The organism is Bradyrhizobium sp. HKCCYLR20261 (assembly GCF_051168435.1).
In the GTDB taxonomy this organism is placed as follows: Bacteria; Pseudomonadota; Alphaproteobacteria; order Rhizobiales; family Xanthobacteraceae; genus Bradyrhizobium.
Window position 1 is genome coordinate 509,711 of record NZ_JBNPUZ010000003.1, and the last position, 57,469, is coordinate 567,179.

Annotated in this window: 51 protein-coding genes (2 of these 51 cut by a window edge); 10 read left to right on the forward strand and 41 right to left on the reverse strand. The window is 66.0% G+C overall.

From position 1 onward, the window contains the following. From ACQR1L_RS09510 to ACQR1L_RS09530, 5 genes are all read right to left on the reverse strand, one after another. Window positions 1-831: the 5' portion of a c-type cytochrome gene (locus ACQR1L_RS09510; protein WP_434857689.1), read on the reverse strand. It extends 426 nt beyond the left edge of the window; 831 of the gene's 1,257 nt are visible here — the first part of the coding sequence; it begins with the start codon at window positions 829-831; its stop codon lies off the left edge, out of view. 11 nt (window positions 832-842) lie between these two features. Next, the gene (locus ACQR1L_RS09515; protein ID WP_434857811.1) at window positions 843-1,523 is read right to left on the reverse strand and encodes a c-type cytochrome; all 681 of its coding nucleotides are present in this window, start codon (window positions 1,521-1,523) and stop codon (window positions 843-845) included. A 228-nt stretch (window positions 1,524-1,751) separates the two neighbouring features. Next, window positions 1,752-2,099, reverse strand: coding sequence for a hypothetical protein (locus ACQR1L_RS09520; protein WP_434857690.1), 348 nt, complete (start codon window positions 2,097-2,099; stop codon window positions 1,752-1,754). A gap of 23 nt (window positions 2,100-2,122) precedes the next feature. Further along, complete coding sequence (locus tag ACQR1L_RS09525) at window positions 2,123-2,677, reverse strand: PepSY domain-containing protein (RefSeq protein WP_434857691.1); 555 nt, start codon at window positions 2,675-2,677, stop codon at window positions 2,123-2,125. Window positions 2,678-2,946: 269 nt separating this feature from the next. Next, window positions 2,947-3,978: a helix-turn-helix transcriptional regulator gene (locus ACQR1L_RS09530; RefSeq protein WP_434857692.1), complete on the reverse strand. Its 1,032-nt coding sequence runs from the start codon at window positions 3,976-3,978 to the stop codon at window positions 2,947-2,949. Between the two features lie 512 nt (window positions 3,979-4,490). Here ACQR1L_RS09530 and ACQR1L_RS09535 point away from each other — a divergent pair. Beyond that, window positions 4,491-5,534, forward strand: a complete 1,044-nt coding sequence (locus ACQR1L_RS09535; protein WP_434857693.1) for an AraC family transcriptional regulator — start codon at window positions 4,491-4,493, stop codon at window positions 5,532-5,534. Between the two features lie 139 nt (window positions 5,535-5,673). Here the strand turns inward: ACQR1L_RS09535 and ACQR1L_RS09540 are convergent, their stop codons facing one another. The 4 genes from ACQR1L_RS09540 to ACQR1L_RS09555 form a co-directional block, all read right to left on the reverse strand. Then, window positions 5,674-6,585, reverse strand: coding sequence for an HlyD family secretion protein (locus tag ACQR1L_RS09540; RefSeq protein WP_434857694.1), 912 nt, complete (start codon window positions 6,583-6,585; stop codon window positions 5,674-5,676). Window positions 6,586-6,638: 53 nt separating this feature from the next. Then, a complete protein-coding gene (locus tag ACQR1L_RS09545) occupies window positions 6,639-8,960 on the reverse strand; it encodes an ABC transporter permease (protein WP_434857695.1) in 2,322 nt (773 codons plus the stop codon). Beyond that, complete coding sequence (locus tag ACQR1L_RS09550; RefSeq protein WP_434857696.1) at window positions 8,960-10,021, reverse strand: HlyD family secretion protein; 1,062 nt, start codon at window positions 10,019-10,021, stop codon at window positions 8,960-8,962. Before ACQR1L_RS09550 ends, ACQR1L_RS09545 begins: the two co-directional genes overlap by 1 nt. A gap of 318 nt (window positions 10,022-10,339) precedes the next feature. Beyond that, window positions 10,340-11,245, reverse strand: a complete 906-nt coding sequence (locus ACQR1L_RS09555) for an MBL fold metallo-hydrolase (RefSeq protein ID WP_434857697.1) — start codon at window positions 11,243-11,245, stop codon at window positions 10,340-10,342. A 177-nt stretch (window positions 11,246-11,422) separates the two neighbouring features. Between ACQR1L_RS09555 and dinB the strand changes: the two genes are divergently transcribed. After that, complete coding sequence (gene dinB, locus ACQR1L_RS09560; RefSeq protein WP_434857812.1) at window positions 11,423-12,529, forward strand: DNA polymerase IV; 1,107 nt, start codon at window positions 11,423-11,425, stop codon at window positions 12,527-12,529. Window positions 12,530-12,569: 40 nt separating this feature from the next. On the opposite strand, the gene ACQR1L_RS09565 is transcribed toward dinB, so the two are convergent. From ACQR1L_RS09565 to ACQR1L_RS09635, 15 genes are all read right to left on the reverse strand, one after another. Then, window positions 12,570-13,562, reverse strand: coding sequence for a LysR substrate-binding domain-containing protein (locus tag ACQR1L_RS09565; RefSeq protein WP_434857698.1), 993 nt, complete (start codon window positions 13,560-13,562; stop codon window positions 12,570-12,572). 166 nt (window positions 13,563-13,728) lie between these two features. Beyond that, window positions 13,729-14,865, reverse strand: coding sequence for a CaiB/BaiF CoA transferase family protein (locus ACQR1L_RS09570; protein WP_434857699.1), 1,137 nt, complete (start codon window positions 14,863-14,865; stop codon window positions 13,729-13,731). A 29-nt stretch (window positions 14,866-14,894) separates the two neighbouring features. Then, the gene (locus tag ACQR1L_RS09575; RefSeq protein ID WP_434857700.1) at window positions 14,895-16,373 is read right to left on the reverse strand and encodes an aldehyde dehydrogenase; all 1,479 of its coding nucleotides are present in this window, start codon (window positions 16,371-16,373) and stop codon (window positions 14,895-14,897) included. Between the two features lie 29 nt (window positions 16,374-16,402). Beyond that, entirely contained in the window at window positions 16,403-17,530 is a 1,128-nt protein-coding gene (locus ACQR1L_RS09580; RefSeq protein WP_434857701.1) for a zinc-dependent alcohol dehydrogenase family protein, read from the reverse strand. 33 nt (window positions 17,531-17,563) lie between these two features. Continuing rightward, on the reverse strand, window positions 17,564-19,063 hold the full coding sequence (locus ACQR1L_RS09585; protein ID WP_434857702.1) for a sugar ABC transporter ATP-binding protein: 1,500 nt from the start codon (window positions 19,061-19,063) through the stop codon (window positions 17,564-17,566). Beyond that, entirely contained in the window at window positions 19,063-20,160 is a 1,098-nt protein-coding gene (locus ACQR1L_RS09590) for a strictosidine synthase (RefSeq protein WP_434857703.1), read from the reverse strand. Before ACQR1L_RS09590 ends, ACQR1L_RS09585 begins: the two co-directional genes overlap by 1 nt. Further along, window positions 20,157-22,277 carry an ABC transporter permease gene (locus ACQR1L_RS09595; protein WP_434857704.1) on the reverse strand — a complete coding sequence of 707 codons (2,121 nt, stop codon included), beginning with the start codon at window positions 22,275-22,277 and terminating at the stop codon, window positions 20,157-20,159. The genes ACQR1L_RS09590 and ACQR1L_RS09595 overlap by 4 nt, the downstream gene beginning before the upstream one ends. Before the next feature lie 86 nt (window positions 22,278-22,363). After that, entirely contained in the window at window positions 22,364-23,389 is a 1,026-nt protein-coding gene (locus tag ACQR1L_RS09600; RefSeq protein ID WP_434857705.1) for a sugar ABC transporter substrate-binding protein, read from the reverse strand. 46 nt (window positions 23,390-23,435) lie between these two features. Further along, a complete protein-coding gene (locus ACQR1L_RS09605) occupies window positions 23,436-24,416 on the reverse strand; it encodes an ABC transporter permease (protein WP_434857706.1) in 981 nt (326 codons plus the stop codon). A 247-nt stretch (window positions 24,417-24,663) separates the two neighbouring features. Next, complete coding sequence (gene tehA / locus ACQR1L_RS09610; RefSeq protein WP_434857707.1) at window positions 24,664-25,647, reverse strand: dicarboxylate transporter/tellurite-resistance protein TehA; 984 nt, start codon at window positions 25,645-25,647, stop codon at window positions 24,664-24,666. 3 nt (window positions 25,648-25,650) lie between these two features. Further along, window positions 25,651-26,001: a hypothetical protein gene (locus ACQR1L_RS09615; RefSeq protein WP_434857708.1), complete on the reverse strand. Its 351-nt coding sequence runs from the start codon at window positions 25,999-26,001 to the stop codon at window positions 25,651-25,653. A 9-nt stretch (window positions 26,002-26,010) separates the two neighbouring features. Next, complete coding sequence (locus tag ACQR1L_RS09620; RefSeq protein ID WP_434857709.1) at window positions 26,011-26,475, reverse strand: DUF302 domain-containing protein; 465 nt, start codon at window positions 26,473-26,475, stop codon at window positions 26,011-26,013. 32 nt (window positions 26,476-26,507) lie between these two features. Further along, on the reverse strand, window positions 26,508-27,047 hold the full coding sequence (locus tag ACQR1L_RS09625; protein WP_434857710.1) for a c-type cytochrome: 540 nt from the start codon (window positions 27,045-27,047) through the stop codon (window positions 26,508-26,510). Beyond that, complete coding sequence (gene soxC / locus ACQR1L_RS09630) at window positions 27,034-28,257, reverse strand: sulfite dehydrogenase (protein WP_434857711.1); 1,224 nt, start codon at window positions 28,255-28,257, stop codon at window positions 27,034-27,036. The genes ACQR1L_RS09625 and soxC overlap by 14 nt, the downstream gene beginning before the upstream one ends. Window positions 28,258-28,575: 318 nt before the next feature. Continuing rightward, entirely contained in the window at window positions 28,576-29,904 is a 1,329-nt protein-coding gene (locus tag ACQR1L_RS09635) for a PLP-dependent aminotransferase family protein (RefSeq protein WP_434857712.1), read from the reverse strand. Between ACQR1L_RS09635 and ACQR1L_RS09640 the strand changes: the two genes are divergently transcribed. Further along, the gene (locus ACQR1L_RS09640; protein ID WP_434857713.1) at window positions 29,830-31,035 is read left to right on the forward strand and encodes a helix-turn-helix domain-containing protein; all 1,206 of its coding nucleotides are present in this window, start codon (window positions 29,830-29,832) and stop codon (window positions 31,033-31,035) included. The genes ACQR1L_RS09635 and ACQR1L_RS09640 overlap by 75 nt on opposite strands. A gap of 25 nt (window positions 31,036-31,060) precedes the next feature. Here ACQR1L_RS09640 and ACQR1L_RS09645 read toward each other — a convergent pair whose 3' ends face one another. After that, the gene (locus ACQR1L_RS09645; protein ID WP_434857714.1) at window positions 31,061-32,026 is read right to left on the reverse strand and encodes an MBL fold metallo-hydrolase; all 966 of its coding nucleotides are present in this window, start codon (window positions 32,024-32,026) and stop codon (window positions 31,061-31,063) included. Window positions 32,027-32,219: 193 nt separating this feature from the next. Here ACQR1L_RS09645 and ACQR1L_RS09650 point away from each other — a divergent pair, with 193 nt between their 5' ends. Both ACQR1L_RS09650 and ACQR1L_RS09655 read left to right on the forward strand, forming a co-directional pair. Continuing rightward, on the forward strand, window positions 32,220-33,107 hold the full coding sequence (locus tag ACQR1L_RS09650; RefSeq protein WP_434857715.1) for a helix-turn-helix domain-containing protein: 888 nt from the start codon (window positions 32,220-32,222) through the stop codon (window positions 33,105-33,107). A gap of 221 nt (window positions 33,108-33,328) precedes the next feature. Continuing rightward, window positions 33,329-34,072 (forward strand): response regulator transcription factor, encoded by a 744-nt coding sequence (locus ACQR1L_RS09655; RefSeq protein WP_434857716.1) that lies wholly within the window; start codon window positions 33,329-33,331, stop codon window positions 34,070-34,072. Between the two features lie 40 nt (window positions 34,073-34,112). Here ACQR1L_RS09655 and ACQR1L_RS09660 read toward each other — a convergent pair whose 3' ends face one another. Next, the gene (locus tag ACQR1L_RS09660; protein WP_434857717.1) at window positions 34,113-35,138 is read right to left on the reverse strand and encodes a LacI family DNA-binding transcriptional regulator; all 1,026 of its coding nucleotides are present in this window, start codon (window positions 35,136-35,138) and stop codon (window positions 34,113-34,115) included. Window positions 35,139-35,348: 210 nt separating this feature from the next. Between ACQR1L_RS09660 and ACQR1L_RS09665 the strand changes: the two genes are divergently transcribed. From ACQR1L_RS09665 to ACQR1L_RS09680, 4 genes are all read left to right on the forward strand, one after another. Then, the gene (locus ACQR1L_RS09665) at window positions 35,349-36,488 is read left to right on the forward strand and encodes a sugar ABC transporter substrate-binding protein (RefSeq protein ID WP_434857718.1); all 1,140 of its coding nucleotides are present in this window, start codon (window positions 35,349-35,351) and stop codon (window positions 36,486-36,488) included. Between the two features lie 89 nt (window positions 36,489-36,577). Then, window positions 36,578-38,119 (forward strand): sugar ABC transporter ATP-binding protein, encoded by a 1,542-nt coding sequence (locus ACQR1L_RS09670; protein ID WP_434857719.1) that lies wholly within the window; start codon window positions 36,578-36,580, stop codon window positions 38,117-38,119. After that, complete coding sequence (locus ACQR1L_RS09675) at window positions 38,116-39,096, forward strand: ABC transporter permease (protein ID WP_434857720.1); 981 nt, start codon at window positions 38,116-38,118, stop codon at window positions 39,094-39,096. The genes ACQR1L_RS09670 and ACQR1L_RS09675 overlap by 4 nt, the downstream gene beginning before the upstream one ends. Then, window positions 39,093-40,073, forward strand: a complete 981-nt coding sequence (locus tag ACQR1L_RS09680; protein ID WP_434857721.1) for an ABC transporter permease — start codon at window positions 39,093-39,095, stop codon at window positions 40,071-40,073. The genes ACQR1L_RS09675 and ACQR1L_RS09680 overlap by 4 nt, the downstream gene beginning before the upstream one ends. A 27-nt stretch (window positions 40,074-40,100) precedes the next feature. Here the strand turns inward: ACQR1L_RS09680 and ACQR1L_RS09685 are convergent, their stop codons facing one another. Beyond that, window positions 40,101-40,856, reverse strand: coding sequence for an SDR family oxidoreductase (locus tag ACQR1L_RS09685; RefSeq protein WP_434857722.1), 756 nt, complete (start codon window positions 40,854-40,856; stop codon window positions 40,101-40,103). Between the two features lie 126 nt (window positions 40,857-40,982). Here ACQR1L_RS09685 and ACQR1L_RS09690 point away from each other — a divergent pair, with 126 nt between their 5' ends. After that, a complete protein-coding gene (locus ACQR1L_RS09690; RefSeq protein WP_434857723.1) occupies window positions 40,983-41,882 on the forward strand; it encodes a LysR substrate-binding domain-containing protein in 900 nt (299 codons plus the stop codon). A gap of 325 nt (window positions 41,883-42,207) precedes the next feature. Here the strand turns inward: ACQR1L_RS09690 and ACQR1L_RS09695 are convergent, their stop codons facing one another. From ACQR1L_RS09695 to ACQR1L_RS09760, 14 genes are all read right to left on the reverse strand, one after another. Continuing rightward, a complete protein-coding gene (locus ACQR1L_RS09695; protein ID WP_434857724.1) occupies window positions 42,208-43,665 on the reverse strand; it encodes an amidase in 1,458 nt (485 codons plus the stop codon). An 83-nt stretch (window positions 43,666-43,748) separates the two neighbouring features. Next, entirely contained in the window at window positions 43,749-44,546 is a 798-nt protein-coding gene (locus ACQR1L_RS09700; protein WP_434857725.1) for an FAD binding domain-containing protein, read from the reverse strand. Between the two features lie 9 nt (window positions 44,547-44,555). After that, a complete protein-coding gene (locus ACQR1L_RS09705) occupies window positions 44,556-46,943 on the reverse strand; it encodes a xanthine dehydrogenase family protein molybdopterin-binding subunit (protein ID WP_434857726.1) in 2,388 nt (795 codons plus the stop codon). Between the two features lie 2 nt (window positions 46,944-46,945). Continuing rightward, entirely contained in the window at window positions 46,946-47,434 is a 489-nt protein-coding gene (locus ACQR1L_RS09710; protein WP_434857727.1) for a (2Fe-2S)-binding protein, read from the reverse strand. Window positions 47,435-47,461: 27 nt separating this feature from the next. Then, a complete protein-coding gene (locus ACQR1L_RS09715; protein WP_434857728.1) occupies window positions 47,462-48,571 on the reverse strand; it encodes an ABC transporter ATP-binding protein in 1,110 nt (369 codons plus the stop codon). 9 nt (window positions 48,572-48,580) lie between these two features. Then, a complete protein-coding gene (locus ACQR1L_RS09720; RefSeq protein ID WP_434857729.1) occupies window positions 48,581-49,471 on the reverse strand; it encodes an ABC transporter permease in 891 nt (296 codons plus the stop codon). Further along, window positions 49,468-50,364, reverse strand: a complete 897-nt coding sequence (locus ACQR1L_RS09725; RefSeq protein ID WP_434857730.1) for an ABC transporter permease — start codon at window positions 50,362-50,364, stop codon at window positions 49,468-49,470. Before ACQR1L_RS09725 ends, ACQR1L_RS09720 begins: the two co-directional genes overlap by 4 nt. Before the next feature lie 71 nt (window positions 50,365-50,435). Beyond that, complete coding sequence (locus tag ACQR1L_RS09730) at window positions 50,436-51,782, reverse strand: ABC transporter substrate-binding protein (protein ID WP_434857731.1); 1,347 nt, start codon at window positions 51,780-51,782, stop codon at window positions 50,436-50,438. Window positions 51,783-52,140: 358 nt separating this feature from the next. Continuing rightward, window positions 52,141-52,767, reverse strand: a complete 627-nt coding sequence (locus ACQR1L_RS09735) for an FMN-dependent NADH-azoreductase (RefSeq protein WP_434857732.1) — start codon at window positions 52,765-52,767, stop codon at window positions 52,141-52,143. A 3-nt stretch (window positions 52,768-52,770) separates the two neighbouring features. After that, the gene (locus ACQR1L_RS09740; RefSeq protein WP_434857733.1) at window positions 52,771-54,354 is read right to left on the reverse strand and encodes an isochorismatase family protein; all 1,584 of its coding nucleotides are present in this window, start codon (window positions 54,352-54,354) and stop codon (window positions 52,771-52,773) included. A 9-nt stretch (window positions 54,355-54,363) separates the two neighbouring features. Further along, a complete protein-coding gene (locus ACQR1L_RS09745; RefSeq protein WP_434857734.1) occupies window positions 54,364-55,212 on the reverse strand; it encodes an MBL fold metallo-hydrolase in 849 nt (282 codons plus the stop codon). Window positions 55,213-55,251: 39 nt separating this feature from the next. After that, a complete protein-coding gene (locus tag ACQR1L_RS09750; RefSeq protein ID WP_434857735.1) occupies window positions 55,252-56,139 on the reverse strand; it encodes an amidohydrolase family protein in 888 nt (295 codons plus the stop codon). Next, window positions 56,136-57,254 (reverse strand): vWA domain-containing protein, encoded by a 1,119-nt coding sequence (locus tag ACQR1L_RS09755; protein ID WP_434857736.1) that lies wholly within the window; start codon window positions 57,252-57,254, stop codon window positions 56,136-56,138. The genes ACQR1L_RS09750 and ACQR1L_RS09755 overlap by 4 nt, the downstream gene beginning before the upstream one ends. Next, window positions 57,251-57,469: the final stretch of an AAA family ATPase gene (locus ACQR1L_RS09760; protein ID WP_434857737.1), read on the reverse strand. It continues 663 nt past the right edge of the window; only the last 219 of its 882 coding nucleotides appear in the window; its start codon lies off the right edge, out of view; its stop codon occupies window positions 57,251-57,253. The genes ACQR1L_RS09755 and ACQR1L_RS09760 overlap by 4 nt, the downstream gene beginning before the upstream one ends.

The window sequence follows — 57,469 nt, forward strand, 5'->3', positions numbered from 1 at the left end:
TGCATCGTCGTCGCTGAGATATTGCAGGCTGTTGTGCACGACCTCGGCCATGGGGCCGAACACGACGCCGCGGTTGGAGACGCCGGTCTGGAGCAGATCGGTGATATCCTTGATGCTCCAATCCCCGAGCCCCGCCTCGCGGTTGGACGTCAGCGACGGCGCGTACCAGTTCTGCATCGGGATCAGGCCGCCCTTGAACGCGTCCGATTGCGAGCTGCCGCCGAGCGCATTGATCGGCGAATGGCACATGCCGCAATGGCCGAGTCCCTCGACGAGATAGGCGCCGCGATTCCACTCGGCCGATTTGGACGGATCGTTCTTGAACTCGCCCTCGCGGAAGAACAGCGTGCGCCAGCCCAGGATCAGTTCGCGATTGTCGTAGGGAAAGCGCAGTTCGTGATTGCGGTTCTTCTGGTTCACGGCCGGGATCGACCTGAGATAGGCGAAGATCGCATCACTGTCGGCGCGGGTCACCTTGGTGTAGGAGGCGAACGGCATCGCCGGATACAGCAGGCCGCCATCGGGAAAGCGCCCGGTATGCATGGTCTTGTAGAAGTCGTCGGCGCTCCACCGGCCGATCCCCGTCGCCGGATCCGGCGTGATGTTGGAGGTGTAGAGCGCGCCGAACGGGGTTTTCATGGCACGGCCGCCAGCGAAAGGCCGTCCCTCCGGGGCGGTGTGGCAGGCGATGCAGTCCCCGGCCCGCGCCAGATATTCGCCGCGCGCGATGATGTCGCTGCCGGCCGCATCGCTGCCGGGTTGCGCATGCAGGATCGGCGTCGCAACCAGAAGACCCGCGACGATGGAGAGCAGACGGAGCGTCCCTTGCATGACCCTGCCCCTCAATTCGGCGCGCTGCCGCAGGCGAACGGCAGGGCGTAGCTGCCCTTCGGCGCGGGCGCTGCGTTCTCCGATGCCGGGAGGGTCGCGAGATAGGCCGCGACCGCCGTCACGTCGGTCTCGGTCAGCTTTGCCGCCACCCGCTGCATGCAGTCCGGCGACTTCGCCGTCCGCGTGCCGTAGCGCCAGGCGCCGAGCTGGGCGCTGACATAGTTGGGCCGCAAGCCGAGCAGCCCCGGAATGCCCGGCTCCATGCCGGTCAGATCCGGACCGTGACAGCTCGCACAGGCCGGGACTTGCGCGGCCGCATCGCCGCCGGTCACCAGCGCCTCGCCGCGGCTGAGGATCTCCGCGCTCACGGCGGTCGGGGCGGGTTGCGGCAGCGGCGGACGCTGGCTAGCAAAATAATCCGCCATGTCCTGCAGATAATCGTTCGGCAGAAACTCCAGCAAATAGTTCATCGGCGGATACTTCCGGCGGCCGCTGCGGAAGGCGAGCAACTGGTTGTGGAGATAGCCCGCCGGCTTGCCGGCGAGGCGCGGGAAATAGACGTCGTTGGTGCCCTCGCCCCGGTTGCCATGACAGGGCGTGCAGGCCTCGACGCGCGCCGCCATCGTGTCGGGCGGTTGAGCCGCCGTCTGCGCGGTGGCGGACGGCAAAAGCCCCCCCAGCAACACAGCCATGGCGGCCGTCAGCCAGCTCAGCGCAAGGAACGCCGTCGACGATTGCCTTCTGCGGCGCGCCGCCGGGCCAGCCGAGTTGTGATGCTTCTCGTCAGACATCTGATCAACGCTCTCTGTGCCGGTGCTGTCGGGAGAGACACCCGTCCGCAGCGCGGTGGCGAACTGCGCACTACACGTGCTGTGCTCGCCACGTCTTGCACGCCCTCGCCGTGATTTGACTGATCTTGCTCAGCGGCCGCCCTGGACGGCGGGGCTCGCGCCAAGTTCGTCCGGTCGCGTCGCCGGAAACACCACCCTGCGGCACGCAACGCTCAGCTCCGGCTTCTTCCTCCTGAGGCAGGCCTCGATGGCGGTCGGGTCAGGAATAAAATAACTGCACAGGCGGAAGACATCGGGGGCGCAGGCCTCCCGTTCCTCCGCCGTTCCCTGCGCACTCAGCGGCGTTGCCCATCCGATCAGCACGCCGCAGATCGCCACGAAGGCGGCCGCACAGGTCCATGTCGCGCGCCGGCCCGGGCCGGCCGACACACCTTTGCGCGGGGCAATACGCCGTTCGATTGTCAGTGCATCCGTCATGTCTCGATCACCTTCCGGGCCGATCATCGTTTCACACCGGCCGCCACCGGCGGCTCGAGCAGAACCTGCTTCAGATCACTGCCGGCAACACACACGATCACGAATTGCAGGCGGCCCTGCTCCACCATCAGGCCGGCGCTGATCGCCCGTCCATTCGTGCTTCGTTCAGCCACCACGATCGCGTCCGGCAGGTCCTGCCGCACCGCGCGCAGCCGGACGAGCAGCTCGCGATCGTGCGTCTCCAGATCGGGGATCGCGGACAGCACCTCGGTCTTGATCGTGGCGCCGGTCCGGGCATCGATGGTGGTCTCCCACAGGCGGTTTCCCCTCACCATCCGCACCTGATAGATCGGCACGCCGGTCTCGCCGTCGAAACTCGCGTCGACCGCGCGGGAGCCGCTATGACGCTCGCGCGCGATCCCGAGCGCATCGCGCAGCGAGATCGATGCCGTTTTGAACCGGCGGATTTCGGCTTCGGTCGCCTCCTGCTCGGAGGGCTCCGCGCGCGGCGCAGGCTCGCCGGCCGCGGCTGTGGGATGGTCACGCCCGACATCGGCCCTCGCCGCAGGCGGCAACAACAGGCTTATCACCGCAAGGCTTGAGATCAGCAGTCTGCGCGAGCCGGCGGTGGCTCGGCTTCTGACGCTCTGGTGGGTGGGTGCAATGTATCTTTGAGGTCCGGGTGGCATTTGAACGGCTCGTCTTCAATCTTCGTCGTGTTGGCAATCTGGGTGATGAGGAATGGTCGTGACTGGGCCATGCGCGACGAGAGGCGACCTCCGGAAGGCTCGGTCCCTCGAAGGTGCCCTGTTGCGCAGTGGTTACGCGACGAATGGAGGCGTGATGACTAGGATGGCAGTCGCTTGCGTGCGTGCTCTCGCGAATACGCACCCGGCGTATGTCCGGTGTAGTGCTTGAAGCGGCGCGTGAAATGGCTCTGATCGGCAAAACCGACCGTCTGCGCCACCTCGGCGAGCGACATCTCGGCGCGCCGGATCAGGTCCTTGGCTCGCTCGATCCGCGTCCGTTCGAGGTAAGCGATGGGCGACAGGCCGAAATGCTTCTTGAAGATGCGGCTGAGATGGAAGCGGCTGATGCCCGAGGCATCGGCGAGCTCAGCCAGGGTGATCTTGATATCGAGCGGCTGCCGCATGAACTCCAGAGCGCGGCGGATCGCCGCCACGTTGCTCGCCGCGGAGCGCCCCTCCCGGTCCATCGAAGTGCCGAAGCTTCGGAGAAGATGCGTCGACAGCACTGTCGCGACCGACTCCATCAGAAGATCCTGCGCCGGATGTGCCGGTCGCAGAAGCTCGGCAGACATGATCGCCCCGAGGCGATCTACGACACAGTCCTGCGCGCGGAAGACATTGGCCAGTTCGGGCCGCGCATAGACGCCGCTCCTGCCCAATTCTTCGGCAACCTCCCTGAGGCGTTCGAGCGACAGACCGATGCGCAAATGAGCCGGCAAGCGGCCGCGAAACGTCGTTTCATGACCCGCGGGCACAATCGACAGGTCTCCAGGCCTGCACGCGCTTTCGAAGCGTTGGCCGAGACGCTGCTGAAGGACGTAGGACGAATGCTCCCGCGCGACCAGGACGACATGATGATCACGCGGCGGCATCGGCTCAGTACCGCCGGCGTGAAACGCACCGTATTCGTCCAGCCAGATTCCGTCCCAGCACCGCCCTTCGCTCGTCGCCACGCGGGGGCGGTCACCAAGCTCGCGCCGCACCAGATTGATGCCGCTGCCCCCATCATCCTCGCGTCGATAATCCATGAGCATTTTCGCGGACTTCCAAGGTTCGTCGAATTCGTTGATCTCCGCGCGATTATCTCTGGCTGACTTTTGTTGTGAAGGCTCGTAGCGGACAGTTGGCATACCCGACCGGTCAGATCCGCCTCGACCAGAGATGAGTTTTCTCCTGACACGGCCAACTCAGTCTGCCCCGCTCGACGATCCCCACGCAAACGGCGGGCCAAGCGTTAGGATAGGACTTTTCCCATCAGGGGACCCGCGATCGTACAGCTCTCGTCAACTAATTTCCGACGATGCAACTAACGAGTCGTCCCAACATGATCGGCCGGCGCTCCCAGCGTGGCTGATGGCGATCTCGGTCGTCAGCCACTGTCGTAATTGGTGGCGAGCCGTCCTGCATCTGCCCAAAACAACAGCTTCCGTCGATCCCGATTGTCACATGTTACCATCTTGATTGTCGCCCGGCACGCCACTAAGAACAATTCGGGCCGCGGGGGCTTTGCCGGCTCCTTGGCAAATTCTGCCCAGGGGACAGCGCGTCGTCGCGCGGGCAATCGATTCAGTTGGAGAGGCCAATATCATTGCAGCAGCCGGGCACGTCTTCGCGTCGAAACGGATCAATAGGACCGGGCGCGATGGAAGCGCCGGCCGTCGGGCTCCATGAGCGGCTATACACTCCTACCAAGCTGGCCTCCGTCTACGACGCGTTGGTGAAAGAAGGTCACTCACCGTCGGACGCCTTGAAGGGTATCGGCCTCAGACCAGAAGACGTTCATTCGCCGGACACGCGGATCTCGCTGAGTCAGCTGATGACCGCCTACCGGAACGCCATCAGGTTGTCGGCCGACCCGCATATTGCCTATCGTATCGGCGAGACCATCCACATATCGGCCTATGGCATGTATGGCTATGCCATCCTCTGCAGCCCGGACTTCCGGACGGCCGTGGATGTGACGATCCGCTACCACGTGCTCGCGACGCCGCTCGCCTCGGTCGGGCTGACGGAGAAGGATGGCCTGGCCACCTGGATCTTCGAACCCAACGCCCATATGGTCGATGACTCCCCGCTTTATCGCTTCGTGATGGAGAAGCAGATGGGAGTCCACATCTCGGTGATGCGGGACATCATGGGCCCGGCTTTTGTTCCGGAAGCAATCCATCTGACATACGCCAAGGCGACTGATTTCGGGATCAACCCGGGTGACGTCGGCTGCGAGGTGCGCTTTTCGCAGACCGCCAACCGGATGATCTTCAAGAGCGAATGGCTGGACTCCAAGGCGGTACTCGGCAACCGGACGACGTTCTCGCACATGGTCGACATGTGCAACAATTTGCTCGCCGATCTCACGGTACGCGCAGGCGTGGCCGGCCAGATCCGCGAGATCCTGCTGCGCGACATCGCCAATCCTCCCTCGTTCGAGGCCGTTGCGCGTCGGCTCGGAACGAATGAGCGGTCGCTGCGCCGCGCGCTCGAGAAACAAGGACTGTCGTTCCGGGCTCTCCGGGACGAACTGAGAGGCCGCTTGGCGCTCGAATATCTGCGCGGCACCGCCCTCACCAACGACGACATCGCGGTGGCCTTGGGGTTCAGCGATGCCGCGGCATTCCGGCGCGCCTTCCAGCGCTGGACCAACAAGACGCCGAGCGAGATCAGGAACGAGCAACCAAGGGCGAAGTGATCGGCGCGCGCCGGCCGTGCCACCATCGGACGCGATCGGCTACCACAGCGGTTGCCCGCAAGCCAATTCGGCCTGAAACCTTGCTGCAACCGTGGATCGATGCGCAAGGACGATTCGCGCGAATGTCGGGAGGTCGGCGTCATCGTTCGATCCACACCGTCATTCCGGGCTCCAGGTCGGCCCTGTCGCTTGAAGGATCGACGCGCAGCCTGAGGGTGTTTCGGTCATGATCGCCGACGACCCTGCGGGCCTGCCATGTCGCGAACGCGCCAAGCCGGCGGATTTCGGTGACGGATCCGGTGACGATCTCACGGCTTCCTGCACGGCCGACCCTGACACCGCGCCCGACCGCAAGTCCTTCGAGATGATCCTCGCGCACGTTGAAGGACAGCCATGTCCTGCCGCTCGCTTCGAGCGTCAGAACGGGTTGCCCCGCTCGCACGTTCTCGCCCACTTCCGCAACGACGACGCTGACGATGCCGTCCGCCGGCGCGCGCAGCACGGTCTTGTCCAGCTTGCGCGCGAGCACCTCCACCGCCGCCGACGCGGCCTGGACCTGAGCCTCCGCAATCGCGCGCTCCTGGGGCGTCGGCCCTGCCACCGCCGCATCATACAGAGCCTGGGCTTGAGCGACATCCATCGAGGCGGTGTCGGCGTCGTGTTGCGCCTGGTCGAGCGCCTGCAGCGATTCGACGTTCTGGCGTGTCAGCGAGCTCGTTCGCGCCAATTGCAGCTGCATGAAGTCGAGGCGAGCACTGGCCTTGGATATTCCGCTTCGCAGCGAATCGACCTGCTCGCGCCGCACGCCGGCAAGGACATGGTCCCGGTTCGCAATCGCCGCCGCCAGCGCGGCACGGGCCTGGTCGAGCTGGGCCGTGAGCTCCACCGCGGACAATGTGGCCAGCACATCGCCGGCATGAACGCGCATGCCTTTGCGGACCTCCATCGCGGCCAACTGGCCGCCGACTTCCGGGGCGAGTCCAATCTCGGTGGCGCGAACGACGCCCACGATGGCCGGCACCGGCTCGTCAGCCGCCGTCTCGTAGATCACGAGGCCCGCGGCGACGACGACGACAAGAGACGCGGCGACGATGGACTTGACCTTCATGATGCCAGCCTCTTCCTGGTCAGGCCCGCGAGGCTCGCGGCAAGGCCGAAATACACGACCGCAAGGCACCACAAGCCGAGCCAACTGGATGCGACGTCCCACAGGCTCGCACCAAGCTGATTGATGCGGACCAGCCCGTCGATCGCGAAATCAGCCGGAAAGATCCGACCGAAGGCGAGTGCGATGTCGGGTATCGCCTCTCGCGGCCATGCGAAGCCGGTCATGAAGAATAGCGGCAAGCTCGTCGCCAACAGCAGCAGTGTGGCATTCTCCGGCCGCGTGAGCAGCGTGCCGATCGCCTGCCCCAGAAAGCTGGTCGCGAGCAGGAACAGCGACGCGAGGGCGAACAGCTGGGGGAGCTGCCCCAGGGTCGAGAAGCCATAGACGCGCGGGAGCACGATCAGATAGAGCGCAAGCGCGGGCAGGCAAAGGGTCAGGTGCGCACAGCCACGGCCCGCCACCCCGGCCAACACATTGCCGCCACCGCGCAACGCCTCGCGCGTCAGCATCGCGACACCGATCAGAAGGGTCTGCTGCAGAATGAGAATGAAGACGGCGGGAACGATATAGCTGGCATAGCCGCCAACCGGATTGAAGATCGGCTGCAACAGGACGTCCGCAGGGCTGGTCGCGGCGAGCTTCGCCTTGACGAGACTGCCTTCGGACCGGCCGCCCTTGGACACGAGCTCGGAGGTCAAGCTGCCGATAGCCGTCGCCACACCGCTCGCGGTCGACCGGAAGATGAAGAGATAGGTGGCATCCGCATAGACGGGAATGTGGACGTTGAGCCCTTTGAGGAGATCGCGCTCCGTGCCCGACGGCACCTCGACGGCCGCGAAGGCCAGTCCGCGGTCGATGAATTCGCGAGCCTCGGCCAGGGTTCGGGGTCGTGCGACCACCCGCAATGCGCCGCTCGCGTCCAGCATCTCGGCCAGCCGGCGGCTGATGTCGCTCATGTCGTTGTCGACGACGGCGATCGGCAGCTTGCGCAGGATCTGATTGAGATAGGGCTGCGGGTAATAGAGGCCATAGATGATCGGCGCGAGGATGATGATGGTGAAGGCGCTGCGGTTGCCGAGCACGCGGCGCCACTCCGCCAGAAAGGCACCGCCGACGCCGGCCGTGCGCATCTCGTCCATGGTTGGCTCGCCGGGAACGTCCCGATCGCCCGGAAGGCTCCGGCTCACGCGCCGCATGAGCAGAACAGCGAGCGTGGCGTAGAGCGCTGTCAGGCCAGCGAGCATGGCAAACGAGGCCGCGGACTCCGCCACCGGGAGACCGCGCGCCGCCTGGCCCAACAGCACCGACATGTACCAGCGCAATGGCAGAACCACGCTCAGGCCCTGCGCAAACATGTTCATGCCGCTGATCGGGAAACCGACGCCGGCGTAGCCGAAGGCGGGCGAGACCAGCAGTCCCGTCAGGCCCAGGCCTGTCGCCAGGTCACGCGCCAGCAATTGCAGAAGCGCACCGAGCGAGAGATAGGAGACGATCAGAAGGACTCCCGAGGCCACCATCATCGGCAGATCGCCCTTGAAGGGAATCTCCAGCACGCCCTCCAGCAAGAGCGGCACTGCGAACATCATCACCGCGAACAGGCCGAGCAGCGGCGCCAGCTTTCCCGCCAGGGCCACGAGCGGATTTCCGCCCGCGCATACGATCCATTCCCGCGCATTTCGCTGGCGGAATTCGGAGCCGACCGAATAGCCGGCGGCCACGGCGACGATGACGTGGACGACCATCGGCAGCAATGTTCGCAGCAGGAACTGAGCGTAGTTCTTCTGCGGATTGACCAGCGTGATGGTCTCGCTGACCATCGTCCCCATGGAGGCCGGCGATGGCGCAGTGCGGCCCGCGGGAGCGGCCGCGACGGCCGCCGCCGACAAGCTGTCGCTGATTCCTGCGGAAGCGATGCCCGCCGCCGTCAGGAATTGCTGGTCGTAGAAGCCGACCACCTGCGGCCGCCGCTGAGCCTTCAGGTCGCGTTCGAAATTGGGAGGGATATACACTGCGGAGATCGACTTGCCGGATCTGAGATCCTCCACCGCGTCCGACAGCGACGCAGAGCGGCCGACGATGCGCAGACTTGGCGATGCCGCAATGTATTCCGTGAGTGCATCCGAGGCATCCGACCTGTCTTCATCGACGACGGTGACGCCGAGCCCGCGGATGACGGACTGGCTGAACACGGTCGTGAGAACCAGGAACGCAAACAGCGGGACGCCGAAGATCAGGATCAGGGCGACGCGATCATGAACGAGCCATCGGCACTCGCGCCGGGCGACGCACAGGAAGCCGGAAGCGGATGACGTGCCCATCAGCGCGACCGCCAATCCAGATAGGCGCTCATGCCCGGCCGCAGCTCGGGGACCGGCTGCACCGGATAGGCGCGGACCGAGAACGTGCGCAGATCGAAGTCACCCGTGGCCCGCGTCGCGCGCCAGCTCACATACTCTCCCTTCGACGCGATCAGCTTGACGGCCACCGTGACCTTGCGGTCCCCGAGCGCGGGAATCCGCACGTCGAACCGGTCGCCGACCTTCACCTCCTTCAAGAGGTCTTCACGGAGATCGAAGTGGATCCAGAGATCGTCGAGATTGATCAGCGACATCAGCGGCACGCCGGGGGCAACATATTCGCCGGGCTCGACGTTGCGCTGATAGACCTGGGAGGCGATCGGCGCCTGGACGACGAGTTGATCGATGATCGACTGAACCGTCCTGATATCCGCTTCTGCCTTCTCCACGTTCGCCTTGGCGATGTTGCGCTCCTCCTTGGTATAGCCATTGACGGCCTGGTCGTAGGCGGACTGGGCCTGATCCACGGCTCGCTCGCTCTCATGAAGAGAGTCGGTTGCCTGGTCGAGACGGGCCTGTGGCGCATTGCCCTGCTCGGTCAGGGTCCGGACGCGATCGAACGTCTTCTGCGCGAGAACCAGGTTGGCCTGCGCCCGCGACAACTCGGCCTTCCGCGCCGCCACGGTTTCCGGCCGCGTCCCCGCCGTGACATTGGCGAGCTGGGCGTCCGCGACCGCCTTGCCCGCCTTCATCTGATCGCGCTTGGCGACCGTCTCCGGATTGTCGATGCTGACCAGAACGGCTCCGGCGGCGACGTTCTCACCGCGCGCGACCGGCACGTCCTTCACCCGGCCGTCGACGCGCGCCGCGATATCGAAACGCGTGGCGTCGACCTCGCCCTGAACGAGCAGCGGCTGCGGCTTCAACAGGTAGAACACGGAAAGGCCTGCCACGGCCGCCGCGATCAGCACCACGATGGCAAAGGGGACCGCCGTCGCGCCGCCGCGTAGCGCGCGGTTTCCGGGAGCGGAGGGCTGCCGCGCTTCCACGCTGGCCGTGTTTTCCATGTACGACTCTGTCATCGGGACGATCGCTCGGTCCGCGCCTTCGCAACTGAAAGGGTGAGCGCTTCCGGCGAGCCGGCGTGGCGTACGGAGCGATCGGGTCGGTGAGATGTTTTTCTACAAGCGCAGGATAGGCCGCCTCGCTGCTTGCGATATTGCGCGTCATTGCGCTGAGTTGAACGAAATTGCTCGGCGACAGGTTCGTACACCCGAACTCGGCGACATTCTCGAGCAGGACACCATCGGGATCGGGCTGCCGATCCCAGCGCTCCTCCACGGCCCTGCTCGCGGACTCCCGCGGCGAATCCCGTCGGCCGGGTCGCCGGCGCGCCACGGCTAAACGATGATGCGATCGAGGTCGCTGGCGATACGGCTGGCTGGAAAGATCGCCTTGGCTTCGCCGAGAATCTCTTCGTCGCCATAGCGGCCGGAAATGTGGTTCAGCACGAGCTGGCCGACATTGGCGCGCGCGGCAAGCATGGCAGCCTCGGCCGCCGTGAGGTGTCCATAGTCGCGCGCCGTGGCGGTGTCGCGCGCAAGGAAGGTCGCCTCGATCACCAGCAAATCCGCGTCGCGGACGTGCTCATCTAGTCCATCGGTCGTTTCGGTATCGCCGACGATGACGAGCTTCTTGCCGCCGGCCGGCGGACCAAGGACATCCTCAGGCCGGATGGTACGGCCGTCATCCAGTGTGACCGTCTGTCCCTCCGCCAAATTCTTTCGGATCGGCCCGTCAGGAACGGCAAGGGCGGTCAGACGGTCGGACCGCAAATGGCGGCGCGGCGGTCTCGTGAACGCAAATCCGAAACTGTCGGTGTCGCGATGCCGGACCGGGAAGCAGTCGATCGCGAACTCGCCCGTGTCGAGAACCTCTCCGTGCGCGAGCGGAACGAACTGCAGCGAAATCGGCGCACGGCCGTCGCCCCAAAATCCGGCGAGCATCCGGATCACGACGTCGAGCGTACCGGCGCTCGCATGAACATGCATGATGTCGTCACTCCTGCGCAGCCGCAGGGTGGAGAACAGCCCGGGAAGGCCGAGGATGTGGTCGAAATGACCGTGCGTGAGCAGGATGCGGTCCAGCCGCCGGAAACCTGCGCCGCTGCGCAGCAGCTGGCGTTGAGTCCCCTCGCCGCAATCGACGAGCAGGCGCTGCCCGCCGGCCTGAATCAGGAGACCCGGATGGTTGCGGTCCTCAGAAGGGACGCTGGCTGAGGTTCCAAGGAATGTCAGCTCGAACATGCGGTGTCAGGCCTGATCAGGATGCAGCACGTCAGCCAGCGTTCTCGTGTCAATCACCCGGTCCTCCTCGGTCTCGCGCGCGTTGTCGCTGCCGAACCGCGCCCGTGTCAAACAGGCATTGTTTACGATGTCCCCTGATCGGCAGACTTTGTCGCCAAGCTCTGATAAATGACGATCATGCCAAGCTCCGGTCCGGACCCGGATGCCGCGCCGACGGTCATCCGCAAAATCATCCACATCGACATGGATGCATTCTATGCGTCGGTCGAGCAGCGCGACAATCCCGAGCTGCGCGGCAAGCCCGTTGCCGTCGGCGGCTCGCGCGAACGTGGCGTGGTGGCGGCCGCGAGCTATGAGGCGCGCAAGTTCGGCGTGCGCTCGGCGATGCCCTCCGTGACCGCCAAGCGGCTGTGCCCGGACCTGATCTTCGTCAGGCCGCGCTTCGAGGTCTACAAGGCGATCAGCCAGCAGATCCGCGCCATCTTCGCCGAGCACACGCCGGTGATCGAGCCGCTGTCGCTCGACGAGGCCTATCTCGACGTCACCGACAATCTGCAGGGCATTCCGCTGGCGCGCGACATCGCGTTGCAGATCCGCGCGAGGATCAAGGCGGAAACGGACCTCAATGCCTCGGCCGGCATCTCTTACAACAAGTTCCTGGCGAAGCTCGCGTCCGACCACCGCAAGCCCAATGGGCAATACGTGATCTCCCCGGAGATGGGGGCGGCTTTCGTGGCGGACCTGCCGGTCGGCAAGTTTCACGGCATCGGCCCAGCCACCGCAGCGAAGTTCAATGGGCTCGGCATCCATACCGGCCTCGACATCCGCAACCAGACCCTGCCCTTCCTGCAACAGCATTTCGGCAAGGCCGGCGGCTATTACTACTGGATCTCGCGCGGGGTCGATCATCGCCCTGTCAGGGCCAATCGCATCCGCAAATCGGTCGGCGCCGAAAACACTTTTGCCGTTGACCTGACCGCATTCGAGCCGATGGCCGCTGAACTGCAGCCGCTGATCGACAAGGTCTGGCGCTACTGTGAAGCGACCGGCAACAGAGGCCGCACGGTCACGCTGAAGATCAAGTTTGCCGACTTCGAGATCATCACGCGCAGCAGGTCGGCCATCACGGCGGTCTCCAGTCGCGGCGAACTCGAACGTTTGTCCCTGGCGCTGCTGCAAGGCGAGATGCCCCTGCCTAAGCCGGTTCGGCTCCTCGGAATCTCCTTGTCATCGCTGCAGGAGACCAGCGACAGCGTCGAGACGCAGCTGGCGATGCCGATCTGATCCGGGTGACGAGATCCGTCCCGCGTTGCCTACGCCAGGCTCAACGCTTTCTGCCGCTCTGCCGAGACATCGCCGCATCCGGCTCCGACCCGGTCTGCAAGGCGCGCGCGCCGTTCCACTTGCCCTTCGCGACGAGGTTGAGCAGCACCGTGCGGCAGAGCGCGTGCACGCTCGACACGGCGTGGCTGAGCGGCCGGTCGACGGGATGCGCCAGATGCACCGAGCGCTTGATCTCAGGCTGCGTGATCGGCCACGCCAGCAGGCGTTCGTTCTGCACGTCGCGGGCAATCGAATTATAGGGCAGCACCGAATAGCCGATGCCCTCCTCCACGAGGCCTTTGATATTCGCGTACGAGTCGACCTCGATCACCGGATCGAGCGACAGGCCGCGCGCGGACGCCTCGCGCTCCAGCAGCATGCGCAGGCCGTGGTCGGCGCTCGGCAGGATCAGCGGCAGCTGCGTCACATCGGCATAGGCCACGGCGCCCGAGGCGGGCGGCTTGACGCCTGACGGCGGCCTCATCGGACCGAGCAGCCAGAGCTCCTCGGTGATCACCTCCGACGAGTTGAGCGCGCTGTCGCTGACCGGCTGATACAGCACGGCGAGATCGATGCGGCCCTCGCGGATCCACTCGGTGACGAAGCCGCTCATCGCCTCTGCGACGCACAGCTTGATCTTGGGAAAGCGCTTGCGCACCTCGATGATCAGCGGCACCGACAGGATCTGGCTGATCGTCCCGGGCAGCCCGAGCCGCACCTCGCCGGACGGCTCCGCCTCCTGGCCCTTGATCTCGTGCCGCGCGATCGAGAGCTGGTCGATGACGATACGCGCATGGCGGATCAGGATCTCGCCGGCTTCGGTCGCGACGACGCCCTGCGGACTGCGAAACAGCAGCGCCGAGCCGAGCTCCGCCTCCATGTTGCGGACATGCAGGCTGAGCGCCGGCTGCGCAACGTTCAGGGTCTCGGCCGCCTTGGAAAAGGAGCCCTGCTCGACGATCGCAATGAAATAGCGAAGCTGCCGCAGGTCCATTTCCGTCCCAACATTCCTGTATGTCTGCCATAACTTTTCGCTATGTCCAGCATACACACGATCAAGGAACGCTATAGATCAGCGGCATCAGGAGGCTGTCAAGCGAGCCCGTCGCGCAGCCGGATTGCAAGCCACGCGTGGGCTCGCTCGCAGAGGCGGCGTTGCTCTAGTCCTGCGGCTTGGGCGCGAATTCGCGGCGCAAACGTTCGCCATGCGCATCGAGCGCCGGGATTGGTCCGAACGCGGGCACCTGCCCGTCCGCGACGGCGCCGGGAGCCATCAGCACCACGGGCCCTGTCGGCGTATCGATCTCGATATAGCGGTTCTGCGGATGCTCGGCGAAGTCGGCCAAAGTGGAAACTCGTCCGAACGCGAGCCGGGCATCGTTGAGTAATTTGATTGCGCGATCGAGATCCATGCTCAGCAGAATCGGCCCGATCTCGGCATCGAGCGCCGCGCGGTTCTTCACGCGCTCACCATTGTTCAGGAAGCGCGGATCGGTGGCGAGGCTTGGCCGCTTGAGCACGTCGCGGCACAGGATCACCCATTCCCGCTCGTTCTGGATCGCGATCAGGATCGAGCGGCCGCCGCCGCAGGCATAGCTGCCATAGGGCGCGATCGTCGGATGATGCAGCCCGACCCGGCCGATCGGCACGCCGCCATAGGCATATTGCAGATACGGCACGTTCATCCAGTCGGCCATCGCGTGAAACAGCGACACCGTGATGTGGCGGCCGCGGCCGGTGCGCTCGCGCGCATACAGCGCCTGGAAGATCGCCTGCGTCGCGGTCATCCCGGCATTGATGTCGCAGACGGAGACGCCGACGCGCGCCGCGCCATATTCATTGCCGGTGATGTTGGCGAGCCCGCTCTCGCCCTGCACCAGCAGGTCATAGGCCTTGGCGTCGCGCAGCGGACCTTCGTCGCCATAGCCGGAGATGGCGCAAGTAATCAGCCGCTCATGCCTGGCCCGCAGCGCCTGCATCGAGAAGCCGAGCCGGTCGATCGCGCCCGGTGCGAGGTTCTGGATGAAGACGTCGGCCTGCGCCAGCATCGCTGCCAGCACCGCCTTGTCGCCGTCATCGGCGAGGTTCAGCGCAATCGATTCCTTGCCGCGATTGAGCCAGACGAAATAGGCGCTCTCGCCATGGACGAAATGATCGTACTCCCGGGAGAAATCGCCCTCGGGACGCTCGATCTTGATGACGCGGGCGCCGGCGTCGGCCAGCTTGCAGGAGGCGTAGGCTGCCGCCACCGCCTGCTCGATCGACACAACCAGCAGTCCCTCGAAGTCGGCAGCCATCGTCCCTCATCGCTTCCGGTTGCGGCGCGCTAACGCATCACGAACGGGTTCGGCACATCCTTGCCATAAGACATCCAGACACATTTCGTTTCCAGATATTCCATGATCGCCTCCTGTCCGCTCTCCCGGCCGATGCCAGAGGCCTTGAAGCCGCCGAACGGCGCCATGTAGCTGACGGCGCGATAGGTGTTGGTCCAGACCGTGCCGGCGCGCAGCCGCTTGGCCGCGGTGAAGGCTCGGCGCTGATCATTGGTCCAGACACCGGCGGCGAGGCCGTAAGCCGTGTCGTTGGCGATCGCAAAGGCCTCGTCATCCTCGCGGAACTTGATCACCGAGAGCACCGGGCCGAACACTTCCTCCTGCGCGATCCGCATCGCATTGTGGACGCCGGCGAACACCGTCGGCTCGACGAACCAGCCTTGGCCGCATTCCGGACGGCTGGCCGGCTTGCCGCCCATGACGCATTCGGCGCCCTCCTCGCGCGCCATCGCGATGCAGGACAGCACGCGCTGATATTGCGGCTGCGTGGTCACTGGTCCCACCTGGGTGTCCATGTTCATCGGATCGCCCATCCGCGCGGTCTGCGCGAGCGCGACGAACTTCTCCAGGAAGGCGTCGTGGATGCTCTCATGCACCAGGAGGCGCGAGCCGGCGATGCAGGTCTGGCCCGTGGCGGCGAAGATGCCGGACACCACGCCCTTCACGGCATTGTCGAGATCGGCGTCAGGGAAGACGAGCTGCGCCGACTTGCCGCCGAGCTCCAGGGTGGTGCGCTTGAAGGTCTGCGCCGCGTTGCGCAGCACGTGGCGGCCGGAATTCTCGCCGCCGGTGAAGGCGATCTTGTCGACGCCCTTGTGGCTGGTCAGCGGCTCGCCGACATCGGCGCCGAAACCGGTGACGACGTTGAGCACGCCCTGCGGAAAGCCCGCCTCCTCCACCAGCCGCATCAGCTCGAGCGTCGAGGCGGAGGTGAACTCCGACGGCTTGATGACGATGGTACAGCCGGCCGCGAGCGCCGGCGCGAGCTTCCAGGTCGCCAGCAGCAGCGGCGAATTCCACGGCGTGATCGCCGCGACGACGCCGACCGGCTCATGGCGCGTGTAGGTGAACATGTCGGGCTTGTCGATCGGCACGACCGCGCCTTCGATCTTGTCGGCGAGCCCGCCGAAGTATTGAAACCATTGCGGGATGTAGCCGACCTGGCCGCGCATCTCCGCATAGAGCTTGCCGTTGTCCTGCACCTCGACGGCGGCGAGCTGATCGGCGTCGCGCGCGATCAGGTCGCCGAACCTGCGCAGCAGCTGGCCGCGCTGCGACGGATGCATGGTGGCCCACTCGCCCTGCTCCAGCGCCCGGCGCGCCGCGGCGACAGCCAGATCGACATCACGCGCATCGCATTTGGGGATCAGGGCCCAAGGCTGGGCCAGGTACGGATCGAAGCTCTCGAAATAATCGCCGGACGCCGGCTGATGCCATTGGCCGTCGATGAAACATTGATAGCGCCGCATGGGCTCAATCCTGCTCATGTGAAAATCTCTCAGTTGAATTCCACGACCTGGCGGATCGCGCTGCCGTCGGCGAGGCGATCGAAGCCGGCGTTGATGTCGTCGAGCTTGATGCGATGGGTCAGCAATTTGTCGACCGGCAGGCGGCCGCGATGATAGAGGCCGAGGAAGCGCGGGATGTCGCGCGACGGCACGCCGGAGCCGAGATAGCTGCCCTTGAGCGTGCGCTCCTCGGCGACCAAGGAGACGGCCGGCAGCGACAGCACCGCCTTGGGGTTCGGCAGGCCGGCGGTCACCGTGGTGCCGCCGCGACGGGTGATCGCGTAGCTCATCTCCAGCGCCTTGACGGAACCGGCGAACTCCAGCGCGGCATCGACACCGCCCTTGGTCGCTTCCTTGACCTTCGCGACCAGATCGGGATCGGCGCCATGGAAGGTGTGGGTCGCGCCGAGCTCCCGCGCGAGCGCGAGCTTCGGCTCGAACATGTCGATCGCGATCACGCTCTCCGCGCCGATCGCGACCGCGCCCATCACGGCAGCGAGCCCGACGCCTCCGAGCCCGATGATCGCCGCCTTGCCGCCCGGTCCGACATCGCCGCCGTTGAAGACCGCGCCGGTGCCGGTCAGCACCGCGCAGCCCATCAGGGCTGCGATGTGCAGCGGCACCTCCTTCTGCACTTTCACGAGCGAGCGGCGCGACATCGTGGCGTATTCGGCGAAGCACGACACGCCGCAATGATGATGCACCCTCTCCTCGGCGCGGTGCAGCCGGAAGCCGCCGCTGAGCAGATCGCCCTTGCCGTTGTGCTCGGCGCCCGGCTCGCACAGCGCCGGCCGCCCTTGCGCACATGGCGCGCAATGGCCGCAGCTCGGCACGAACACGCAGACGACGTGATCGCCGCGCACGAGATCATCGACGCTGGCGCCGACCTCCTCGACCACGCCCGACGCCTCGTGGCCAAGCACCATCGGCAGCGGGCGCGGCCGGTCGCCATTGATCACCGAGAGATCGGAGTGGCACAGGCCGGCGGCGGCGATGCGCACCAGCACCTCGCCGGGACCTGGACCATCGAGCTCGACCTCCTGAATGCGGAGGGGACGCGAGGCGGCATAGGGTCCGGCGAGGCCCATGTCCTCGAGAACGGCGGCCCTGATCTTCATGATGTCATTCCCTTGAACTCTGCGGCCTGTCGCTCAGTGGACGGCCGCGTACATGATCTTCTCCTCGGTCGCCTCGTCGGCCGAGAACTCCTCGACGACGCGGCCCTGGCGCGACACCAGGATGCGGTCGGCGAGGTTGAGGATTTCCGGCAGGTAGGACGAGATCACGACCACCGCGAGCCCGGCATCCGCCAGCTCGTTGATGACGTGGTGCAACTCGGCGATCGCGCCGACGTCGACGCCGCGCGTCGGCTCGTCGAAAATGACGAGCTTCGGCTCCTGCACCAGCGAGCGCGCGATGACGACCTTCTGCTGATTGCCGCCGGACAGCTCGACCACGCGCGCCGCATTGCTGATCGCGCGCACATTGAGCCGCTTGGTCCAAGTCGCGGCCAGTTCCATCATCTCGGCGTAGGAGATCACGACGCTCTTGTTGAGATCGGCGGCCAGGAGATTGAGATAGATGTTCTCGGCGATCGACTTGGTCTCGAAGAATCCTTCGATCTTGCGGTCCTCGGTGACGTAGACGATGCCGTCGCGCACCGCCTGGCGCGGCACTCGGTAGCGGACCGAGCGCCCGTCCAGCTTGACCTCGCCGCCATGGAAGAAGTCGCGCTTGACCACGCCGGAGATGATCTTGGCGGTCTCGGTGCGCCCCGATCCGATCAGGCCGAAGATGCCGGTGATCTGGCCGGCATAGACCGAGAACGAGTTGTTGCGGACCATGCGGCCCATCGACAGGTTCTGCACGCTCAGCATCTTGCGGCCATACGGCCGCGTGGCGTGATCGTCCCCCGCCTTGCCGTAGAGCTCGTCGGACAGCGTGCGGCCGACCATCGCGGTGATGATCTTGTCGCGGTCGAAATTCTTCGCGTCGTCGGTCACGACATGCTGGCCGTCGCGCATGATGGTGATGCGATCGGAGATCGACAGCGCCTCCTCCAGCGCGTGCGAGATGAAGATGATCGAAACGCCATCGCGCTTCAGCCGCTTCACCAGCGCGAAGAAGTGGTGCTTCTCCTCCGGCGTCAAGGTCGCCGTGGGCTCGTCGAAGATGATGACGCGGGCCTTGTGGTGCACGGCGCGCGCGATCTCGACCATCTGCTTCTGCGCCGCGCCGAGCTGCGACACATACATCGTCGGATCGACGCCGAAATTCAGCGACTGCAGAAATTGCTGGGCGGCGATGTAGATGCCGCGCAGCCGGTTCAGGAACTTCTCATTGCCGAGATAGATGTTCTGCGCCACCGTGAGCGACGGCACCAGGCTGGTCTCCTGGAACACCATCGCGATGCCGCTGCGCAGCGCCTCCGCCGGCGTCTTGAACGAGACCTTCGCACCGTTGACGATCAGCTCGCCGCTGGTGACCTCGTAGACGCCGGCCATGATCTTGGTCAGCGTCGACTTGCCGGCGCCGTTCTCGCCGAGCAGCGCATGGACCTCGCCCGGCCGCAGGTCGAACGAGATGCTGCGCAGCGCCGGAATGCCGTGGAATTCCTTGGTGACGTTCTTCAGTTCGACGACCGGCTGCATCACTTCCCCTCCCGGCCCACGCGATCGATCGCGATGATCTCGTCGCCGCCCTTCGCGGTCAGCCAGAGACGTCCATCCAACTCCACCGCCGACGTGATGCCGTGACGTTTGCCGCCGGCACGGCTGTGCAGGCTTTGCAGCGGCACGAAATTGGCGTCGAGCTCGATGACGAGCCCGTAGGACAAGGTCGGAGCCCACGGCTTGAGGATACCCATCTGCTTCAGCGCGCCGCCCTGCATCGGCTCGTGGAACGAGACGCCGCTGCGCAGCGCCGGCGCGATCCAATAGGCCGGCGGCACCTCGGCCAGCATGGCGCGGCGGTAAGCGTCCTCGCGCAGCACGAACTCGATCAGCGGGCTGCGCGGCGCGAATACCGTGAGCCAATAGCCGCCGCGCGCCGACGGCGCGACGCGGCCGGGATAACCGGGCAGATCGTCGAGCACGACCGCGAGCTCGCGGCCATCGGCAGCGCGGCGCACCAGCCGGACATCCCAGGCCTCGCTGACGATCAGCGACCGATCGGCCGCGACCACGACGCCATTGGGATAGCCGAGCCCGGCAGCGAGCCGCTTTGCCTCGCGCTTCACCAGATCGAGCTTCCATACCTCGCCGGCGCGGCGATGCTCCATCAGGTCGCGCTGCCACGTATCGAGGCCGGTCTCGACCGAGCCGACGCAGACAATGAGGCTGGTCTCGTCGGCGAACGTCATCGACGTGATGCACGCCGTCGGCCAGCCGCTTCTCCGGCCAGCATTGGTGACGGAGCCATCGCGCGCCAGGATCGAGATGCCCTTGCCCTCGCAGGCCACCGCGATCTGTCCGCGCGGCGACACGGCCAAGGCCGAGATCACGCCATCCAGCGTCGCGACCGCTTCGGGCTCGGCACCAGCGGCTGCGCGAAACAGCCTGACGCCGCTCGACCAGAACACCGCGCCATCGCACGCGACCAGATTGTCCGGCGCGGCGCTTGCGATGCCGCGCGGCGCATCGTCCAGACGATTGTTCGGCTTCAGCGCGCCGTCCAGCGGCGGTACGGTGACCGCGGCGCGGCCGCGTCCGAGGAAGCGCTCCAGCCAGCTTCCGACCAAGGCGTTCATGCCCGCCCCCAATAGCTGCGCATCACGCTCCAGTTCGGATCGGCGTCATCGAGCTTGATGCGGCCGATGCGGTTGTTGGTGATGCCGCCGAGATAGAGATAGCCGCGGTGCTCGCGCATCGAGGTGATCATCGGGTGGTTCTTGGCGCCCTGGTCCCACAGCGACTCCAGCACCTCGCCCTTGTCGTTGAAGCGGATCACGCAGCCGATGTTGAGGTTGGGATACAGCCACTGGTCAGGCGCGATGCGGCGCGCCATCCGGCGGCGGAAGCCGGGCATGCGCAGCGCAAGGTCGAGCGCCGGCGAGCGCATGCCCATGATCGCGCACCAATAGGAACCATCCGAGGCGCGGTTGATGTTGTCGGGATAGCCAGGCAACGCGTCGAGCACACGCTCGACCTGCCCTGCCTTCGGCCCCGAGATCCAGAGACGGCTGACCCGGCAGGCCCAGCTTTCGGCGAACAGCACCGACTGGCCGTCATGGGCGAGACAGACGCCGTTCGGGAAGATCAGGTTGCGCAGCGCCGTATGCGTCTTGCCGGTGTTCGGGTCGTAGCAGATGATCCGGCCGTTGCCGCGGCTCTCCAGCGCATCGACCGGCCAGTCGTGCATCTCGTAGCGGATCGTGGCCTCGCTGAAATAGATCCTGCCATCGGGCGCGATGTCCAAATCGTCGGCCAGGCGCAGCCGGGAATCGTCGACGATGGAGAAGGTCGAGCGGTTGGTCTCGTCGGTGACCTTGCTGACGTTGCGCGCGCGGTCGATCTTGTAGAGCCCCATACCGCCGACGCAGACATGCAGGTCGCCGGCCTTGTCGAACGCCATGCCGAGCGGCGAGCCGCCGATATGGGCGTAGACCTCCCAGGTCTTGTAGTCCGGCGGCGCGAAGCGGACGATGTCACCATGGCGCGTGCCGCAGTACAGGTAGTCCTCGTCGTCGAGGATGACGTCCTCCGGCGACTCAACTTCGCCGAGGCCGATGATCTCGACGGCGCCGAGCCGGTCGTTGAGAGCAAACGCCCCGCCTGTCTCCGCCGACGTTGAACGCGGCGCCGGCAGCTCGACATAGGTCGGCGAGACGTAGACCTTGGACAGCAGCTTGTCGCGGTTCTTGAGCCAGCGCACGTCGATGAACACGGCAAGCAGCAAGGTAAGGCCGAGCACCATCGGCCCCGAACCGCTGTTCAGGCCGATGCGCAGCACGCCGTTGGTCATGACCAGCACGATGACCGCGCCGATCAGCGCCTTCGCCACCGAGCCGCGGCCGCCGCCCAGGCTGTTGCCGCCGAGCACGGCCGCCGTCAGCGCCGAGATCTCCAAGCCCATGCCGGTGTCGGTGCCCGCCCCGCTGAGCCGTGCCGCATAGAGCACGCCGGCCAAGCCGCACAGCATGCCGGAGATCGTATAGGCGGCGCAGACCATGCCGCGCACGGAGAGACCGATGTTGTGTGCCGAGCGGCGCGAGCCGCCGATCGCCATCATGCGCCAGCCCGGCCGGCTGCGCGTCAGCAGCACATGGCCGATCAGCGCGACGACGACCAGGATGATGAAGCTGGACGGCACCTCGGCGAAGCCACCGAGCCCGATCACGTCCCAGACGTCCGACTGGTAGAAGCTGACCGACATCGCCTGCGCGTATTTCAACAGCAACATGTCGACGATGGCGCGGACGATGATCAGGGTCACCAGCGTGGTGAGGAACGCGCGCAACCGCAGGAAGCCGATGAGGTAGCCATTGAGCAGCCCGACGCCGCCGCAGACCAGCACGACTGCGGGGATCGCGAGTCCGACCGGCCAGCCGCCGAGATTGAGCAGCGCCAGCGTCATGAAATTGCCGAGCGCGAAATTGGAGCCGACGCTGAGGTCGATGCCGCCCACGACGATGACGATCATCATCGCCATGCAGACGAGGCCGAACTCGCCGAGCTCGCGGGCGCTGATCGCGAGATTGGCGCCGGTGAAGAAGTTGGGGATCAGCGACCCGAAGACCGCGATCACGCACAGCAGCACCAGGAACGGGATCGCGTTGTCGATCCACTTCTTCGAGAGCAGCTCGCCGATGACGTGGTCCGGAATGAAGCGATATCTCAGCTTCGTCAAAGTACTGGTCGACGCCAAAGGAGCCTCTGAGTGCAGTCGCTTAAGGTCAAAATCAAAGAGAGTGCGTGGCCGCCGCTTTCGGCGGCCACGCATGGATCAACAGATCAGCGCAACAGCTTGGCGTACTGCTCGGGATCCCAGCAGGTGCCGGCCTTGACGTCGGCCTTGGTCATCACGCGGGTCGGCGAATACAGCTGGAACTTCATCGTGCCGGCCTTCTGCTTGCCCTGCAGCACCGCGGAGATCGCGGTGAAGGCGTCGCGGCCCATGCCCGGCGCGTCATAGTTGATCGCGGCCGAGAAGGTGCCGTCGGCGAGCCGGTCGCACATGCTCTGCGCGCCGCCGCCGGAGGTCACGAAGTAGACCTGGTCCTGCTTGCCGGCCTGCTTGATGGCAGCGCCGGTGCCGACGCCCTGGCCATCCCAGACGTCGATGACTCCGCAGAGATCGGGGTTCTGCTGCAGCACCGTCTCGGTGATGGCGCGCGCCTTAGACGCGTCCCAGTCGGCCGCCTGGCTCGACACCACCTTGATCTCCGGATTGGCGTCGAACACCTTCTTGATGCCCTGCACCTGGTAGTAGCTGACGCCGCCGGTGAGCACGCCCTGCACAATCGACACTTTGTGCGAGGTCTCGGTGCCCTTGCCGCACTTGGCGACCACCATCTTGGCGGCCTGCTCGCCCATCGAAATGAAGTCGGGGCCGACGAAGGCGTCGGTCTGCACCGCGCCCTGCATGTTCATCTGGATCACGACGATGCCGGCGGCGTTGGCCTGCTTCAGCAGACGCGCCAGCGACTGCAGGTCCGGGTTCTGCGTCACGATCACGTCGGGCTTCTCGGCGATCAGCGAGGTCAGGCCCTGCGCCATCGCGCCGGTGTTCCAGTTCGGGTCCTGCGACTTGAACTTCATGCCGTAGCGCTCGGCTTCGGTCTTGACGACGCCGCCCCAGGCCTGGGCGAGGTCGAAGCCGATCGAGATCGGCAGATAGACGATCGACTTGCCCTTGAGCGCGTCGAGCGCCGGCTGCCGATAGGGATCGTTCATGTCGTCGGCGCGGGCGCCGAATGCGGCCGCGGCGATGCTCGCGAAGGCAGTGGCCGCAAGGGCCAGGCGATGCAGGTTCTTCAAGATGGTCTCCTCCGATTTTGTTGATTGAGGCGCGTTGGTTGGGGCTTCAGATGTCGCCCTGCTGTCCCGTCTGCTCGTCGCGGGGATTGACGATGCTGTCGACGACGATGGCGAGCAGCAGGATCAGGCTCTTGACGACGTTCTGGATCGTGTACTGCACGTCCATGATCGTCATGCCGTTCATCAGCACGCCGATCAGAAGTGCGCCGACGATCACGTTGCGGACATTGCCGCGGCCGCCGGACAGGCCGACGCCGCCGAGCACGACGACCAGGATGACGTCGTAGATCATGTTGGAGTTGACGACGCGGGTGTTCATCGCCTCCGCCGAGGTCGCGGTCACGAGACCGGCGACGAAGGCGATGCCGCCGGCAATGACATATTGCGCGACCAGAATGGGACGCACCGGCACGCCGCCAATGCGCGCGCTGGCGAGATTGTCGCCGATCGCATAGATGAAGCGCCCCGGCTTGGTGTAGCGCAGGAACAGATAGGCGATCAGCGCCGCGACGGCGGCGACCACGATCGGCATCGGAATGCCGAACAGCGCGCCCTGCCCCAGGCTCGCGACCGCGCCGATGTTCGGCGGCAGATAGACGACGTCCGTGCCCGTGATGAGATGCGCGCGGCCGAAGCCGTAGACGAAGGTGGCCATCGCCAAGGTCGCGAACAGCGACGGGATTTCGGCATAGGCGATCAGGATGCCCGTCACGAGGCTCATGCCGAGTGCCAAGAGCAAGCCTATGCCCATTGCGCTCGCCATCGACATGCCGCTGGCCGCAAGCTGCAGGCTCCACGCCACCGAGATCGCCATCGTCGCCACCAGCGACAGGTCGATCCCGCGACCGAGCACGACGATGAGCATGCCGAGCCCGAGGATGCCGAGCACGGCGACGCTACGGACGAGTGACAGCAGATTGCTCGGCGCCAGGAATTTCGGCAACGTCAGGGCGAAGACGATCAGCAGCAGCACCGTGAGCGCGAAGACGATGCGCTCCTGGTTGAAATAATGAGACCACGCGCGCATCCGCTGCCTTAAGCCCTTGTCGCTTCACCCCGGCTCGATCGCGGCGGCAGATTGGATCTGCGCGCCATCTGTCCGGCACGTCGGAGCCAAAGGCCCGCATGCCGCGTTCGAGCGTATTTTGGAGCTTGAAGCTAGGTGAGGGCCTGCCGTGAGCGGAAATACGGATTTGAGCTAGCGGCTATATCATCCGGTTATCAGCAGGCTGCAACGCAGTCGCGAGATGGCGCGAGCTCACGGCTCGAACGGTTCAAGCCTGCTGCGGAGGCGCGACGGCCGGTGCGAGAATGCGGCCTGACACGAGCAGCCAGATCGTGCGTAGCACCAGCGCCCCGATGACGAGATTGACGACGACGAACACGATCGGCGCCATCGTCGCGGCTGGGCCATGATCGCCGTGGATCACCATCTTCAATAACGAGCTGGCAAGCGCGGTCAGGCCGAACGTGAATCCCCAATAGGACGCCGAGAGCCGATGTTCGAGAATCCAAGGCAGCAGCCGGACGAGTAGCAGCAGTTGCAGCATGCCATAGCCGATCAGCGCGCTGACGACCATGTCAGGCGGGCCCTCGGTCACGCTGAGATAGGCGAGCGCGCCCACCGTCGGCGGCGCCAGCTGAATTCCGAGCGTCGGACGGATCGCAGCCGGCAGTGCATCGGCCGTGTACAGCCGGTGCAGCAGGACCGACTCCACCGCCAGCCAGGAGAACAGTCCGGCGCCGAAGGCGAGCCGACCCCAGTCCGGAAAGCCGAGTGCCCCTGCCCCGATCGCGGTGACGAAGGATCCTGCCACGGTCGGCAGGTACAGCACCGGCGTCGAGGCCGCGGGATCGCGACCGCCGCGCCACAATTGACCGGTGCGCCACAGCGCGAAGCCGAGCGTGAAGACGAGACCGATGGCGTAAATGATGAGCGCCGCGATCCGATGATAGGGCTGTGCTGCGATCGCGACCAGCATGGTCGTGACGCCGGCAAGTCCAATGAAGCAGCATTGGATCGGATGCAGCGCCTCGGACAGAGCCGCATCGGCGGAGAAGATCCACTTGGCCACATAGAACAACACAATGACGGCCCAGACGACAACGCCCACCGCCATCAGGACCTCGCCGATGTCGGCCGGCAATCCCCACAGCTGATGCGCCGCGCGCCAGCTGTTGCCGAGCCCGATGATGCCGAGCACGATGCCGAAGAAGGAGGCCGGAACCAGCGGAAGCTTGACCCTACGCGCGGTCATCGATCACTCCGGAGGTCGGTGCGAAAGCTCGTCGCGCTCAGATCCAGGCTCACGATCCGTCGCGTCCGAGACGAGCTTCGGCGGCTCGTCATAGCCGGCGCGGCTGCTGTAGAACACCAGCGCCATCAGCCCGACTCCGCAGATCATGGAGAACACCACGCCGATGGCGAGCGCAGCATAGCCCGACGACGGCACGTCGGTTCCTTCCGCCGACGACCATCCGAGAATGGCGACGACGATCACCGCCACCAGCATCAACACCAGTGCGGCCACGAGCACATAGGCGCCGGCGCCCATCGTGCGCGCATCCGACACCATCTCTTGCCACAACGACTTCCAGGGAATGACCGGCATGGGGCGGTTCTACTCTGCTGACGTCGCGGTGCCGGCGATCGCCTTGAGCGCGCCGGTCATGGCCTGCATCGCGCCCTCCGCACCCGCCGCCCCGCCATGGCGCTGCGCCAGCCAGGCCGGATCGTTGTAGGACAGCCAGGTCCGTCCCTCGGCATCCTGCCAGACCAGGACCTTCAACGGCAGATCGATGCCGATGCTCTGCGCCGCCTGCATCAGCGGCGTTCCCCCTTTGGGACTGCCGAAGATCAGCAGATCCGTCGGGCGCAGCGTCATCCCGACATCGGCGGCGCCGGCCGCATGATCGATGTGGGCGAAGATCGTCATGCCCTTTGCCCTGACGGCGTCCTGCAGCTTCCGCATCGTCGTGCCTGGATCGTTCTGGCTTGGCAGCGTGATCAGCCCCTGCGGGTCCATGGCGTTTGCTCCGATCGTTGTCGATAGTGTCAGGAAGACCAGCAGGGCGAACGTCTGCATGCGCCTGCGCGCGCGTCCGACGCCGGGCCCGATCATTTCGGTGCCCGGACGTTGCTGAACTCCGGCACGGGCAGAAACCCGTTGCGGTTCGGCATCTTCACCTTGGGCAGCGAGGTCTGATCGAGACGGCCGTCCGGCGGCACGATGCCATTCAAACTCAGGATGTAGGCGGACAGCGCGTAGTAGTCGTCGACGCTGAGCGAACCCGGCGCCTGATACGGCATGGCACGATGGATGTAGTCGAACAGGGTCGTCGCATACGGCCAGAAGCTGCCGACGGTCTTCACCGGAGTGTCGGTCGCGAGCGTGCCCTGGCCGCCGACCAGCCGATCCTTGATCCCGCCCTGGCCGCCTTCGCCATGGCAGGCGGCGCAGTTCTCCGCGAACAGCTCCTTGCCGCGCGCAGCGGTGCCGCTGCCTTGCGGCAGACCCTTGCCGTCAGGACGCACATCGATGTCCCACAGCTTGATCTCCTGTGGCGTCGCCGGACGCCCGAAATCCACGGCATGAGCGGGAGCGACCAGCAGCGCTGCGGCCAGCGCCGCCGTGAGCCAACGTTCAGGCGAGAACATTGCTGACCTTCCCATCGCTGTCGATGCTCCATGTCTGCTGCGCGTTGTAATGGAACAGCGCGTTGATGCCGGTCTTCGCGATGAAGGACTTGCGATCGGGCTGTACGTTGCCCTTCTCGTCGGTCGCGCGGCTGACGATCTTGGTCGGCTTGCCGTTCCACTGCCAGTCCAGCTCAAAGCGCGTCTGCGCCTTCGGCAGCACGGGATGGTTCATGCGGGCCGGCTGCCAGCTCCGCCCCTCGTCGGTGCTGACCTCGACCTTCGCGATCCGGCCATGGCCGCTCCAGGCCAGCCCGGTGATGCGGTTGTAGCCGGGCCGGATGGTCAAGGTGCCCGACGGCGAGGTGATGACCGAATTGGTCTCCATCCTCAGTTGGAACTGCACGGCCTTGCCGTTGGCGAGCAACTGCGTGTAGCGCGCGGTCTCCCAGCGGGTCATCCAGGGCTCGTCGCCGAACTTCAGCCGGCGCAGCCATTTGATGTTCAAATTGCCTTCGAAGCCCGGCATGATCAGCCGCAGCGGAAAGCCGTGCGCTGGCCGCAGCGGCTCGCCGTTCTGGCCATAGGCCACGAACGCCTCGTCCATGATCTCCTCGGTGAGCGGAATGCTGCGGGCCACCGCAGCCGCATCACCGCCCTCGGCCAGCATCCACGCCGAGCGCGCCTCCTTGCCGACGAGATCGATCAGATAACGCAGCGGGACACCGGTCCACTCATTGCTGCTGACGAGGCCATGGGTGTTCTGCACCGTCAGGTTCGGGTCGGCCTTCTTCCAGTTCTCCCAGCCATTGCCCGTGCACTCGATGAAGACGATTCGCGAGATCGACGGCATGCGCATGATGTCATCCGGCGTCAGCACGAGCTGCTTGCGGGTCATGCCGTGGATCAGCAGCCGATGCTTGGCGGGATCGATATTGGGAACGCCCGCATGGCTGCGCTCATAGTGCAGATCGGTCGGCGTGATGCTTCCGACCAGCCTGTCGAGCGGCGTCTTCGAGTTGATGGCATCGGCGGGATCGATGTTCCGTTTGCCCGGCGTCGCTTCCGGAATGCGTCCGATGTGGACATAGGGCGAGCGTGCGCTGAACGCGGACAGCACACCCCCCGGTTCGCGCGCCGGCACATCGGCCAGATCGTCGGCGAGCGCTTCGCCGCCGATGACAGCACCGGCGGCCGCTGCCGACGCCGTGACGAAGCGCCGACGCGACATCCGCGCGTCACCGCCTGATCGATGCAAAATTGGATTTGGCTTGTCGGTGCTCATGCGCGCCCTCAGGACAATGAAGGTCGCAGAGAGCTATCCGCTATTGGCGCGCGTCTCCATCATACCGAGGAATGGGACGCGACGTGCCGTCGTATGGATTGATCGAATCCGCCGCCGTGCCCGATCTATGCCGCGCGATCTGAACGCCCGGCATCAACGAGCATGCGATCCCTTCCCGCCATTGCGCTTATATGCGCGGATCATCATCCGACACCAGCGGATCGGCGGGCGCGTGGAACGGCCGTCGCCACGAGCATGGCCGGACTACACGATCTGCCTGATGCTCGGACTGGTGAGGGCGCGCGACACCACCTGGAGGGCTTGCCCAAGCTCGGCCCGGTTGCGGGCGGCGCCGAGCGAGATGCGCAATCCGCGCGGCGCCGACGCGCTCGCCGCGAACGCAGCCTCCCCGACCACTGCCAGGCCATTGCGCATCAGATGCGACAGCAGCTCGGCGGCATCGAACCGGGCCGGTTGCGGCAGCCAGAGATGATGGCTCGTGGGCCGCGCGGCATAGGTCACGCCTTTCAAGGCGCGCGCGGCGAGCTGCTGGCGCGCGGCCGCCTCGTTACGGATGGCGCGGATGATGTCGTCGGCGATACCGGATCTCAACCAGTGCGTCGCCAGCGCGACCATCGGCCAGGCCGGCATCTGCATCGTCGCCTGCAGGCACCCCCGCATCATCTGCTCGGCGGACTCGTCCGGCGCCAAAAGATAAGCGACACGCAAGGCCGGCGCGATGCATTTCGCGATGCTTGCCGCATAGTATGTCCGATCCGGGATCAGCGTGGCGATCGGCGACAGCCGCGGCTCCAGCGGGCCATACACGTCATCCTCGATCAGGACGGCGCCGCGCTTGCGGATGACGCTGGCGATTGCCGCCCTGCGCGCGGCGCTCATGGTCGCCGTGGTCGGGTTCTGCTGGCTCGGCACGAGATAGACGAGCTTCGACTTGTGCTTGCGCAAGGCATCGTCGAGCGCCTCGGGCCGCGCCCCCTCGGCATCCATGGCGACACCGGCGAGATGCACGCCGAGCCGCGCGGCAGCAGCCTTGAGCCCTGGAAAGGTCAGCGCCTCCGTGACCACGACATCTCCCGGCCTGGTCAGCGACACCAGGGCGTTGAAGATGACGGCCTGCGATCCCGGATAGATCACGATCCGCTCGGCCGTCGCGTGGGCGACGCGCGCACGCAGCCAGGCCGCAGCGGCCTCGCGCTGCTCCACGCTGCCACCAGGCGGCGCATAGCTCAGAAACGCGCTCAGGCCGGCATCGCTGCGAATGGCCGCCAGCCCCTGTTCGATCCGGCGATCGAGCTGCGCCTCGACAGGTTGCGGCGGCAAATTCATCGACAGATCGATGGTGGCCGCCGCCGGCCCATAATGCGCGGCGCGCGCCGTCGTCTCGGAGACGAACGTTCCCTGCCCCACTCGCGCTTCGATCAGCCCGCGCCGCCGCGCCTCGCTATAGCCGCGCGTGACGGTGGTAAGATCGATGCGAAGTCCCGACGCGAGGCTGCGATGCGTCGGCAACCGCTGGCCGCGGATCAACCGTCCGCTGGCGATGTCGGCTTCGAGGGCATCGACGATGCGCATGAACAGCGGACCCTGCCATTCGGAAAGTGTAGGGAGCCAATCCATGCAATTCTCCAGATTGTCTTTGATTGCATGCTTACATTGATGGATTGTATGGATCAATCCTCTCTGTCACCAACGGAGGCGCGCATGGGCAACCTTGTCAGCCAAACCAGGCCGGCGGACCTGACAAAGCGACCGTCGAGCGAGCTCGGGGAGTCGCCCGCGGATCGCCCGGCTCCCGCATTCGGCTTGGCCCGCATCCCCGCCGAACGCCGTTGGCGCGAGCCGCCGCCGTCACCCTTGCTGGCGAACGGCAGCCCGCCGCGCCTGTCGATCTCGATGTGGAGCGGATCCGTCAGCAATGGTGCGCTCGACGTACAGACGGACCTTGTCGATGCGCCTTACGCCGTCTCCTACGCGATGCGGCCAACGACCATGTCGCTCACCGTCGGTGGCCGGCTGCTGATCGATGGCGACATCGTCCCGGGCACCACGGTCCTGACGGGGCGCGCCCTGCCGAATGCGCGCGCAACCTATCGCGCCGATTACGCGATTGTCCGCGTGTTCGTGTCGCAACGCGCTGTGGCGGACTGCTTCGAGGAGATCAACGGCCGGCCTGCCGCCGACGCGCTCGAACTGTTCGACCCGCACCAGACCGATGACCGCGTGCTGCGTCATCTCGTGTCGTCGCTCATTCGCGCCTTCACCGAAGACGCCGCTCCGAGCCAATTGTTTCTCGACAGCCTCAGCATTTCCTTCGCCGCCCACATGATCGGACGCTACCACCTGAAACAGCCGATCGTTCCGAAGCGGAAGCTGTCGCCGTTGACGCCGTGGCGGCTGAACCGCGCGAAGGCGTTCGTCGATGCTCATCTCGACCAGCACATCGCGCTTGCGGATCTGAGTGCGGCCGCCGGCCTGAGCCGCATGCATTTCGCAGCCCAGTTCAAGGCCGCGACCGGCCTGTCGCCCCACATGTACCTGCTCCAGTGCCGCGTCCATGCCTCGAAACGGCTGCTGCTGGATCCGGAGCGCTCTGTTCGCGATGTCGCGCTCGCTGTCGGCTTCAAGAGCGAGACCCATTTCATCAACGTGTTCCGGCGTCTGGTCGGCGAGGCGCCTGGACGCTGGCGCCGATCCATTCTGTGACACGGCTGACGAGATGACGGCCCGCTCAAACGCCTTGATACACCAGCCGGGTGAAGAAGGCCGGCGTGATCAGGAATTGCCCGAAACGGCTGTCGAAGGCGGCCGTCGGCTTGGCGGCAATGGCGTCATCCACCGAGCGCCCCTGCTGCTTGAGCTTCGCGACGTTGTCGCGAATCGTCACGAGCATCTCGCGATAGGCTGCGAGCTCCTTCTTGTTGCTCGCGGGCGCGCCATGTCCGGGAATGACGATGGTCTTGTCGCCGGCCGCGGCGAGATTGGCATCGGCCGCCTTGATCATGCCGTCGATGCTGCCGCCGGTCGAATAGTCGATGAAGGGATAGATCCCGTTCCAATAGGTATCGCCGCAATGCAGGATGTCGGCTTCGGTGAAGATGATCGACAGATCGGAGTCGGTATGCGCAGGCCCGTAGGGCCTGAGGACGATCGTCGCGCCACTGTGCTTCATCGTCGTCTCAGCGCTGACGATCTCGCTGGGAACCGCCGCGAGCGGCGAGGTCGGGAAATTGTAGTCCCAGTCCTCCACGCGCTGCGCCGACAGCAGATGCTTGCGTGTGTTCGCGTGGGCGATGATCGCCGCCCCCTCGCCGTTCAACCACGCATTCCCGTCGGTGTGATCGAAATGCCAGTGCGAGTTGATCAGGTGGGTGATGGGCGCGCGGCCGATGTCATTGAGGCTCTGCAGCAGCTTGCGCCGCGAGGCCGTGATGCCGGCGTCGACGAGCAGTTTTCCCTCCTTGCCGGCGAGCACGGCGATGTTGCCGCCGGACCCCTCGAGCACGCTCACGCCGCCCCGCAGCCGATGCGTCTTGACCGGCTCATGCGCGGCGGAATCGCGGATCAGGTCGACGATGTTGCGGGCTTCGGCAAACGCTTGCGATGGTGTCAGCCAGCCGCCGGCGGCCACAGTGCCGGCTGCAGCGAGACAGCAGATGCAGAATCCCCGTCGCGAAAGGTGCCGAGCCTCGATCATCCTGCGATCTCCCGTTGCCTGCTTCGACGGCAGCCACCGCCTTCGTGCCGCAACGTAACGCAGGAACTCATCGATTCTTCCAGCAAGCGTTCCCCACCTTCCAATTTGCACGACAAACCACAGCGGCACCGCCCTTGCCCCTGTTGCGGATGCACGCGAGTGACTAATCAGATGCCGATCGTGAGGACTTGTCATGTTGGTTCATGATGAAACGCAATGGCGCGCAAGGCCTGCCGCCGTCACGCTCTCGAACGGCCGCGATCTCCAGGTCTCGCTGTCGCGCTGGCGCGGCGCGTGCGACGGACCGGTCGAAGTCCGCGCCGATGACGATGACGACTCCCATGTCCTGACGCTGGTGCAGCGGCGTGTGCGGCAGGAATTGCTGATCGGTGGCCGCCGCGTATGGACGGGCGGCGACGACGCGGACGCGATGCTGATCACCGGTCCACGTCAGGGCGGCTGGCGCGGCATGATCGGCGGGCGGTTCGACAATCTGAGGATCTTTCTCTCCCAGGAGTTGCTGCGCGATTGCACGGCCGGCTCGGGCAGGCGTGAGCAGCGCGGCAGCATCTGCCTGTTCGAAACCGCTGAGGTCGAGGACGAAGGTCTCCGCCAACTGGCCCTCGCCTTCAAGGCTGCCGACATCTACGACGGCATCGCGGGCCCGTCCTTCGTGGAGGGGATCGCGCTGGCGTTCGGCTCGCGCCTGATCGCGCTTCACGAGGGCGGCATGGCCAAGGTTCACGACAAGACATCGACGGCCGGCAACGCGGTTCATCGCGCCATCGACTACATCGAGGCGCATCTCGGAGAGGCGATCTACCTGTCGCAGCTCAGCGACGTCACCCGCCTGCCACGCGTCCGTTTGGCGGCAAAGTTCAAGGCCGCGACGGGGCGACCGCCTTATGCCTACATCCTCGACCGACGCATTCGCCGTGCCCAGGACCTGCTTCGCCAGACCCGGCAACCGGTCGTCTCCGTCGCACTCGCGCTTGGCTTCAGCAGCCAGGCTCACTTCAGCGCGGCGTTTCACAAAATCACGGGAACCTCGCCTGCGCTGTGGCGGCGACATGCGTCTTGACGTCGAACAGGAGGAATCGCGGTGCGAACGACGACCGTGCAAATGTTCAGGCGTCAGATCGATCCCGGAAGACGACATGCACCGGCCTCGTTTACGGACTCGACCACGGACTCGGTGTCGCCTTCCCCGCCAGCTCCCATCTTAGTTGGCGCCGCCGCCCAGGATTGCTTTCGAGACGTCACGACGTCGCATTCGGACGCGCCACGGACTCTGGATTGACCATGACGGTGCAGCTCCTACGACAACATGCAGCGGTGCAACCGGCTCCGCAGGCTCGTCCTCTTCAAGGCGGATGGCCCGCCCCTGGGTGCGGCGAGGGGCCCGCGCTGAGACGCGACGAAGCGGAGATCACTCGCCCGAACGTCGTCGCCATCGCCGACGACGATACGGCGTCGAAGTGCCGGCTCGAAGCGGCACTGTTGTCCGTCGGTCTCGAGGCCCGTTGGTTCGCCTCTTCGGCGCGGCTGCTTGCGTCCGGCGTTGCGCGGGACGTCGGCTGCCTCGTCATCGATGCGGAGATGCGTGGAGACGGTGGCCGGGATCTTCTCTCGTCGCTGCGGGCACGCAATATCCGCGCGCCGATCATCGTGACGTCAACGACCCCCGACGTCGCGACCGCCGTGCGCGCGATGCGCTCCGGCGCGCTCAATTTCGTCGTAAAGCCCTGTAGCCCGCTGGAGATGCTGGTCGCGATCCAGGAAGCAGTCGAGATCGAGACGGTGCGGCAGGCCGAGGAGCGCGCGACGGATGGCCTGCGCGAGCTGGCCAGCCGGCTGACGCCGCGCGAGACCGAGGTCCTGATGGCGCTCGATCGCGGACTGGTCAACAAGCAGATCGCCACCGAGCTCGGCATCTCCCTGATCACGGTCAAGATGCACCGGAGCAATGCCTTCAAGAAGCTCGGCGCGAGATCGGTGATTGACATGGTGCAGAAGGTGCGTGACCTCGAACTGGGACGGTCCTGAGCCATCGCGGCTCCTGGCGGCCACGCAACAGCGCGCGAGATCACTCACGCGGAGTCCGCGGGCCGGTGCTGCCCCGTGCGACGATCTCGAAGCCGAGATCGACCTGTCGCTTGCCCGAGCGTTTGCCGGTCGCGATCACCTGCAGCACCATTTCGGACGCCACGCGCCCCATGTCGGCGCGCGGCGTCAGCACCGTGGACAGCGGCGGGTTGGACGCCGCGGCGAATTCGAGATCGTTGAATCCGATCAGCGAAATCCGCCCCGGCACATCCAGTCCCGCCTGCTGGCAGGCGAACAACGCGCCGAGCGCGATGTTGTCGTCGCAGCAGAAGATCGCGTCGGGCACCTCCGTGGCGAGCAGGTCCGAGGTCAGCTTGCGCCCGAGCGAAATCGTCGCCTGCGCCGGCCGCGAGGCGACCAGCGAGGCGCAGTCGAGCCCGGCTTCGTCGAGCGCCGCGCGATAGCCTTCCAGCCGCGCCATGGCGCGATCGTCGCGCTGGCCGGAGAGATAGGCGATGCGGCGGTGGCCGAGCTCGAGCAGAAAATGCGTGGCGGCATAGCCGCCCTTGCGCTGCGACAGGCCGACATTGAGATCGATCGGATCGTCGGTGAGCTCGAATGTCTGCACCACCGGAATGCGCGAGCGTTCGAGCACCCGCCGCGCCGCACGCGTCTGGTTGACCCCGACCAGGATCAGCGCCTCGATGTTCTGGCCGAGCAGCGCCTTGATCGCGCCCTCCTCCTCCTCGGCCGAGTAGCGGCTGCTCACGACCACCGGGCGAAAGCCGAGCGGCAGCAGGCTGTTATAGATCGCCTGCAGATAGTCCGCGAAGATGCCGTTGGAGAGCGAGGAGACGACCACGCCGACCGCATGCGTGCGCGCCGAGGCGAGCCGGCTGGCGGCGAAGTTCGGCACATAGGCCAGTCGCTCCACCGCCGCCTCGATGCGGCGTCGCAGCTCCACCGAGACCATGTCGGGCCGCCGCAGCGCCCGCGACACCGTGATAGCGCTGACATTGGCGATCCGCGCGACGTCCTCCAACGTTGTGCGACGCTTCTGAGACATGAGCTTTCATGCGCTGCTTGGCAAAGGCTTCGTCAGGACGCCATTATTTGCACGAGACCGTTCGCTTGGCAAAAGCCGAGCAGCGGTAATTGACAGCGCTGTCATTGCTCAGTAACCCTAGGCGCGTTGAGACGACGAACCTCCGGACACAAGTGAGGCGTCTCGCACATGCGTCAATGATTGACGTGACAACAACAGGGGAGGTCACGAATGTCGTCCAAGTCGATGAGGGCGCGATGCCTTGCCACCTGCGCATCGCTGGTGCTGCTCTCGGCATTTGCCAGCAAGGCGCTGGCGGAGCCCGAAATGGTGAAGGGTCCCGCGGCCGAGCCCGAATGCATGGTGCCGTGGACCGCGGACACCAAGTTTTTCAAGTTTCCCGCCAAGAAAGGCCCCTACCGTATCGCGCTTGCGAACGGCTACATCGCCAACACTTGGCGCATCCAGATGATCCAGACGGCCAAGGCCTATGCGGCGCAGCCGGAGGTCAAGGCCAAGCTGAAGGAGTTCAAGGTCGTCTCGACCGGCGAGGACGTGCCGGCGCAGATCTCTGCGATCAATAATTTCATCGATTCCGGGTATGACGCCATCGTCGTCAACGCGCAGAACCCGACCGCCTTCGGCCCGGTGATCAAGCGCGCCAAGCAGGCCGGCGTGATCCTGGTCGCCTTCGACAACATCCTCGCGACCGAGGACGCGATCAACGTCAATGTCGACCAGAAGGGCCTCGGCGAACTCTGGGCGCGATGGCTGGTGAAGAACGTGCCCGATGGCGGCAAGGTGCTCGAGGTGCGCGGCGTTGCCGGCACGTCCGTCGATACCGACCGGCACAACGGCTTCCACTCCGTCCTCAACGGCTCCGGCAAGAAGTGGCAGGTCACCGAGGTCGTCGGCAAGTGGGACGACGGCGTCGCTCAGAAAGCGACAGCGGATGCGATCGCGACCAACGGTCCGTTCGATGCGATCTCCGGCCAGGGCGGCGACACCGGCATCGTGCAGGCGATGCTCGACGCCAAGCACAAGATGGTGCCGTTCGGCGGCGAGACCGAGAACGGCTTCCGCAAATTCTGCGCCGCCAAAGCGTCGGAGGGCCTGAAGTGCTCCTCGGCCGGCACTGGTCCGGCGCAGGTCGCGGTCGCGATCAAGGTCGCGCTCGCAGCCCTCGAAGGCAAGGTCGTGCCGCAATCGGTCAAGCTTCCGCTCGCGGTCGTCGAGGATCCGAACTTCAAGAAGGACGTCGACTACTTCCCGTCGCAATCCGACAATTTCTTCGTCGGCAACTCCTTCCCGACCTGCGGCATCAACTTCACGGCGCAGGAGATCATGGGCCAGTCGAAGGAAAACCAGTAGGCGGCCCGCACGCCCCCGGTCTGCCGCGCGATCTCCGAGGGATGGCGCGGCAGATCCGATATGACTGTCGCGCAAGCGAGGAAGCAAGCATGATCGCGGCCGAGCCGCTGTTTCGGGCCGAAGGTTTGTCCAAGCGCTATGGCGGCGTGATCGCACTGGACCGGGCGGATCTCGAGGTCCACCCCGGCCGCATCCACGCCATTCTCGGCGAGAACGGCGCCGGCAAATCGACGCTCATCAAGCTGATGGTCGGCGTGGTGGCGCCCGACGAAGGCCGCATGACGCTCGAAGGGCGCGAGGTCGCCTTCGCGCGTCCGGCCGCGGCCACCGATGCCGGCGTCGTCTGCATCTTCCAGGAATTGTCGCTAATCCCGGATCTGTCGGTCGCCGACAACATCATGATCTCGCATCCGCCGACGCGGTTCGGCATGATCGACCGGCGTGCGCAACGGCGGATCGCGGAGGAGGCGCTGCACCGCGCCGGCGCCGGCGACATCCATCCGCGGGCGCTGGTCAAGGACCTGCCGCTGTCGCGCCGGCAGATGGTCGAGATCGCCAAAGCGCTGTCGCGGCGGCCGAAGATCCTGATCCTCGACGAGGCCACGTCGGCGCTGACGGCATCCGACGTCACCAAGGTGTTCGCGGTGCTGAAGCGCCTGCGCAGCGAAGGTCTTGCCCTGCTCTACATCTCCCACCGCATGCACGAGATCGCCGAACTCGCCGACGACTGCAGCGTGTTCCGCAACGGCCGTCGCATCTCGACCTTCGCCGCTGGCACCAAGACCGATGCCGAGGTGATCGAGCTGATGATCGGGCGCGAGTACAAGCATGCCTTTCCCGACAAGCCCGCACCCAAGGCGAACGATCGGCCTGCGGCCCTGCAGTGCCGGAACCTCGGTTGGGGGGATCGCCTCAAGAACATCTCCTTCTCGCTGAGCGCTGGCGAGATCATCGGCCTCGGCGGGCTCGACGGCCAGGGCCAGCGCGAATTGCTGCTGGCGCTGTTCGGCGTCCTCAGCGACACCAGCGGCGACATCCTGATCGACGGCGACAAGGTGACGATCGACAGTCCCGTGACGGCGAAATCCGAGCGGATCGGGCTTGCGCTGATTCCCGAGGACCGCAAGACCGAGGGGCTGATGCTGCCGATGTCGGTGCGCGACAACCTTTCGGCCGCCGCCTTCGACCGTTTCGCGCGGTTCGGCGTCATCGACCGCCAGCAGCAATCGGCGCTGATCGACGAGATGATCCGCCTGATCGAGATCAAGACCGCTTCCCCCGATCTCCCCGTCAGCGCGCTCTCCGGCGGCAATCAGCAGAAGGTCGTGATCGCGAAATGGCTGATGAACAAGCCGCGCATCATCCTGCTCAACGATCCCACGCGCGGCATCGACGTCGGCACAAAGCAGGAGATCTACCGTCTGCTGCGCCGGCTCGCCGACGACGGCGCAGCCATCCTGCTGTATTCCACCGACTACGACGAGCTGATCGGCTGCTGCGACCGCGTGCTGGTGATGTATGATGGCGCCATCCGGCGCGAGCTTGCGGGCGCCGACATCACCGAGCGCGCGCTGGTCAGCAGCGCCCTCAACGTCGACGACAGCGAACGGGCGGAAGCGAGTCTGACATGACCGAGTGGCGATACTGGCTCGCCGAGCAGCGCGGCACCTTGCTCGCGATCGGCATCTTCATCGCAATGTTCCTGATCTATGCCACCAACCATCCGGCCGGCTTCAGCGCCAACATGGTGCAGACCGCGTCCAACAAGGCCACCCTGCTCGCCTTCGTCGCGATGGCGCAGGCGATCGTGGTGATCACCGCCGGCATCGATCTCTCCGTCGGGATGATCCTGACGCTCACCAATTGCCTGGCGTCCTGGATCGTCGTCGGCACCGCCACCGAGACCGCGCTGGGCGTCGCGGGCGTGCTCGGCACCGGCCTTCTCTGCGGCATGATCAACGGCGCGATCGTGATCTTCGGCCGGCTGCAGCCGATCGTGACGACGATCGCCACCGGCGCGATGTATTACGGCATCGCCTTGATGCTGCGGCCCAATCCCGGCGGCTCCGTCAATGAGACCTTGGCCGATGCGATGACGGGGCGGTTGTTCGGCGTGCTGCCGACCAGTCTCGTGGCGCTGGCCGTCACCGCGCTGGTGATCTGGGTGCCCTACAGCCGCTCGGTGGTCGGCCGCGCCGCCTTTGCGACCGGCTCCTCGGAGGTCGCCGCCTACATGTCCGGCGCGCCGATCCGCGCAGCTAAATTCGCCGCCTACGCGCTGGCCGGGCTGTTGTCGGCCGTCGGCGGCCTGTTTCTGACCTTCTTCTCCTACACCGGCGAGGCGGCCTATGCGAGCGGCAACGCCTATACGCTGTTCTCGATCGCGGCCGTGGTGCTCGGCGGCGTCTCGCTGATGGGCGGCCGCGGCAGCGCGATCGGCGCCATCTTCGGCGCCTTGGCGTTCCGCACCATCGGCGATCTCCTGTTCGTGTTCGATTTCGATCCGCTGTGGCAGCCGCTGTTCCAGGGCATCGTTCTGATGCTCGCGGTCTCGATCGGCGCGTTCGGCCTGGTGCGCGTGCGCAATCGCCTGGAGTGGTTCGCATGAGTGACGCCGCTGCATCCCCATCGGCTCATCGCGGAGCTGCCCTGCTGCGCCGGATCGATCCGGCGGTGGCGGCCTCGTTCGGTTGCATTTTGCTCCTGCTCCTCGTCGGCAGTCTCTACTCGCGCAGCTTCCTGTCGCCGGACTATCTGCTGCAGCAGTTGAAGGTGGCGAGCTTCCTCGGCGTGATCGCCACCGGCATGATGCTCGTGATCCTGCTCGGCCAGATCGATCTCTCCGTGCCCTGGGTGGTGACATCGGGCGCGATGATGGCCTGCGCGGCCGCCGCGCATGGCACCACCGGGGGCGTGCTGGCAATCCCGTTCGGAATTCTCTGCGGCGCCGCCATCGGCCTTCTCAACGGTATCGGCGTCGCCTATCTGCGCATCCCCTCGATGATCATCACGCTCGCCACCAACGCGGTCGCGCAGGGCCTGATGGTCGCCTACACCGGCGGCTTCGCGCCGCAGGATTCCGCCTCCAAGGCGATGCGCTATCTCGCGACCGGCACCATCGTTCCGGGGCTTCCCAATGCGGTGCTGGTCTGGATCGTGATCGGTGCCGCCGCAGTCTGGCTGCTGTCGCGCACGACCTTCGGCCGCGCCATCTACGCCATCGGCAATCGCGAGCGTGCCGCCTATCTGTCGGGGATCGACACCCGCCGCATCACGATGCTGGCCTTCGCGCTGTCAGGCGCGCTCTCCGCCTTCGGCGGCGTGCTGCTGGCGGGCTATGCCTCGAAGGCGGCGCAATCGATGGGCGATGCCTATCTGCTGCCGTCGATCGCCGCCGTCGTGCTCGGCGGCACCCACATTCTCGGCGGCCGCGGCAGCTATCTCGGCACGGTCGCCGGCGTGGTGCTGATCACCCTGCTGCAGTCCATTCTCTCGGTGATGCAGATCAGCGAAGCCGGACGGCAGTTGATCTATGGCGCGGTGATCATCCTGATGCTGCTGATCTACGGCCGCCAGAAGGCGTGACCACCTGGCGACATCCGGGCTGCGGTTTCACAGCGAGGCCGTGATGCCGCCGTCGACATAGAGCACGTGGCCGTTGACGAAGGACGACGCGGCCGAAGCGAGGAAGATGCACGCCCCGACCAGCTCCTCGACCCTGCCCCAGCGCCCCGCCGGCGTGCGCTTCTCCAGCCACGTCGAGAACGCGGGATCGGCGACCAGCGCGGCGTTCAGCGGCGTATCGAAATAGCCCGGCGCGATGGCATTGACCTGCAGGCCGTGCTTCGCCCAGTCGGTGGCCATACCCTTGGTGAGATTTCCGACCGCGCCCTTGGTCGCCGTGTACGGCGCAATCGAGGGGCGCGCGAGCGAGGTCTGCACCGACGCGATGTTGATGATCTTGCCGGCGCGGCGTCCGATCATGTGACGCCCGCAGGCCTGACCGACATTGAACACGGAGGCGATGTTGGTCTGCAGCAGCCGTTGAAACGCCTCGTCCGGAAAATCCTCCAGCGGCGCGCGGTGCTGCATGCCGGCATTGTTGACGAGGATGTCGAGGGGCCCGATCTCGGCCTCGAACCGGTCGACCGCGGCGCGGACCGCTGCGTGGTCCGTAACGTCGAAGGCCAGCACGCGGGCCCCCTTGATCCCGCTTGCCGCGGCGGCAAGCTTCGCCTCGTCGCGGCCGTTGAGCACGATTTCGGCGCCGGCATCGGCCAGCCCGCGCGCCAATGCCAAACCGATGCCTTGCGACGACCCGGTCACCAGGGCGCGGCGTCCCGTCAGATCGAACAAGCCGACCGCCACTGTTCCTCTCCCTCAATTCATCCATCATTTGCGACCGGTTATGTGGTCGAGGGCGACCCGTGTCAACGCCATGGCGCCCTGATACTTGCACGAAACTTGCATCGAGGCCCGCAGTACGGATCACGAATGAACCTCATCAGCCTCGACATCCGCATGCTCCGGTCGTTGATCTCGGTGGTCGAGACCGGCAGCATCACCGAAACCGCCCGGCGGCTGGGACGCACCCAGCCGGCGATCACCCTGCAACTGCAACGGCTGGAAGAGCTCACCGGCAAGCAGCTCTTTCTCCATGGCGGCCGCCGGCTGGCGCTGACCGAAGATGGCGGCATCGTGCTGACCTATGCGCGCTCGATCCTTCGGCTGCACGACGAGCTGATCTCGCAGCTGGCATCGCAGGAGATCGAGGGCCAGGTCGTGCTCGGCACGCCCGATCTCTATGCGGCCTTCATGCTGCCCTCGATCCTCAGCGTGTTCCGAAAATCCTTCCCGCGCATCCAGGTCGAGCTGAACTGCGCGCTGTCGACGCCACTGGTCGGGCTGGTGAAGCGCAGCGAGGTCGACATCGCGCTGGTCACCCGCATGAACGATTTCACCGGCGGCCAGGTCGTGCGCCGCGAGCAGTTGGTGTGGATGACCGGCGAGCAGTCGGCGGCGCATCAGGAGCATCCCATTCCGCTGGCGCTCTTGCCCCAGGGCAACATCTATCGCGACCATGCGATCGCGGCGCTGGAGGCCGCGAACCTGCGCTGGCGCATCGCCTGCCAGAGCGAGAGCGTCGGCGGCCTGCAGGCGGCGGCCTTCGCCGGCATGGCGGTCACCGTGCTCGGCCGCAGCGCGCTGGTGGCGGGCATGCGCGAGCTCGGCCCCGCCGACGGCCTGCCGCCGCTGCCCCAGGTCGAGCTGCTGCTGTACAAATCCAGCGGCGCGACGTCGAAGGCGGCGACCGCGCTGCACGACTATCTCGCGCACTATTTGCGGCTTGGCGACCAGCACGGCGAGACCGGCGTGCCGATCGAGATGGCGTGAACCTACGCAACCCGCACTGCTTGTTGGATCCCCTCCTCTCGCCACACGTCATTGCGAGCGCAGCGAAGCAATCCAGAGTCCCGCCCACCATCCTGGATTGCTTCGCTGCGCTCGCAATGACGGAGCAAGCGGAAACAGCCGGGATTTCACCCAGGACTGAACGCTCCCTCGCCACGGCGCGGTGCCGTAGGGTGGGCAGGGCAGCCGCCGGAGGCGGCAGCGTGCCCACCATCGCGCGGCGAACTCATCAGCAAGATGGTGGGCACGGCGCCACCGCGATCTCACTTGTGGAGATCGCACGGCCGCGCCTTTGCCCATCCTACGGCTACTTCGCTTCCGGCCAAATCCCCGCCCAGGGCTGCGCCTCCTCGAACGCGGCGGCGATCTTGAAGATGGTGGGCTCGTCGAGCCAGGGCGCGACGATCTGCAGGCCGATCGGCAGCCCCTGGCTGTCGAAGCCGCAGGGCACGGTCGCCGCCGGCAGGCCGGCGAGATTCATCGGCCAGGAGAACGGCGACCAGCCGAGATGCGGATCGACCGGGCGGCCGTCGACCATGGCGACGCCGAGCTGGCCGGCGCCGAAGGCGGTGACCGCGACCGTCGGCGTCACCAGCGCGTCGAAGCGCTCGAACAAATTGGCGAAGGCGGCGCGGGCCTGGGTCCGGCGGTAGCTCGCCTCGATGTAGTCGACGCCGCTGTAGCGCCGGCCGGCCGCGATCACGTCGCGGTAGTCGGTCTCGGAGCTCGACAGCTCATCGCCGGTCTTGTGCGCGACGGCGGCGGCCTGCTCGACAAAGGCGATCGGCTTCAACGTGCGTTCCAGGATCTCGCGATCAAGCGCGATCTGATCGGCGGCGATCCGCGCCCCGCAGCTTTCCAGCACCGCGAGCGCCTTCGAGAAGGAGGCACGGACATCGGGGCTGACCGCGGCATAGCCGAAATCGGCACTGGCGGCGATGCGCAGGCCCGTCAGCGGCCGCGGGGTCGCATCGAAACGCCGCTGCGCCACCGCGAGGCTCGCCGCATCGCGCAGGTCGTGCATCGCGATCGTCTCCAGCGCCAGCGCGGCATCCGCCACGGTGCGCGTGATCGGGCCGGTATGCGCCAGCGAGGCCCAGGACGGCGGCGCGAAGCCCGGCGAACGCGGCACCAGGCCGAAGGTCGGCTTCAGCCCGAACACGCCGCAGAACGACGACGGCACCCGGATCGAGCCGACGCCATCGGTGCCGATCGCGATCGGGCCGCAGCCGGCGGCGACCCCGGCCGCCGCGCCGCCGCTCGATCCGCCACTGGTATGCGCCGGATTCCACGGATTGCGCGTCAATCCCGTCACCGGACTGTCGGCGGTCAGCTTATAGCCGGACTCGCACGTCGTGGTCTTGCAGGTGATGATTGCGCCGGCGCTCTTCAGCGCCGCGACCACCGCCCCGTCCGCCTCCGGCACGAAGCCCTTGTTCATCGGCGAGCCGGCATGGGCCGGCACGCCGGCAACGAACACCAGGTCCTTGATGGTCACGGGCACGCCGGCCAGCGGACCGCATGGCTCGCCCGCTTGCATCGCGGCGGTGATGCGCTTGGCGTCCGCCCTTGCCTGCTCGTACATCGCGGTCACCACGACGTTGCAGCGGGCGTTCGTGGCGTCCAGTGCCGCGATGACGTCCTCGACCACGTCGACCGGCGTGAAGCGCTTGCGCCGGTATCCGGCCAGCAATTCGACGGCGGACAGGCGAGCGAGATCGGACGGCGCGTCGGCGGCGGCCGCGTGGGCAGACAAGGCTGTCATGATTAAGTCCTGAAGGCTGGATCCGATGCGATGGCACGCCATCGCATCAGTTCGAAAAACCGCTGGTCTCCTCGCCGCTCGCGCTAGCCCGAGGCGGCCGCGACGGCGCGCTTGGCCATCACCGTGACAAGATGCGCCCTGTAGTCGGCCTCGGCATGGATATCGGAGGCCAAGCCGGCGGCGTCGATCTTGATCGAGGCGATGCTGGTCGGCTCGAAGCTCTCGCTCAGCGCCTGCTCCATCGCCGCGACGCGGAACACGCCGGGCCCCGCGCCGGTCACCGCGACGCGCACGCCGCTGGCGAATTTCGCGACGAACACGCCGACCAGCGCATAGCGCGACGCCGGCGCCTTGAACTTGGCGTAGCCCGCCGCTTGCGGCACCGGAAAGCGGATGGCGGTGATGATCTCGCCCGGCTGCAAGGCTGTCTCGAACAGGCCGAGGAAGAACTGATCCGCCGCGATCTCGCGCGCGCTGGTGATGATGGTGGCACCTAAGCCGAGTACGGCGGCCGGATAGTCCGCCGAAGGATCGTTGTTGGCGACCGAGCCGCCGAGCGTGCCGCGGTTGCGGACGGCGGGATCGCCGATCTCGGAGGCGAGATGCGCCAGCGCCGGGATGTGCGACTGCACGATCGGCGAGGACGCGACCACCGCATGCGGCGTCATCGCGCCGATCGTCACGGTCTCGCCGTCGTCGCTGATGCCCTTCAGCGCGGGCATCTTGGCGAGATCGACCACCGCCGCCGGCGCCGCCAGGCGCTGCTTGATGGTCGGGATCAGGGTCATGCCGCCGCCGAGCACCTTGCTGTCCTCGACCGAGGTCAGGAGCTTCACGGCGTCCGAGATCGCGCTCGGCTGATGATAGGCAAATGCTCTCATGTGTCCCTCCTACTCCGCCGCCACCGGCAGCGAGGCGTTCTGCAGCAGCCGCCAGATCCGGTTCGGCGTCGCCGGCATGTCGACATGGGTGACGCCGAGATGCGACAGCGCATCGACCACCGCGTTGATAACGGCCGCCGGCGAGCCGATGGTTCCGACCTCGCCGCAGCCCTTCACGCCCATCGGCGTATGCGTGCACAGCGTGGAATGCGTCGCGACCTTCATCATCGGCAGATGGTCGGCGCGCGGCACGCAGTAATCCATCAGCGAGCCCGAGACGAGCTGCCCGGAGCTTTCGTCATAGACCGCGTTCTCGTACAGCGCCTGGCCGATGCCCTGCACGATGCCGCCATGCAGCTGGCCCTCGACGATCATCGGATTGATGACGGTGCCGACATCGTCCACGCCCGTGTAGTTGACCAGGGTGACGATGCCGGTCTCCGGATCGATCTCGACCTCGGCGATGTGGCAGCCGCCGGGATAGGTGAAGTTGACCGGATCGTAATAGGCCTGCTCCTCCAGACCCGGCTCCAGGATCTCCAGCGGATAATTGTGCGGCACATAGGCCGCGCCGGCGATCTCCTCGATCGTCTTGACGCGGTCGGTGCCCGCGACCGAGAACTTGCCAGATTCGTAGTGAATGTCCTGCTCGCTCGCCTCGAGCAGATGCGCGGCGATCTTCTTGCCCTTGACGATCACCTTGTCGGCGGCTTTCGACAGCGCCGCGCCGCCGACCACCAGGGAGCGCGAGCCATAGGTGCCCATGCCGAACTGGACGCGGTCGGTGTCGCCGAACACGATGTCGACGTTCTCGAAGGGCACGCCGAGCTTGTCGGACACGATCTGCGCGAACGTCGTCTCGTGGCCCTGGCCGTGGTTGTGCGTGCCGATCAGCACCGTCACCTGCCCGGCCGGATGCACGCGCACCGTGGCGCTCTCATAGAGGCCGCCGCGCGCGCCGAGCCGGCCGGCGAAGCGCGATGGCGCAAGGCCGCAGGCCTCGACATAGGTCGAGAAGCCGAGCCCGCGGAACTTGCCGTTGCGCGCTGATTCCGCTTTGCGCACGCCGAAATTCTTGACGTCGGCGGCGACCAGCGCGGCGTCGAGGCAGCCGATCGGATCGCCCGAGTCGTACTGCACCAGCACCGGCGTCTGATACGGATAGGCCTCCTTCGGGATCATGTTGCGACGGCGCAGCTCGACGCGGTCGATGCCCATCTCGGCCGCGGCGACATCGACGATGCGCTCGACCACGAAGGTCGCCTCGGGACGGCCGGCGCCGCGATACGCATCCACCGGCACGGTGTTGGTGAACACGACCTTGACGTTGCAGTAGATCGCGGGCGTCGTGTAGACGCCGCCGAGCAGCGGCCCGTAGAGGTTGGTCGGGATGTTCGGGCCGAAGGTCGAGAGATAGCCGCCCATGTTGGCAAGCGTCTTGACCCGCAGCGCCAGGAACTTGCCGTTCTCGTCGAGCGCAAGCTCGGCCTCGGTGACGTGGTCGCGTCCGTGCCGGTCGGACAGATAGCCCTCGGAGCGGTCGGCCACCCATTTCACCGGGCGCAGCACGCGCTTGGCCGCCCAGGTGATGACGGCCTCCTCGCCATAGTGGAACTGCTTGACGCCGAAGCCGCCGCCGACGTCGGGCGCGACCACGCGCACCTTGTGCTCCGGCAGCTTGAGCACCAGCGCGCTCATGAGGAAGCGCACGACATGCGGAAACTGGCTCGTGGTCCACAGCGTGTGATGGCCCTTGCCGGGATCATATTCGGCGATCGCGGCGCGCGGCTCCATTGGATTGCCGATCAGGCGGTTGTTGACCAGGCTCAGTTTGGCGACATGCGCCGCCTTGCGGAACGCGGACTCCACCGCCGCCTTGTCGCCGAGCTCCCAGTCGCAGCAGACATTGTTCGGCACGTCATCGAACAATTGCGGCGCATCCGGCCTGACCGCGTCGAGCACGCCGACGACGGACGGCAGCACCTCGTAGTCGACGCTGAGAAGCTCGGCGGCCGACTTCGCCTGCTCCAAGGTCTCGGCGATGACGAATGCCACCATGTCGCCGACGAAGCGCACCTTGCCCTGCGCCAGCATCGGGAATGGCGGCTCCTTCATTGGCACGCCCTTGGCGTCCGAGATGCCCCAGCCGCAGGGCAGCGAGCCCAAGCCATCAGCGGCGACATCCTCGCCAGTCAGCACCGCGACCACGCCGGGCGCGGCCAGCGCCGCAGCCTTGTCGATACCGCGCAGCACGGCATGCGCATGCGGCGAGCGCACGAACACACCGAAGGTCATGCCCGGCCGCTTGATGTCGGACACGTAGTTGCCGCGTCCGGTGAGGAAGCGCTGATCTTCCTTGCGCTTCGGCGCCGCGCCGATTCCGATCACCTGCCCCATGGTCACTCTCCCGCTGACGTGGCGTGCATGGCGGCTGCACCAGCCATGACCGCAATGACGATGTTCTGATAGCCGGTGCACCGGCAGATGTTGCCTTCGAGCCCGTGGCGTACCTCGGCCTCGGTCGGCGTCGGATTGGCGGCGGCGAGCGCGGTCGCGGTCATCACCATGCCCGGCGTGCAGAAGCCGCATTGCAGGCCGTGATGCTCGCGGAACGCCTCCTGCATCGGATGCAGCGCGTTCGAGCCTGCGGTCGCGCCGAGCCCCTCGATGGTCAGCAGGGTCGCGCCGTCGAGCGCCGGCGCGAGCAAGGTGCAGCTCTTCACCGGAACGCCGTCGAGATGCACGACGCAGGCGCCGCATTGGCTGGTGTCGCAGCCGACATGCGTGCCGGTCAGGTTCAACTGCTCGCGCAGGAGATCGCTGACCAGCGTTGCCGGGTCCACGTCGACCGTGGTCGCACGGCCATTGAGGGTGAAGGAGATCTGCACGGTCTACTCTCCGTTGTCGAAATGAAATCAGGCGAGCGGGCGGGCGCGGTCCGCCACCCAGGTGGCCAGGACGACGTCGCCGACGTTGAAGGGATCTGCGAAATAGGTCTTCTCGGGCACGTAGGCGACGAACTCGTCGTCGGGCACGGTGTCGAGCATCACCTTGACGAAATAGCCCTGGTACTCGATCGCGGTGACGCGGCTCGGCAGCGCCGTGCCGCAGCCGGGCGGCAGGGTCGCACCGGGGCGGACCAGCGCCACGTCGTCACGTCGCACGGCGATGTCGATGGTGTCGCCGACGCCGATGCTTCCGCGCTGCGGCGGCAGCGGCAGCTCGATCGCCTGCTGCGTGCTCTGCTTCAGCACCAGGCTCTCGCCATTGACCTTCTCGACCCGGCCGGACAGCACGTTCTGGCCGCCCATGAACTCGGCGACATAACGGTCGCGCGGGTTGGCATAGACCTCGCGCGCCGGTCCCGCCTGTTTGATCTTGCCCTGCTCCATCACCACGACGAGATCGGCGAGCGCGATCGCCTCGAGCTGGGTGTGGGTGACGTGGATGAAGGTGATGCCGAGCTCGCGCTGCATCCGCCGCAGCTCCTGGCGCATCTGCACGCGCAGCTGCTCGTCGAGCGCCGACAAGGGCTCGTCGAGCAGCAGCACCCGCGGCTCGGTGATCGCGGCGCGCGCCAGCGCCACGCGCTGCTGCTGGCCGCCGGAGAGCTGCGCCGGCAGCCGGTCGGCGAACTGCGTCAGCCGCACCTTCTCGATCATCGCATCCGCCGCGCGCAGCCGCTCGGCCTTGGACTGGCCGCGCACCTGCAGCGCGAAGGCGATGTTCTCGCGCACGGTCAGATGCGGAAACAGCGCGTAGGACTGGAACATCATCGCGGTGCGCCGCTGCACCGGCGGCAGGCCGACCACATTGTGGCCGCCGATCACGATCTCGCCCGCGGTCGGGTCCTCGTGCCCCGCGATCATGCGCAGGATGGTGGTCTTGCCGCAGCCGGACGGGCCGATGAAGCAGCAATAGGCGCCGTCGGCGATCCGCAGATTGACGCCGTCGACGGCATTGACGACGCCGTCATAGCTCTTGCAGACACCCGCAAGCTCGATATCGCCTCGTTCGATCCGCATCGCTGAGCCTTATCCCTTGATCTTCTGCGCGCCGCGCCGCTTCTGGATCAGCACGATGCTGCCCAGGCTGACGCCGATCACGATGAAAGAGACGATCGTGGTCACCGTGCCGAGCGCATAGAGCGAGGGCGAAGTGACGTTCAGTGTCATGCTCCAGATCTCCAGCGGCAGCGTGTTGAGCGACCCTGCCGTCTGAAGGGTGCGGGCGAATTCGTCATAGGACAGCGTGAAGCCGAACAGCGCGACAGCCACGAGACCGGGCGCCAGCACCGGGATCATCACCAGCCGGATCGCCTGCCAGCGGCTGGCGCCGAGATCGCGCGCCGCCTCGTCCCAGGCATTGTTGAAGCGCGACATCACCGCGAACATCACAAGCACGCCGAACGGCAGGGTCCAGGACAGCTGCGCCCCGAGCGCGGAGGAGTACCAGGCGGGGCTCAGTCCCAGCGCCTGGAACAAGAGACCCGTGCCCAGCCCGAGCACGAGGCCGGGCGCCACGAGGCTGCCGATCATCATGTAGAACACGATGCTGTCGCCCTTGAAGCGGCGGCGGAATCCGAGGCCGGCCAGGAACGAGATCACCACCGTGATGATCGTGACCATGATCGCGAGCTTGATCGAGCGGTCGAAGGAGCCCTTGACGTCGCCGGTGCGCACCTGGGTGAACAGGTCGACGAACCAGTGCAGCGAGCGCCCCTTCATCGGAAACACCAGGCCGCCGCGAATGTCCTGGAACGACAGGACATAGATGCAGAACATCGGCCCGTACAGCGCGATCACATAGGCGGTGAACAGCGAGGCCAGGACATAGAACGTCCAGGGCCGCCGGCCGCGGCTCGGCGCGATCGCCTTGCGCGAGACCGTGTCCTTCTCAGGCGTGTCGGCGACCATGGCGCTCATCGGGCGATCTCCCGGCGGATGTCGACCGTGCGCAGGATCAAAGTGACCATGGCGAGCAGCACCAGGGTGAGCAGCACGGCGCTGGCCGCAGCCGTCGGATATTGCAGCACGCCGACATCCTCATAGAAGGCACTGACCACCGAGGCCGATCCGCCGCCGGACATCACCTTCACCACGAAGAAGTCGCCCATCACGATCGAGACCACGAAGATCGAGCCGAGCGCGATGCCGCTCTTGGCCATCGGCACAACGATGAGGCGCAGGATATCAAAGCGGCTGGCGCCGGCGTCCACCGCCGCCTCGATCAACCGCTTGTCGATGCGCGCCATCGCGTTGAAGATCGGCACGATCATGAAGATCGTCAGCTGGTGCACATAGGCGATGACGACGGCGAGGTCGGAGAACAGCAGCACCTCGAGCGGCTGGCGGATCACGCCGGTCGACAGCAGCGCCGCATTGATCAGCCCTTCCTTCCCGAGCAGCGGGATCCACGAGATCATGCGGATGATGTTGGAGGTCCAGAACGGCACGGTGCACAGCAGGAACAGTCCGATCGCGAGCAGCTGGTTGCGCACGTGGAAAACTAGGAAATAGGCGACGAAGAAGCCGATCAGCAGCGTGAAGATCCAGGTCAGCACCGTGAACTTGATCGTCGCAAGATAGAGCTTCAGGGTCAGCGCCGAGTGCAGCACCTCGACATAATTCGCGAGCGTGAAGTCGGGCGTGAGCCCGCCGAAGCCGTCCGAGCCGAAGAAGCTCGCCGCCAGCACCACCAGGATCGGCGCCAGGAAGAACGGCACGAGCACGGCGACCAGCGGCGAGACGTAGAGCCAGCCGGCCAAGCTTGCACGTGAGGTTCTTGCACGTGAGGTTGAAGAAGGACTCGGCATCATCTTGTGAGCTACTTCGCTGTCGCCTGCGCCGGCACGAACATCGTGCCGGCGTCCGTTGAGAGAGGCAGGATTCAGGCCACCTTGAAGTCGTTCCAGCGCTTGTTCATGTAGGCGGCCTCGTCCATCAGCGTATTCCAGCAGGAGATGTTGGTGACGCGGTCGAGGAAGGAGCCTCCGTCGCGCTTGGTGCCGGCCTTCTCCATCGGCACGCCGTAGGGGTCGTTGACGACCTCCGGCGCGGGCTTGCCCTCGTACCAGAAGTCCCATTCCGCGGGAGTGAGGAATTTCTTCGCCGTCGACGGCACCGGGCTGTAATAGCCGTAGCGCGCGACGAAGCCGCCCTGCCAGCCGGACAGGTACCAGTTCAGATACTCATAGGCGGCGTCGAGCTTCTTGCCGGTGAGGTGCTTCATGAGGCCCATGCCGTTGCACCAGCCGCGATAGCCTTCCTTGCCGTTCTTGATATTGACCGGCGCGTAGACGCACGGGATCTCCTTCACGCGCACCGCAGCCACGGCCGGCGACCACATCGACTGAATCACCACCTCGCCCGCCGCCATCAGCTGCACCGACTGATCGAAGGTGGTCCAGGTGGCGCGGAACTGCCCCTGCTTCTTCAGCTCGATCAGCTTGTTGCAGGTGAAGTCGATCTCCTCCTTGGTCATGTTGCCCTTGTTGCCGTACTTGATCAGCCCGGCGCTCTCGAAGCACAGCGCGGCATCCATGATGCCGATCGCGGGCACGTCGAGGATGGCGGCCTTGCCCTTGAACTTCGGGTCGATCAGGTCCTTCCACTCGGTGACTTCGTGGCCGACCAGGTCGGGGCGGTAGCCGATCGAGTCGGCGTTGTAGACCTGCGGCAGGAAGGTCGCCCATTCGGTGACGCCGTCATGCAGATCGGTGGAGTCGGGCTTGGAAATGTACATCGCCTCGTAAGGCGAGATGCCCTGGCGCGGAATCTTGTGGCCGTTGATCTCGCCCTTGGTGAAGATCGGCAGGATGTTGTCGAACTCCTTGATCTTCTTGACCTCGATGCCCTGGATGACACCGCGCTTGGCGGCGAGCTTGGCCTGCCAGCCCTCGAGATCGGCGATGTCGACGCTGTTCGGCTGGCTGATGAAGCGGTTGATCGCGGCCGACGTATCGAGGTTCTGCATCGTGACCTTGAAGCCGAGATCCTTCGCGGCCTGGTCACCGATCGCCTTCACCACCGAATAGGACACGCCGACATGGCGCAGCTCGATGTCCTTGATCTCCTGCGCCCAGATCATCGGTGCCCCGACGATCTCCGAGCCGACCGCGGCACCCGCGAGCGCAGCCGCGCCTTTGAGCAGGGAGCGCCGGCTCAGTTTTTGATCTCTCGGCGCCTTCTGCTTCACAATCTCACCCTTGGACGTGCGTTTCTCATTGTCGCGCATAGCAACCCCCGCTGGTTACAAGGCGGCGCGACATCCTTCGTTGGCTGTCGGCCCGCTTGCGTTTCGATCTTGACGCGAGGCTATCGACGGGATTCTGCGAAGTAAAATTGGAAGCAAAAATTGCGGATATAAGCGCCGCTAATGTCGGGACACTGCTGCTTCAACGCGCAGCAATCGCCCAGAACGGCGTCACTCGTCTGAGAAGCGATTGAGCAACGTTGCGCGCGCCTGCGTAGGTGCTTCAATTCGCCGTATTGTCAGGCGAGGAGAAGCGGGATCCGATCAGAGCCGCACCGTCATGATCTGCTGGCCGCGCGACCAACTAACAAGTTGGCTGATGGCCTTTCGATGCATCCTGTCAGAATTGGACCGCCAGCTCGATCAGCCGCTTGTGCGCCCGCTCCCGCGCCGCGCCGGTGTGATCGGCAGGACCGCTGGTCGGCCCGATCGCGACAAAGCGGACGTCCTGCAGGCCCATGAAGCGCAGCGCCTCGCGCAAGTACGGCGTGGCGAGATCGATGCGGCCGCGGCTCATGCCGGTGGTGAAGTCACCGCCGCTCGCCAGGATCACGAGCGTCGGGCGATCCTTCAGCAGCGGGAGATAGCCTCTGGCGAGATCGAAGCGAAAGGTAAGCCCGGGCTGGTTGATGATGTCGAACCAGTGCTTGAGCTTGTAGGGGATGCCGAAGTTCCACATCGGCGTCGAGATCACCACGCGCTCGGCGAGATCGAGCCGCACCGCCATGCGCTCGGCCACCGCGAACGCCGCGCGCTGGCCCTCGGTGAAGTCGCGCCCGCCCATGCGCGCGTATTTCGCCTGCAGGATCTCGCCGTCGAACTCGGGCAGATTCTCGCGCCACAGGTTCATCTCGTCGATGTCGAACCCGGGCCGCGCCTGCATGAAACGATCGAGGAAAACGCGCGCGCCGGCGCTCGACTCCGAGTCCGCGCGCGGCGAGGCGACGAGATGAAACAGCTTGGGCATCCCCTACCCCAGCGCCTTGATGACCGCATCGGCGTTGGTGACCACGGAGACGTTCTGCAGGGCGAAGTTGATCGCGGCATTGTGCCATTCCGGATTCATCGTCGAACAGCAGTCCTCGGGCACGACCATGAAATAGCCCTTGTCGGCCCCGGTGCGCGCGGTGTGCTCGACCGACATGTTGGTCCAGGCGCCCGTATTGATGATGACGTCGCGCCCCGTCGCCTTCAGGATGGTCTCGAGCTTCGTGCCCTCCCACGCGCTCATCCGCATCTTCTCGACGACGAAGTCGCCGCCGCGCGGCTCCAGCCCCGCAACAGGCGCGGCGCCCCAACTGCCGCGCACCATCGCCCGGCTGTCGACGAGACCTTCGAACAGCGGCGCGTTCAAGGTCACCCCGGGCGCGCCCGGCTCGACCACAAACCAGACGAAGATGATGACGACGCCGCGCGCGCGGGCGACCTCGGCCAGCCGGCGCACGTTGTCGACCACGCGCTGCTGCTTGGCGTGGCCGGGCGCGCCGGAGTCGGCAAAGGCACCGCCGTCCATGATGACGTCGTTCTGCAGGTCCTGGATGATCATGGCGCAGCGCCGCGGATCGAGCTGCATGTCGCCGGCGGCGAGCTGCGGCGCCGCTGGCGACGACGACGACGCAGCCGATGTGGGTCCGGCCGTCCGCCGCGCGCTCATATAGGGCTCATGGCGCGGGCCGACCTTGGTCGCGATGGCATAGACCGAATGCGTGGCGGTGAGATACAGCGTGCGGAAGTCCGCCCCACCCCAGGCGAGATTGGCGACCAGCTCCGGCACGCGCACCTTGCCGAGCAGTTCGCCCGAGGGCGCATAGACCCAGACGCCGCCGGGCGCGGTGACCCAGACATTGCCACGCTGGTCGCACTTCATGCCGTCGGGCACGCCGGGCTCGAGCTCGGAGCGGATGCCGCTGGAGAAGACGCGGCCGTTCGACAGGCTGCCGTCACTGCCGACATCGAACACCCGGATGACAGCCTGTACGGTATCATTGACGTAGAGCAGCGTCTCGTCCGGCGAGAAGCACAGCCCGTTCGGCTGATCAAACAGATGCCGGTCGACCAGCAGAAGCGGCGTGCCGCCGCCCGGCGGCACCCGGTAGACCCCCTGGAAGCCAAGCTGCCGCGGTCGCTCCACGCCAAAGACCGGCATGCGGCCGTACCAGGGGTCGGAGAAATAGATCGCCCCGCTGGAGTGGACGCAGACGTCGTTCGGACTGTTCAGCTCCTGGTTCTGAAAATGCGACGCCAAGATTTCGCGACGCCCGTCGGGCCGCTCGCGCACCAGCGCCGAGGTCGCATGCTCGCAGACGATCAGGTTGAGCTCGGCATCGTAGGTCATGCCGTTGCACTTGTTCGACGGCCGCCGCATCTCGACCAAGCCGCGCTTCGCATCCCAGCGGCGGCGGACATCGGCCGGCATGTCGGAGAACAGCAGGAACTGCTCGGCCGGATGCCAGATCGGCCCCTCCGTGAAGTCGAAGCCGGTCGCGACCTGCGCCACCGGCGCATAGGGGTCGATCAGGCTCTCGAACTCAGGGCGCAAGGTGACGTGGGTCATGACGCGTCCTCACACCGGAAACCAGTGCCGCTGCGGCAGCGACTGCACCAGCGGACCCGGCACCTGGTCGTGCAGCCGCCCGGTCACCATGCCACCCTCGATCTTGGCGGGACGGTCGTGAATCGGCAGCAGGTAGCGCGAGCTCGACAGCAGCTTCTTGATCGCCGCCTTCTCAGCGCGCTTGCTGGTGCCGTGATTGCCGGTGGTGCGCGGCTCGGCGTCCTGGATCTCATTGAACGGCGTCACGATCTGGTCGTTGAAATCGTAGATCACGTCGCCGCAGATCGTGGCGATGCCGTCGGCGGTGTGGACGTGGATGTTCATCGAGCCCTCGGTGTGGGCATTGGCCGCCTCGCAATACACCCCTGGCATCAGCTCGACAGCGCCAGTGAGCTCGAGATCAAGGAAGCGCAGCGCGCTCTTGGTGTGCAGCCGGTCGATCAGGTGCTTGATGTCGGGCGCCGGATATTGCGGATGCATCAGGCCGGAGACCGAGTATTCCAGCTCGCGGCGGTTCAGCACCACCGTGGTGTTCATCGGAAACAGGTCGTCCTTGCCGGCATGATCGATGTGCAGATGGGTGTGGCAGACATAGCGCACGTCGCCCATGCGCACGCCGTGCCGCGCCAGCTGGTTCTCGATCATGTTCTCATGATACTGCAGCCCGCGCATGCCGAGCGTCTCCATGATCTGGTTGGAGCGGTAGCCGGTGTCGACCACGACCGGATACGGGCCGCCCAGGATCAGGAAGCCGAGCGTCAGCACCCGGCGGGTGCGGCCGCAGTCGCGGCCGAGCACGAGGAAGCTGGATTCCAGCTCGATATCACCATAGTCGAGAACCTTGATTTCCAGCGCCATGAGCGTTCCCTGTTGCTTTTGTTGTCGTTGCGCGCAGCGTCATCCCAGCCGGTACACAAGCCGCGCGGTCTCTCCCATCACTTGCTTTCGCGCTCGCTCGTCGAAGTCTTTGATGGCAGCCTCGTAGCCAGCGATCAGCGCGCGATAGTTCGTCCAGAGTTTTTCAATCGGGAAGTTCGATCCGAACAAGCAGCGGTCGGCGCCGAACATCTCGATCGTCTCGCGCACGACATCGGCGACATGCGCCGGATCGTTGCGGCGGATAAAGGTGCCGAGGCCCGAGAGCTTGCTGACGACGTTGCGGCAGGCGGCGAGCCGCTGCATGCCCGTGCGCCATTGCTCCCGTCGCGCCGCAGAGAGATCCTCCAGCATGCCGGCGTGCTGCAGGATGAAGGTGACGGACGGACAGCTCTCGGCCAGCGCCGCAGCACTCGCCATCTGGCCGGCGAAGAGCTGCAGGTCGAACGACCAGCCATAGTCGGCGAGCCGCGCGATGTTGGCACGGATGTTCGGATCGTTGCAGAGATCGGAAGACGCGGCGAAGCGATACAGCGGGTTCTCGTGCCAGTGCAGTTGCATCCGAACGCCGCGCAGCAGCGGATAGCGCGCAAGCCGGTCGAATTGGGGGCGCGCGTCCTCGACGGCGAGGTCAGCGTAGGCGACGATCGCGTGCGGAAAGCCGTGCCGATCGGCGGTTCGCTGCACCCACGCGGCCTCGTCCTCGAACCCCTCCTTGGCCCAATTGGTCTGGACGTAGACCGACTGGGTCATGCCGCTGCCGGCGATATCGTCGAGATATTCCTCGATCGGATAGTCGCGTCGGATCGGCTCGTACGGGCCGAAGATGCGCGGCTGCATCGGCCCGACCAGCCAGGGCAGATCGGCCTGCCGCCAGATGTGATGATGCGCATCGACATATCCGCTCATGCCGCCCTCCTCCGCGCCAGCGACAGCACGTGCGAAACGATGACATCGTCCGAGCCGCCGGGACCGATGTCGTCGACGAACGGCGCGATCGCCTGCAAGGCCTCCGTCTGCGGCTTGAAGCCGGGACCGGTCGCGAGCGGCGTCAGCCAGCTCACGCGCCAGGCCCGCAGCGACAGCTTCCACACGGCATCGCGGAGCACCTGATGATCGCCGCGCTCCAACCCGTCGGAGATCACCAGCACGGCGGCGCCGCGCGCGTAGGTCGAGAAGCGCGGCACCGCGAGGAACGCCTGCAGCGCCTCGCCGATGCGGGTGCCGCCATCCCAGTCGCTGACCAGATGCGAGGCCGCGAGCAGCGCCTGCTCGCGCCGCTTCAGCCGCAAGGGACGCGTGACGCGCGTCAGCCGCGTGCCCAGGGTGAACACCTCGACCTGCGGCACGGCCTGCACCAGCACATGCGCCAGCCGCATGTTGTCCTCGGTGCGCGCCTTCATCGAGCCGGAGACGTCGATCAGCAACAGCAGACGCCGCAGCCGCGGCCGTCGCTTCAGCCGCCGCAGCGACAGCACCTCGCCGTCGCGGCGCACGCTCTCGCGCAAGGTCCGGCGCAGATCGACGAAGCTGCCGCGCCGCGCGCGCATCCGGCGGTGGCCGCGCCGCTTCGGCAGCTTTGCGCGCGCCTGCCGCGCGAGACGCTGCAAGGCATTGCCGCCGCTCATCGCCGCAAGACGGCGCGCGACCAGCGCCTCCGCTTGCGTGGCCGCGAGACCGGACTCGTTCTGCTCCTGGGCGCTGTCGGGATCGACGCCGTCGTCGCCCTCCTCCTGAAGACGGACGACGTCGTCCTGCTGGTCGGTCTCGCTGAGGGCGGTCGCCTCGCTCACGCCGAAATGGATGTCGAACAGCAGATTGTAGGTCGGAAGCCGCTCCGGCGGCGGCGCCAGGGTCGCGGCTCCCGCACGCCTGATGTCGTCGAGACTGGTTGGCCCGAGCAGTTCGATCGCGGCGAGAAAGGCCGTGGTCTGCTCGGGCGCGACGGCAAAGCCGTTCCGCCGCAGCAGCGCGGCGAACGTCACGAAAATCTCGGTGGCTCGTGGCAGCCGCACCTCGCTCATGTCGTCGCCTCCGCCAGCAGCGCGTCCAGCCGCGGCGCGACGAAGGACAAGTCCTCCTCGTCCTTCAGCGCGACACCGATCGAGCGCTTGAATGCATCCGGCCAGCGCGCGCCGGTGCGGTTCAGCAAGGTCGCAGCCTCCGCCCAGTCGACGGCTTCGGCAATGCCCGGGGCCTTGCTCAATGGTTCGCGCCTGAGCTTCGCGACGGCGGAGAC

Excerpts from the sequence above, each read along its gene's own strand:
- ACQR1L_RS09515 (WP_434857811.1), bottom strand. The coding sequence starts at position 1,523 with ATGGCTGTGTTGCTGGGGGGGCTTTTGCCGTCCGCCACCGCGCAGACG.
- ACQR1L_RS09520 (WP_434857690.1), bottom strand. The coding sequence starts at position 2,099 with ATGACGGATGCACTGACAATCGAACGGCGTATTGCCCCGCGCAAAGGT.
- ACQR1L_RS09530 (WP_434857692.1), bottom strand. The coding sequence starts at position 3,978 with ATGCCAACTGTCCGCTACGAGCCTTCACAACAAAAGTCAGCCAGAGAT.
- ACQR1L_RS09535 (WP_434857693.1), top strand. The coding sequence starts at position 4,491 with ATGGAAGCGCCGGCCGTCGGGCTCCATGAGCGGCTATACACTCCTACC.
- ACQR1L_RS09545 (WP_434857695.1), bottom strand. The coding sequence starts at position 8,960 with ATGGGCACGTCATCCGCTTCCGGCTTCCTGTGCGTCGCCCGGCGCGAG.
- ACQR1L_RS09550 (WP_434857696.1), bottom strand. The coding sequence starts at position 10,021 with ATGACAGAGTCGTACATGGAAAACACGGCCAGCGTGGAAGCGCGGCAG.
- ACQR1L_RS09555 (WP_434857697.1), bottom strand. The coding sequence starts at position 11,245 with ATGTTCGAGCTGACATTCCTTGGAACCTCAGCCAGCGTCCCTTCTGAG.
- dinB (WP_434857812.1), top strand. The coding sequence starts at position 11,423 with ATGCCAAGCTCCGGTCCGGACCCGGATGCCGCGCCGACGGTCATCCGC.
- ACQR1L_RS09565 (WP_434857698.1), bottom strand. The coding sequence starts at position 13,562 with ATGGACCTGCGGCAGCTTCGCTATTTCATTGCGATCGTCGAGCAGGGC.
- ACQR1L_RS09570 (WP_434857699.1), bottom strand. The coding sequence starts at position 14,865 with ATGGCTGCCGACTTCGAGGGACTGCTGGTTGTGTCGATCGAGCAGGCG.
- ACQR1L_RS09575 (WP_434857700.1), bottom strand. The coding sequence starts at position 16,373 with ATGCGGCGCTATCAATGTTTCATCGACGGCCAATGGCATCAGCCGGCG.
- ACQR1L_RS09580 (WP_434857701.1), bottom strand. The coding sequence starts at position 17,530 with ATGAAGATCAGGGCCGCCGTTCTCGAGGACATGGGCCTCGCCGGACCC.
- ACQR1L_RS09585 (WP_434857702.1), bottom strand. The coding sequence starts at position 19,063 with ATGCAGCCGGTCGTCGAACTGAAGAACGTCACCAAGGAATTCCACGGC.
- ACQR1L_RS09590 (WP_434857703.1), bottom strand. The coding sequence starts at position 20,160 with ATGAACGCCTTGGTCGGAAGCTGGCTGGAGCGCTTCCTCGGACGCGGC.
- ACQR1L_RS09605 (WP_434857706.1), bottom strand. The coding sequence starts at position 24,416 with ATGCGCGCGTGGTCTCATTATTTCAACCAGGAGCGCATCGTCTTCGCG.
- tehA (WP_434857707.1), bottom strand. The coding sequence starts at position 25,647 with ATGACCGCGCGTAGGGTCAAGCTTCCGCTGGTTCCGGCCTCCTTCTTC.
- ACQR1L_RS09615 (WP_434857708.1), bottom strand. The coding sequence starts at position 26,001 with ATGCCGGTCATTCCCTGGAAGTCGTTGTGGCAAGAGATGGTGTCGGAT.
- ACQR1L_RS09620 (WP_434857709.1), bottom strand. The coding sequence starts at position 26,475 with ATGCAGACGTTCGCCCTGCTGGTCTTCCTGACACTATCGACAACGATC.
- ACQR1L_RS09625 (WP_434857710.1), bottom strand. The coding sequence starts at position 27,047 with ATGTTCTCGCCTGAACGTTGGCTCACGGCGGCGCTGGCCGCAGCGCTG.
- soxC (WP_434857711.1), bottom strand. The coding sequence starts at position 28,257 with ATGTCGCGTCGGCGCTTCGTCACGGCGTCGGCAGCGGCCGCCGGTGCT.
- ACQR1L_RS09640 (WP_434857713.1), top strand. The coding sequence starts at position 29,830 with ATGCGTCGGCAACCGCTGGCCGCGGATCAACCGTCCGCTGGCGATGTC.
- ACQR1L_RS09635 (WP_434857712.1), bottom strand. The coding sequence starts at position 29,904 with ATGCGCATCGTCGATGCCCTCGAAGCCGACATCGCCAGCGGACGGTTG.
- ACQR1L_RS09645 (WP_434857714.1), bottom strand. The coding sequence starts at position 32,026 with ATGATCGAGGCTCGGCACCTTTCGCGACGGGGATTCTGCATCTGCTGT.
- ACQR1L_RS09650 (WP_434857715.1), top strand. The coding sequence starts at position 32,220 with ATGTTGGTTCATGATGAAACGCAATGGCGCGCAAGGCCTGCCGCCGTC.
- ACQR1L_RS09655 (WP_434857716.1), top strand. The coding sequence starts at position 33,329 with ATGACGGTGCAGCTCCTACGACAACATGCAGCGGTGCAACCGGCTCCG.
- ACQR1L_RS09660 (WP_434857717.1), bottom strand. The coding sequence starts at position 35,138 with ATGTCTCAGAAGCGTCGCACAACGTTGGAGGACGTCGCGCGGATCGCC.
- ACQR1L_RS09665 (WP_434857718.1), top strand. The coding sequence starts at position 35,349 with ATGTCGTCCAAGTCGATGAGGGCGCGATGCCTTGCCACCTGCGCATCG.
- ACQR1L_RS09670 (WP_434857719.1), top strand. The coding sequence starts at position 36,578 with ATGATCGCGGCCGAGCCGCTGTTTCGGGCCGAAGGTTTGTCCAAGCGC.
- ACQR1L_RS09675 (WP_434857720.1), top strand. The coding sequence starts at position 38,116 with ATGACCGAGTGGCGATACTGGCTCGCCGAGCAGCGCGGCACCTTGCTC.
- ACQR1L_RS09680 (WP_434857721.1), top strand. The coding sequence starts at position 39,093 with ATGAGTGACGCCGCTGCATCCCCATCGGCTCATCGCGGAGCTGCCCTG.
- ACQR1L_RS09690 (WP_434857723.1), top strand. The coding sequence starts at position 40,983 with ATGAACCTCATCAGCCTCGACATCCGCATGCTCCGGTCGTTGATCTCG.
- ACQR1L_RS09695 (WP_434857724.1), bottom strand. The coding sequence starts at position 43,665 with ATGACAGCCTTGTCTGCCCACGCGGCCGCCGCCGACGCGCCGTCCGAT.
- ACQR1L_RS09700 (WP_434857725.1), bottom strand. The coding sequence starts at position 44,546 with ATGAGAGCATTTGCCTATCATCAGCCGAGCGCGATCTCGGACGCCGTG.
- ACQR1L_RS09705 (WP_434857726.1), bottom strand. The coding sequence starts at position 46,943 with ATGGGGCAGGTGATCGGAATCGGCGCGGCGCCGAAGCGCAAGGAAGAT.
- ACQR1L_RS09715 (WP_434857728.1), bottom strand. The coding sequence starts at position 48,571 with ATGCGGATCGAACGAGGCGATATCGAGCTTGCGGGTGTCTGCAAGAGC.
- ACQR1L_RS09720 (WP_434857729.1), bottom strand. The coding sequence starts at position 49,471 with ATGAGCGCCATGGTCGCCGACACGCCTGAGAAGGACACGGTCTCGCGC.
- ACQR1L_RS09725 (WP_434857730.1), bottom strand. The coding sequence starts at position 50,364 with ATGATGCCGAGTCCTTCTTCAACCTCACGTGCAAGAACCTCACGTGCA.
- ACQR1L_RS09730 (WP_434857731.1), bottom strand. The coding sequence starts at position 51,782 with ATGCGCGACAATGAGAAACGCACGTCCAAGGGTGAGATTGTGAAGCAG.
- ACQR1L_RS09735 (WP_434857732.1), bottom strand. The coding sequence starts at position 52,767 with ATGCCCAAGCTGTTTCATCTCGTCGCCTCGCCGCGCGCGGACTCGGAG.
- ACQR1L_RS09740 (WP_434857733.1), bottom strand. The coding sequence starts at position 54,354 with ATGACCCACGTCACCTTGCGCCCTGAGTTCGAGAGCCTGATCGACCCC.
- ACQR1L_RS09745 (WP_434857734.1), bottom strand. The coding sequence starts at position 55,212 with ATGGCGCTGGAAATCAAGGTTCTCGACTATGGTGATATCGAGCTGGAA.
- ACQR1L_RS09750 (WP_434857735.1), bottom strand. The coding sequence starts at position 56,139 with ATGAGCGGATATGTCGATGCGCATCATCACATCTGGCGGCAGGCCGAT.
- ACQR1L_RS09755 (WP_434857736.1), bottom strand. The coding sequence starts at position 57,254 with ATGAGCGAGGTGCGGCTGCCACGAGCCACCGAGATTTTCGTGACGTTC.